The sequence below is a fragment of the Homoserinimonas sp. A447 genome (assembly GCF_054489325.1).
Map to the genome: position 1 here is coordinate 2877879 of NZ_JBTMWW010000001.1, position 56635 is coordinate 2934513.

54 protein-coding genes and 1 tRNA gene (2 of these 55 only partly in view) are annotated in these 56635 nt (G+C 66.5%); 25 read left to right on the forward strand and 30 right to left on the reverse strand.

Translation table 11 applies throughout. From position 1 onward, the window contains the following. The 4 genes in view from ACX3O0_RS14245 to ACX3O0_RS14260 are tightly spaced (each overlapping or abutting the next) and all read left to right on the forward strand, a layout consistent with a single transcriptional unit that may run on beyond the window. On the forward strand, positions 1 to 147 hold the 3' portion of the coding sequence (locus ACX3O0_RS14245) for a carbohydrate ABC transporter permease (RefSeq protein ID WP_459108144.1). 747 nt of this gene lie to the left of the window's left edge; the window shows 147 of its 894 coding nt (coding positions 748-894); the start codon falls outside the window, past its left edge; its stop codon occupies positions 145 to 147. Further along, on the forward strand, positions 147 to 983 hold the full coding sequence (locus tag ACX3O0_RS14250) for a carbohydrate ABC transporter permease (protein WP_459108145.1): 837 nt from the start codon (positions 147 to 149) through the stop codon (positions 981 to 983). The genes ACX3O0_RS14245 and ACX3O0_RS14250 overlap by 1 nt, the downstream gene beginning before the upstream one ends. Beyond that, positions 980 to 2434: a glycoside hydrolase family 3 protein gene (locus ACX3O0_RS14255; RefSeq protein WP_459108146.1), complete on the forward strand. Its 1455-nt coding sequence runs from the start codon at positions 980 to 982 to the stop codon at positions 2432 to 2434. Before ACX3O0_RS14250 ends, ACX3O0_RS14255 begins: the two co-directional genes overlap by 4 nt. Then, positions 2431 to 3351 (forward strand): ROK family protein, encoded by a 921-nt coding sequence (locus tag ACX3O0_RS14260; protein WP_459093031.1) that lies wholly within the window; start codon positions 2431 to 2433, stop codon positions 3349 to 3351. The genes ACX3O0_RS14255 and ACX3O0_RS14260 overlap by 4 nt, the downstream gene beginning before the upstream one ends. A 20-nt stretch (positions 3352 to 3371) precedes the next feature. On the opposite strand, the gene nagA (ACX3O0_RS14265) is transcribed toward ACX3O0_RS14260, so the two are convergent. Genes nagA (ACX3O0_RS14265) through ACX3O0_RS14275 form a run of 3 tightly spaced genes read right to left on the reverse strand, consistent with a single transcriptional unit; the run spans position 3372 to position 6039 of the window. Continuing rightward, positions 3372 to 4505 carry an N-acetylglucosamine-6-phosphate deacetylase gene (gene nagA, locus ACX3O0_RS14265; protein WP_459108147.1) on the reverse strand — a complete coding sequence of 378 codons (1134 nt, stop codon included), beginning with the start codon at positions 4503 to 4505 and terminating at the stop codon, positions 3372 to 3374. Next, positions 4502 to 4729 carry a hypothetical protein gene (locus ACX3O0_RS14270; protein WP_459108148.1) on the reverse strand — a complete coding sequence of 76 codons (228 nt, stop codon included), beginning with the start codon at positions 4727 to 4729 and terminating at the stop codon, positions 4502 to 4504. The genes nagA (ACX3O0_RS14265) and ACX3O0_RS14270 overlap by 4 nt, the downstream gene beginning before the upstream one ends. Next, positions 4726 to 6039 carry an MFS transporter gene (locus ACX3O0_RS14275; RefSeq protein WP_459108149.1) on the reverse strand — a complete coding sequence of 438 codons (1314 nt, stop codon included), beginning with the start codon at positions 6037 to 6039 and terminating at the stop codon, positions 4726 to 4728. Before ACX3O0_RS14275 ends, ACX3O0_RS14270 begins: the two co-directional genes overlap by 4 nt. Positions 6040 to 6169: 130 nt before the next feature. Here ACX3O0_RS14275 and ACX3O0_RS14280 point away from each other — a divergent pair, with 130 nt between their 5' ends. Then, positions 6170 to 7420 (forward strand): MFS transporter, encoded by a 1251-nt coding sequence (locus tag ACX3O0_RS14280; protein ID WP_459108150.1) that lies wholly within the window; start codon positions 6170 to 6172, stop codon positions 7418 to 7420. Between the two features lie 88 nt (positions 7421 to 7508). On the opposite strand, the gene nagA (ACX3O0_RS14285) is transcribed toward ACX3O0_RS14280, so the two are convergent. From nagA (ACX3O0_RS14285) to ACX3O0_RS14305, 5 genes are read right to left on the reverse strand one after another with little or no spacing between them, the layout of a single operon-like run. After that, positions 7509 to 8666 (reverse strand): N-acetylglucosamine-6-phosphate deacetylase, encoded by a 1158-nt coding sequence (nagA, locus tag ACX3O0_RS14285; RefSeq protein ID WP_459108151.1) that lies wholly within the window; start codon positions 8664 to 8666, stop codon positions 7509 to 7511. After that, on the reverse strand, positions 8663 to 9505 hold the full coding sequence (locus tag ACX3O0_RS14290) for a class II fructose-bisphosphate aldolase (protein WP_459108152.1): 843 nt from the start codon (positions 9503 to 9505) through the stop codon (positions 8663 to 8665). The genes nagA (ACX3O0_RS14285) and ACX3O0_RS14290 overlap by 4 nt, the downstream gene beginning before the upstream one ends. A gap of 32 nt (positions 9506 to 9537) precedes the next feature. Then, positions 9538 to 10461 (reverse strand): 1-phosphofructokinase family hexose kinase, encoded by a 924-nt coding sequence (locus ACX3O0_RS14295; RefSeq protein WP_459108153.1) that lies wholly within the window; start codon positions 10459 to 10461, stop codon positions 9538 to 9540. Next, positions 10458 to 11348, reverse strand: coding sequence for an ROK family protein (locus tag ACX3O0_RS14300; protein ID WP_459108154.1), 891 nt, complete (start codon positions 11346 to 11348; stop codon positions 10458 to 10460). Before ACX3O0_RS14300 ends, ACX3O0_RS14295 begins: the two co-directional genes overlap by 4 nt. After that, positions 11345 to 12229 carry an SIS domain-containing protein gene (locus ACX3O0_RS14305; RefSeq protein ID WP_459108155.1) on the reverse strand — a complete coding sequence of 295 codons (885 nt, stop codon included), beginning with the start codon at positions 12227 to 12229 and terminating at the stop codon, positions 11345 to 11347. The genes ACX3O0_RS14300 and ACX3O0_RS14305 overlap by 4 nt, the downstream gene beginning before the upstream one ends. A 199-nt stretch (positions 12230 to 12428) precedes the next feature. Between ACX3O0_RS14305 and ACX3O0_RS14310 the strand changes: the two genes are divergently transcribed. The 5 genes from ACX3O0_RS14310 (at position 12429) to ACX3O0_RS14330 (ending at position 17820) form a co-directional block, all read left to right on the forward strand. Further along, entirely contained in the window at positions 12429 to 13190 is a 762-nt protein-coding gene (locus ACX3O0_RS14310) for a DeoR/GlpR family DNA-binding transcription regulator (RefSeq protein ID WP_459108156.1), read from the forward strand. 248 nt (positions 13191 to 13438) lie between these two features. Continuing rightward, on the forward strand, positions 13439 to 14680 hold the full coding sequence (locus tag ACX3O0_RS14315) for a Gfo/Idh/MocA family protein (protein ID WP_459108157.1): 1242 nt from the start codon (positions 13439 to 13441) through the stop codon (positions 14678 to 14680). Then, on the forward strand, positions 14677 to 16002 hold the full coding sequence (locus ACX3O0_RS14320; RefSeq protein WP_459108158.1) for an ABC transporter substrate-binding protein: 1326 nt from the start codon (positions 14677 to 14679) through the stop codon (positions 16000 to 16002). Before ACX3O0_RS14315 ends, ACX3O0_RS14320 begins: the two co-directional genes overlap by 4 nt. Positions 16003 to 16004: 2 nt before the next feature. Continuing rightward, positions 16005 to 16949: a carbohydrate ABC transporter permease gene (locus ACX3O0_RS14325; RefSeq protein ID WP_459108159.1), complete on the forward strand. Its 945-nt coding sequence runs from the start codon at positions 16005 to 16007 to the stop codon at positions 16947 to 16949. Further along, positions 16942 to 17820 carry a carbohydrate ABC transporter permease gene (locus tag ACX3O0_RS14330; RefSeq protein WP_459108160.1) on the forward strand — a complete coding sequence of 293 codons (879 nt, stop codon included), beginning with the start codon at positions 16942 to 16944 and terminating at the stop codon, positions 17818 to 17820. The genes ACX3O0_RS14325 and ACX3O0_RS14330 overlap by 8 nt, the downstream gene beginning before the upstream one ends. A 96-nt stretch (positions 17821 to 17916) precedes the next feature. On the opposite strand, the gene ACX3O0_RS14335 is transcribed toward ACX3O0_RS14330, so the two are convergent. After that, positions 17917 to 18747 (reverse strand): DeoR/GlpR family DNA-binding transcription regulator, encoded by an 831-nt coding sequence (locus tag ACX3O0_RS14335; protein WP_459108161.1) that lies wholly within the window; start codon positions 18745 to 18747, stop codon positions 17917 to 17919. Positions 18748 to 18853: 106 nt separating this feature from the next. Between ACX3O0_RS14335 and melA the strand changes: the two genes are divergently transcribed. From melA to ACX3O0_RS14370, 7 genes are all read left to right on the forward strand, one after another. Then, positions 18854 to 20167 carry an alpha-galactosidase gene (gene melA / locus ACX3O0_RS14340; protein ID WP_459108162.1) on the forward strand — a complete coding sequence of 438 codons (1314 nt, stop codon included), beginning with the start codon at positions 18854 to 18856 and terminating at the stop codon, positions 20165 to 20167. A gap of 127 nt (positions 20168 to 20294) precedes the next feature. After that, positions 20295 to 21626, forward strand: a complete 1332-nt coding sequence (locus ACX3O0_RS14345; RefSeq protein ID WP_459108163.1) for an ABC transporter substrate-binding protein — start codon at positions 20295 to 20297, stop codon at positions 21624 to 21626. A 10-nt stretch (positions 21627 to 21636) separates the two neighbouring features. Beyond that, positions 21637 to 22596, forward strand: coding sequence for a carbohydrate ABC transporter permease (locus ACX3O0_RS14350; RefSeq protein ID WP_459108164.1), 960 nt, complete (start codon positions 21637 to 21639; stop codon positions 22594 to 22596). Beyond that, positions 22596 to 23444 (forward strand): carbohydrate ABC transporter permease, encoded by an 849-nt coding sequence (locus tag ACX3O0_RS14355; protein WP_459108165.1) that lies wholly within the window; start codon positions 22596 to 22598, stop codon positions 23442 to 23444. The genes ACX3O0_RS14350 and ACX3O0_RS14355 overlap by 1 nt, the downstream gene beginning before the upstream one ends. Then, complete coding sequence (locus ACX3O0_RS14360) at positions 23441 to 24376, forward strand: carbohydrate kinase family protein (RefSeq protein ID WP_459108166.1); 936 nt, start codon at positions 23441 to 23443, stop codon at positions 24374 to 24376. The genes ACX3O0_RS14355 and ACX3O0_RS14360 overlap by 4 nt, the downstream gene beginning before the upstream one ends. Positions 24377 to 24638: 262 nt before the next feature. Then, positions 24639 to 25937, forward strand: coding sequence for a serine hydroxymethyltransferase (gene glyA, locus ACX3O0_RS14365; protein WP_459108167.1), 1299 nt, complete (start codon positions 24639 to 24641; stop codon positions 25935 to 25937). Between the two features lie 89 nt (positions 25938 to 26026). Then, positions 26027 to 26902, forward strand: a complete 876-nt coding sequence (locus tag ACX3O0_RS14370) for a bifunctional methylenetetrahydrofolate dehydrogenase/methenyltetrahydrofolate cyclohydrolase (RefSeq protein WP_459093047.1) — start codon at positions 26027 to 26029, stop codon at positions 26900 to 26902. A gap of 99 nt (positions 26903 to 27001) precedes the next feature. Here the strand turns inward: ACX3O0_RS14370 and ACX3O0_RS14375 are convergent, their stop codons facing one another. Genes ACX3O0_RS14375 through galT form a run of 3 tightly spaced genes read right to left on the reverse strand, consistent with a single transcriptional unit; the run spans position 27002 to position 30059 of the window. Next, complete coding sequence (locus ACX3O0_RS14375) at positions 27002 to 27781, reverse strand: class I SAM-dependent methyltransferase (protein ID WP_459108168.1); 780 nt, start codon at positions 27779 to 27781, stop codon at positions 27002 to 27004. Between the two features lie 35 nt (positions 27782 to 27816). After that, positions 27817 to 28977 (reverse strand): galactokinase, encoded by a 1161-nt coding sequence (gene galK, locus ACX3O0_RS14380; RefSeq protein ID WP_459108169.1) that lies wholly within the window; start codon positions 28975 to 28977, stop codon positions 27817 to 27819. Then, positions 28974 to 30059 (reverse strand): galactose-1-phosphate uridylyltransferase, encoded by a 1086-nt coding sequence (gene galT / locus ACX3O0_RS14385; RefSeq protein ID WP_459108170.1) that lies wholly within the window; start codon positions 30057 to 30059, stop codon positions 28974 to 28976. The genes galK and galT overlap by 4 nt, the downstream gene beginning before the upstream one ends. A gap of 67 nt (positions 30060 to 30126) precedes the next feature. On the opposite strand from galT, the gene ACX3O0_RS14390 reads away from it, so the two are divergent. Together ACX3O0_RS14390 and ACX3O0_RS14395 are read left to right on the forward strand one after the other, a co-directional pair. Continuing rightward, positions 30127 to 31059 (forward strand): aldose 1-epimerase family protein, encoded by a 933-nt coding sequence (locus tag ACX3O0_RS14390; RefSeq protein WP_459108171.1) that lies wholly within the window; start codon positions 30127 to 30129, stop codon positions 31057 to 31059. Continuing rightward, entirely contained in the window at positions 31052 to 32110 is a 1059-nt protein-coding gene (locus ACX3O0_RS14395; protein WP_459093052.1) for a VIT1/CCC1 transporter family protein, read from the forward strand. Before ACX3O0_RS14390 ends, ACX3O0_RS14395 begins: the two co-directional genes overlap by 8 nt. On the opposite strand, the gene ACX3O0_RS14400 is transcribed toward ACX3O0_RS14395, so the two are convergent. Continuing rightward, positions 32071 to 33006, reverse strand: coding sequence for a LysR family transcriptional regulator (locus ACX3O0_RS14400; protein ID WP_459108172.1), 936 nt, complete (start codon positions 33004 to 33006; stop codon positions 32071 to 32073). The genes ACX3O0_RS14395 and ACX3O0_RS14400 overlap by 40 nt on opposite strands. A 98-nt stretch (positions 33007 to 33104) precedes the next feature. Between ACX3O0_RS14400 and ACX3O0_RS14405 the strand changes: the two genes are divergently transcribed. Together ACX3O0_RS14405 and idi are read left to right on the forward strand one after the other, a co-directional pair. Then, positions 33105 to 34400 carry an aspartate aminotransferase family protein gene (locus tag ACX3O0_RS14405; RefSeq protein ID WP_459108173.1) on the forward strand — a complete coding sequence of 432 codons (1296 nt, stop codon included), beginning with the start codon at positions 33105 to 33107 and terminating at the stop codon, positions 34398 to 34400. A 43-nt stretch (positions 34401 to 34443) separates the two neighbouring features. Beyond that, positions 34444 to 34974, forward strand: a complete 531-nt coding sequence (idi, locus tag ACX3O0_RS14410) for an isopentenyl-diphosphate Delta-isomerase (RefSeq protein WP_459108174.1) — start codon at positions 34444 to 34446, stop codon at positions 34972 to 34974. Between the two features lie 30 nt (positions 34975 to 35004). Here idi and ACX3O0_RS14415 read toward each other — a convergent pair. The 7 genes from ACX3O0_RS14415 to ACX3O0_RS14445 form a co-directional block, all read right to left on the reverse strand. Beyond that, positions 35005 to 35077 (reverse strand) — tRNA-Lys (locus ACX3O0_RS14415). Positions 35078 to 35131: 54 nt separating this feature from the next. Beyond that, entirely contained in the window at positions 35132 to 36307 is a 1176-nt protein-coding gene (locus tag ACX3O0_RS14420) for a serine hydrolase domain-containing protein (RefSeq protein WP_459108175.1), read from the reverse strand. Further along, the gene (locus ACX3O0_RS14425) at positions 36304 to 37131 is read right to left on the reverse strand and encodes an ATP-binding cassette domain-containing protein (protein WP_459108176.1); all 828 of its coding nucleotides are present in this window, start codon (positions 37129 to 37131) and stop codon (positions 36304 to 36306) included. The genes ACX3O0_RS14420 and ACX3O0_RS14425 overlap by 4 nt, the downstream gene beginning before the upstream one ends. Then, positions 37128 to 38090: an ABC transporter ATP-binding protein gene (locus tag ACX3O0_RS14430; protein ID WP_459093058.1), complete on the reverse strand. Its 963-nt coding sequence runs from the start codon at positions 38088 to 38090 to the stop codon at positions 37128 to 37130. Before ACX3O0_RS14430 ends, ACX3O0_RS14425 begins: the two co-directional genes overlap by 4 nt. Continuing rightward, a complete protein-coding gene (locus ACX3O0_RS14435; protein WP_459108177.1) occupies positions 38087 to 38986 on the reverse strand; it encodes an ABC transporter permease in 900 nt (299 codons plus the stop codon). Before ACX3O0_RS14435 ends, ACX3O0_RS14430 begins: the two co-directional genes overlap by 4 nt. Next, positions 38983 to 39999 carry an ABC transporter permease gene (locus tag ACX3O0_RS14440; RefSeq protein ID WP_459093060.1) on the reverse strand — a complete coding sequence of 339 codons (1017 nt, stop codon included), beginning with the start codon at positions 39997 to 39999 and terminating at the stop codon, positions 38983 to 38985. The genes ACX3O0_RS14435 and ACX3O0_RS14440 overlap by 4 nt, the downstream gene beginning before the upstream one ends. A 63-nt stretch (positions 40000 to 40062) precedes the next feature. Further along, positions 40063 to 41658, reverse strand: a complete 1596-nt coding sequence (locus tag ACX3O0_RS14445) for an ABC transporter substrate-binding protein (protein WP_459108178.1) — start codon at positions 41656 to 41658, stop codon at positions 40063 to 40065. Between the two features lie 112 nt (positions 41659 to 41770). Between ACX3O0_RS14445 and ACX3O0_RS14450 the strand changes: the two genes are divergently transcribed. Next, positions 41771 to 42664, forward strand: coding sequence for a LysR family transcriptional regulator (locus tag ACX3O0_RS14450; protein WP_459093062.1), 894 nt, complete (start codon positions 41771 to 41773; stop codon positions 42662 to 42664). 29 nt (positions 42665 to 42693) lie between these two features. Next, a complete protein-coding gene (locus ACX3O0_RS14455; protein ID WP_459093063.1) occupies positions 42694 to 43323 on the forward strand; it encodes a DNA-directed RNA polymerase subunit beta in 630 nt (209 codons plus the stop codon). A gap of 316 nt (positions 43324 to 43639) precedes the next feature. On the opposite strand, the gene pstB is transcribed toward ACX3O0_RS14455, so the two are convergent. The 10 genes from pstB to ACX3O0_RS14505 all read right to left on the reverse strand — a co-directional run bounded on the left by pstB (position 43640) and on the right by ACX3O0_RS14505 (position 55535). Beyond that, on the reverse strand, positions 43640 to 44419 hold the full coding sequence (gene pstB, locus ACX3O0_RS14460; RefSeq protein ID WP_459093064.1) for a phosphate ABC transporter ATP-binding protein PstB: 780 nt from the start codon (positions 44417 to 44419) through the stop codon (positions 43640 to 43642). A gap of 12 nt (positions 44420 to 44431) precedes the next feature. Further along, entirely contained in the window at positions 44432 to 45526 is a 1095-nt protein-coding gene (pstA, locus tag ACX3O0_RS14465; RefSeq protein ID WP_459093065.1) for a phosphate ABC transporter permease PstA, read from the reverse strand. Beyond that, positions 45526 to 46473: a phosphate ABC transporter permease subunit PstC gene (gene pstC / locus ACX3O0_RS14470; RefSeq protein WP_459093066.1), complete on the reverse strand. Its 948-nt coding sequence runs from the start codon at positions 46471 to 46473 to the stop codon at positions 45526 to 45528. Before pstC ends, pstA begins: the two co-directional genes overlap by 1 nt. Before the next feature lie 136 nt (positions 46474 to 46609). Then, on the reverse strand, positions 46610 to 47701 hold the full coding sequence (locus ACX3O0_RS14475) for a phosphate ABC transporter substrate-binding protein PstS (RefSeq protein ID WP_459108489.1): 1092 nt from the start codon (positions 47699 to 47701) through the stop codon (positions 46610 to 46612). Between the two features lie 396 nt (positions 47702 to 48097). Continuing rightward, a complete protein-coding gene (locus ACX3O0_RS14480) occupies positions 48098 to 49180 on the reverse strand; it encodes a phosphate ABC transporter substrate-binding protein PstS (RefSeq protein WP_459108179.1) in 1083 nt (360 codons plus the stop codon). 27 nt (positions 49181 to 49207) lie between these two features. Continuing rightward, entirely contained in the window at positions 49208 to 50698 is a 1491-nt protein-coding gene (locus ACX3O0_RS14485; protein ID WP_459108180.1) for a leucine-rich repeat domain-containing protein, read from the reverse strand. An 85-nt stretch (positions 50699 to 50783) separates the two neighbouring features. Continuing rightward, positions 50784 to 51722, reverse strand: a complete 939-nt coding sequence (locus ACX3O0_RS14490; protein ID WP_459093069.1) for an NUDIX hydrolase — start codon at positions 51720 to 51722, stop codon at positions 50784 to 50786. After that, the gene (locus ACX3O0_RS14495) at positions 51719 to 53908 is read right to left on the reverse strand and encodes an RNA degradosome polyphosphate kinase (RefSeq protein ID WP_459108181.1); all 2190 of its coding nucleotides are present in this window, start codon (positions 53906 to 53908) and stop codon (positions 51719 to 51721) included. Before ACX3O0_RS14495 ends, ACX3O0_RS14490 begins: the two co-directional genes overlap by 4 nt. 102 nt (positions 53909 to 54010) lie before the next feature. Then, on the reverse strand, positions 54011 to 54853 hold the full coding sequence (gene mshD, locus ACX3O0_RS14500; RefSeq protein WP_459093071.1) for a mycothiol synthase: 843 nt from the start codon (positions 54851 to 54853) through the stop codon (positions 54011 to 54013). Further along, a complete protein-coding gene (locus tag ACX3O0_RS14505) occupies positions 54846 to 55535 on the reverse strand; it encodes a response regulator transcription factor (protein WP_459093072.1) in 690 nt (229 codons plus the stop codon). The genes mshD and ACX3O0_RS14505 overlap by 8 nt, the downstream gene beginning before the upstream one ends. A gap of 116 nt (positions 55536 to 55651) precedes the next feature. Here ACX3O0_RS14505 and ACX3O0_RS14510 point away from each other — a divergent pair, with 116 nt between their 5' ends. Further along, complete coding sequence (locus ACX3O0_RS14510) at positions 55652 to 55918, forward strand: hypothetical protein (RefSeq protein WP_459093073.1); 267 nt, start codon at positions 55652 to 55654, stop codon at positions 55916 to 55918. A 220-nt stretch (positions 55919 to 56138) separates the two neighbouring features. Next, positions 56139 to 56635 carry the 5' portion of a heme-binding beta-barrel domain-containing protein gene (locus ACX3O0_RS14515; protein WP_459093074.1) on the forward strand. Its footprint extends 109 nt past the window's final position, so only the first 497 of its 606 coding nucleotides appear in the window; it begins with the start codon at positions 56139 to 56141; its stop codon lies beyond the right edge, outside the window.

Consider the following 56635-nt stretch of genomic DNA (forward strand, 5'->3'; position numbering starts at 1 on the left):
GACCTGCTCGGCACCTACATCTACAAGCAGGGGACGCTCGCGCAGGACTTCGGCATGGCATCCGCGGTCTCCATCCTGGTGCTGGCGATGACGATCGCACTGAGCTGGTTCTACATCCGGATCCTGCTGAAAGACGAGGACGCCTGATGAACGCCAGAGTCAAGCGCGGGCTGCTCGGCGGGCTCGCCGTCGTCATTGCGCTGGTGTGGACCTTCCCGGTCTACTGGATGGTGAACTCGTCCATGCTTCCGACGTCGAAGCTGGAATCCTTCACGCCGACATTCCTGCCACTCGGCGGATCATTCGACAACTTCTTCGCTGCGCTGGCGGATGGCGACTTCTATACCGCGCTCGGCATGAGTGTGGCCATCACTGCCATCGCGGTACTTTTCTGCCTGCTCTTCGCTTTCCTCGCCGCCGTGGCGATCAGTCGGTTCCGCTTCCGCGGCCGCAAGAGCTTCATCATCGCGGTGCTGTTGGTGCAGATGCTGCCGGCCGAGGGCCTCTTCATCGCGCAGTACAAGATGATCTCCAGCGTCGGGCTGCTCAACTCGGTGGTCGGCGTGAGTGTCATCTACATCGCCGCGGTCGTACCATTCACCATCTGGATGCTCCGCGGTTTCGTCGCCGGTATCCCGGTCGACCTGGAGGAGGCCGCCATGGTGGACGGGCTCAGCCGCACGCAGGCGTTCCTGCGCATCACCTTCCCGCTACTCGCTCCCGGCCTCGTGGCATCCGGTGTCTATGCGTTCCTGCAGGCCTGGAACGAGTTCACTGTGGCGCTCGTGCTGCTGCCGGCGGAGTCGGCGCAGACCCTCCCGCTGTGGTTGCGCGGGTTCGTACAGGCCAGCGCCACCCGCGCGACCGATTGGGGGCAGGTGATGGCGGCATCCACCCTGGTCGCCGTGCCGGTCATCATCTTCTTCCTCATCGTGCAGGGCCGCCTCACCTCCGGTCTCGTCAGTGGGGCGGTGAAGGGATGAGCACCTTGCCAGCAGGGGTGCTCCTGCCGGGCTTCACCGGGACGACGCTGCCCGATTGGGTCGCCGATCGCCTGCGCCGCGGCCTCGCCGGCGTCTGCCTGTTCGGCGACAACATCGAGTCGTTCGCCCAGGTGAAGAGCCTCACCGCGGCCATCCTCGACGCGAACCCGCACGCGGTCATCGCCATCGATGAGGAGGGCGGCGACGTCACCAGGCTCTTCTACGATGTGGGTTCCCCGTACCCGGGGAACGCCGTGCTCGGACGTATGGACGATCCGGCATATACCGCTCGCGTTGCGCTCGACGTCGGGCGGCAGCTTCGCCGGGCCGGGTGCACGATGACCTTCGCACCCGACGTCGACATCAACTCGAACCCCGACAACCCGGTGATCGGGGTCCGCAGCTTCGGCGCCGACGCAGGCCTGGTCGCACGTCACAGTGCCGCCTGGGTGCGCGGACTGCAGTCGACCGGTATCGCGGCCAGCGCCAAGCACTTCCCCGGCCACGGCGACACCGCGCAGGATTCCCACCTCGCCCTACCCGTCGTCGACGTGTCGCTCGACGTGCTGAGGGAACGCGAGCTCACACCGTTCCGCGCGGTGATCGAGGCGGATGCTGCGAGCATCATGACCTCGCACATCCTGTTGCCGCAGGTCGACCCCGACTTCCCGGCCACCCTCTCCGCGCGGATCCTTCAGGGGCTGCTGCGGCAGGAGCTCGGATACCAGGGAGTCATCGTCTCCGACGCGCTGGACATGGCCGGCGCGAGCGGTACCATCGGCATTCCGGAAGCCGCGGTGCGTGCCATCGCAGCCGGGTGCGACCTTCTGTGCATCGGCACTGACAACTCTGACGCCCAGCTCACCGAGATCGAGAACGCGATCATCGCCGCCATCGCGGATGGACGACTAGGCGATGACCGGCTCGCCGACGCAGCAGCTCGCACGCGCGCCCTGGCCGTTGACTACGCCGCCCGCCGGGCAGCGGAGAGCTCGGTCGAAGTGCCGGTTCCCGCCTTCGAGCTCGGTCGGACGGCGAGCGCATTCGACGTGAGCGCCATCGTGTCCGTGGCGCCCAGCCGGCACCACGTCGTGCTCGAGACCCTCGCGAACATGGCCGTCGGGCTGGCTCCCTGGGCGGCCTGGGCAGACCGGCGGATCGGCGCGGAGACGACGCTCGGCCGGGTTCCGGATGACCGCCAGCTGGTGCTCATCGGCCGGGACAACCACCGGCACGCGTGGGTGCGCGAGCTGATTGACCAGGCCAGGCGCGACCATCCGCGCGTCATCGTCGTCGACATGGGCTGGCCGGGCGACGACCGCGCCTACGCGGACGTGGCGACGTTCGGGGCATCCGCCCACGTCGGTGAAGCACTACTGGCATGGCTGGACGAATCAGGTTCGACGACAGGAAGCACGATGGGCAAGACCGAAGGCGGGGCACGGGAATGAGGGTCGGAGTCGACATCGGCGGCACGAAGACGGCGGCGGTCGCCCTGACGCCGACCGGCGAAATCGTGCAGAAGCTGCGACTGCCGACGGTGCGTGGCGCGCGTGGTGTTGTCGATACTGCGGCCGCGGCGGTCACCGAGCTTGCCGAGCGGATCGGTATCGAGCCGGGGGAGTTCACGTCGATCGGCGTCGGCATCCCGGGTCAGGTCGAGCCGGAGACCGGCCGCGTGACCCACGCCGTGAACCTTGCGGTCGAAGACCTCGAGTTCGGCACCGAATTGAGCGCCCGCCTCGGGCTGCTGGTGGCGGTCGAGAACGACGTGAATGCCGCCGCGCTCGGCGTATACCAACTGCTGGCCGGGGAGTCGACCCACTCCATGGCCTACCTCAATTTGGGAACCGGACTGGCCGCCGGACTGGTGCTCGACGGTCGGCTCTGGCGCGGATCGCGCGGTGCGGCCGGTGAGATCGGGCACATCCCGATCGACCCGAATGGCCCGCCCTGCCCCTGTGGGCAACGAGGGTGCATTGAGGTGCTGGCCTCCGGTTCCGCCGTCGCCAGGCAATGGCCGGCGGCGGATGCCCGGCCGGTGCAGGGACTCTTCGAAGCTGCCGGGCGCGGCGATGCCAACGCGATCGAGGTGAAGCACGGGCTGGTGAACAACATCGCCGCAGCCGTTCGCATTCTCGTGCTCACCATCGACGTTGACATCGTCGTGCTCGGTGGGGGGATCAGCTCGCTGGGGGAGCAGCTGCGTGCCGCGGTCGGCGGCGTGCTGGAGGAGTGGTCTGCCGCATCGCCGTTCCTCGCCTCCCTCGAGCTCGCGTCGCGGGTGCGGCTCGCGCCGGGCGACTACCCATCCGCTGCCGTGGGTGCCGCCCTGGTCGGCATGGCCGGAACCCCCACCCCGATCTGACACTCGCGAACGGATGCGGCCTAACCCACAGAGCTGCCGTTCCCCCAGACGCGCAGAACCTGCCAGTCGTCGTCCAGCAGCACGGCGTCGGCGGCGAAGCCGGGTGCGAGCCGGCCGAGCCGGTCGCCGTATCCGAGGGCCCGCGCGGGAGTCGAGGTGATCGCGGCCACCGCATCCGCCGGCGCAACACGGGCCTGGGTGATCGCGCAACGCAGTGCGCGATCCTGGGTCAGCGTCGAGCCGGCGATCGTGTTGGTGCCGCGCAGTACGGCGAGGCCTTCGCGCACCGACACGTTCAGCGAACCGAGCCGGTAGTCGCCGTCATCGGATCCGGCTGCGGCCATGGCATCCGTCACCAATGCGATCCGCCCCGGCGCCGCCCGGAAGGTCATCCCGGCGACGTGCGGATGCACGTGCAGGCCGTCGAGGATCAGCTCGATCGTCACCCGGTCGTCCTCGAAGGCTGCAATGATCGGGCCCGGGGCGCGGTGGTGGATGCCCGGCATGGCGTTGAACGCGTGGGTGAGGATGGTCGCGCCACGGCCGAACGCCTCGCGAGCGACGTCGATGGTGGCCTCAGTGTGGCCGACGCCCACGGCGACGCCATGCTGCACGAGGTGGTCGACGGCATCCATCGCGCCCGGGATCTCCGGGGCGATCGTGAGCTGGCGGAGGGTGCCGCGGCTCGAGGCGAGCAAGCCGTCGATCTCGTACAGGTCGGGCATCTTCAGGTACTCGTGGTTGTGGGCGCCGCGGCGCTCCTGGGCGAGGTAGGGGCCTTCAAGGTGCGAGCCGAGCACGAGCGGGTCGTCCTCGACCAGGTCAGCGATCACCTCGAGGCTCTCCCGCAGCTGCGCGACCGGGCCCGCGACCAGGCTGATCACCGCGCGCGTCGTGCCGTGCGCGCGGTGGGTGGCCAGGGCGGCCGTGATCTCGTCGTCACCGTCATCGAACGCGTGCCCGCCGCCGCCGTGGCAATGGAGGTCGATGAACCCGGGGACCAGCCAGCCTCCGGCGGTGTCAATCCGCTCGTCCGCCTCGGGCGGTGCACCGACGCCGGTCGCCGCGATCGTGTCGCCATCGACGAGCATCCAGAAGTCGTCGACTGGCCCGTCGACATCGAGCTTGCGGGCGCCAGTGAACACGGTCGTCATGTGCCAACCCTAGCGATGGCCCCCTTCCCCTTGCGCAATTGAGGGACCTTTCCGGACATCCGCGCGAAAGGGAGGAGGATTTCGCGGACGATGGCTGATTCCTCCTCCCTTCCCGCCGGCACGATCGCGCCGGTGATCGCGTGAACGATCCCGGGGGCATCCGCGCAGACAAGGGTCAGCACCCAATGGGTGGGGCCCGGGTCGGGCGACTGCTCGAAAGTCACCTGACCAGGCTAGAGGGGGCGGATGCTCGCAGCGCGATCCACCACACGCCGAACGCCGACAGCAGGAAGACAACCGCGAGGCCGGCCCAGCCCAGCATTCCGTTGGTCACGGCCAGCGTGATCACGAGCGGCGACACCATGGCGGAGATCGACCAGCTCAAGCCGAAGACGCCCTGGTAGGCGCCCGCCCGCCGCTGGTCGGCCAGCTCGAAGCTGAGCCCCCAGACCCCCGCCGATGACAGCACCTCGGCGAAGGTGTGGGCGAGGGTGGCGATCACCAGGAAAGCGATCGCAAACCAGATCGACACCAGCCCGGATGCCGCATATACGAAGCAGGCCACCGCCATCAGGACCCCGGAAAGGGCGATGACCTTCCCGGCGTGCCGCACGTCGTTGGTGCCGCGGCTGAGCGGGATCTGGAAGCCGATCACGATCACGGTGTTCAGGATGAGTACGACCGAGACCATGGCGATCGGCGCATCCGTCGAGTGCAGGATCCACAGCGGCAAGCCGATCTCGGCCAGCCCGAAGTGGAGGCAGAAGATGCCGGTGAGCACGGTCAGCGAGAGGTAGCGTCGGTCGCGGTACGGCGAAATGCCGCGGTCTTCTTCGATGCCGTCGACCGGCGCCGTGCGCACTGGGGCGTTGACCCGCTGGGGCAGGCGCAGCAGCGGGATGACACTGGCGACGATCACCGCACCGGCGACGACCATGGTGGCGTGGAATGCCTCGGCGGTTCCCGCGAGCAGGGCGCCGGCAGCCGCCGCGCTACCGATCGCGATGCCGATGTTGGTCACGGTATGCAGCACCGCGCGCGCGTTCACCCGCCCAGCGCCGTCGAAAGCGCGGGCGATGATCGCCGACCGCACCGAACTGGCCGCCTGATGGAAGGCGCTGTACACGCAGGCGATGGCCAGGGCGACGCTGAAGGTGTCGGCGACCACGTAGAAGATCAGCGCGCTTCCGGCGATGAACTCGAACGCGACCATGAGGCGGCGGGCGCTGAACCGGTCGGCCAGGTGGCCGGCGACGACGGATGCCACGGCACCGGCTGCACTGGACACCGTGAGGATCACGGCGACCTCCACCGCGCTCAGCCCGACGATGAGCGTGAAGTAGAGCACGGTGAGGGCGAGGAAGACGCCGCGGCCGAGGGTCAGAACGAGGCCGGAGACGATGAGGATTCGCAACACCGGGTCGGCGACCCCCGCGGCGAGCCGCTGCCACCTGGACTGGCGCGGGTTCGTCTCCATCGGCCCATCCGGAAGGGGAATGGAGCCGGTTTCCGGTGGTGTTGGGAGGTTGGTCACTATGCCAATCGTAGGGACAGCATCCGACATTCGCAGCCACCAAGCTCGTCTGTAAACTGTCACAGTCGCCGCGCGTTCCGCGGCTTCCCGCTGGCGGCGTCACGCCTCACCCCGGATGGACCTTGTCGCGATGACCGCGCCCGACACCAAACCTTTTCCCTACCTCGCCCTGTTCACCGTGGCGTTGGCCATCTTCCTCAGCGTCACCATCGAAATGCTTCCGACCGGCCTGCTGTCGTACATGAGCTCGGAGCTCGGAGTGACCGAGTCGCTGATCGGCCTCACGGTGAGCGTGTTCGCGTTCACCGTGGTTTTCACCAGCGCCCCGCTGGCGCACCTGACCCGCCGGGTCGACCGCCATCGCCTGGTGATCATCGTGCTGCTCATCCTGGTGGTCAGCACTGTTCTCACCGCTTTCTCGCCCAACTACACGATCCTGGTCATTTCGCGCATCATCGGCGGTGTCGCCCACGGGATCTTCTGGACCGTCATCGGCGCATACTCCGCCTATCTGGTACCGAAGGAACAGATCGGCCGTGCGGTCTCAATCTCGCTCGGCGGCGGCTCGCTGGCCTTCGTGCTCGGGGTTCCGCTGGGAACCGCGCTCGGCCAGGCGGTCGGATGGCGGGCAGCCTTCGGGGTGCTCGCGGCGCTGACCCTGATCGGCACCTTCTTCGTCTGGAAGCTGCTGCCGAAGGTCAGCATGCACCACCTGACAGCATCCGTGCCGACGGTGAGTACGGCGACCGGCAGCCTGGTCGCGTTGACGGATGCTTCAGCCGCCCCGCGCAAGGAACAGTCGATTCTTGCCGTGGTGTTCGTCTGCATCATCACGGCGGTGACCATGATCGGGCAGTACACCTTCTACACCTACGTGGAGCCGTTCCTCACCCGGGAGATGGGGATCGCCAGCTTCGCGGTCGGCCCGGCGCTGTTCGGCTACGGCGCGGCCGGAACGTTGGCCCTGGTGATCGTGGCGGTGTGGTTCGGGGCCCGGCCGCGAACCGGGCTGATGGTCGCGCTGGTGGTGCTTGCAGCATCCGTTGCCGTCCTCGGTGCATGGCCGGCGGTGCTGCCCGTCGCCATCACGGCCTTCCTGTTCTGGGGAGTGTCGATGGGGATGCTGCCGCCGCTGCTGCAGACCCGCGTGCTGCATGCGGCGCCCGCGCGCATCCGGGACACCTCGAGCGCTTTCTACACGACGGCCTTCAACATCGGCATCGGCGGAGGTGCCCTGGTCGGCGCCCTCGCGCTGGAACGGTTCGGGCTCGGATCGCTGCCGAACATCTACCTCGGGCTGCTGGCCCTCGCGATCGTGCTGGTGGTGGTGACGGATGCGATCCTCCGCGGTCGCCCACCTCGTCGCGTCGTCGGGCACTGACCCCGTGATTGTGCCCGTTCCGGACAGAAGTGCCTCGCGGAACGGGCACTATCATCCGGAACGGTCACTATTGCGGGGGCACTGACCTTCAGCGGAGCCGAACTCCGGCCGCCCAGACGGCGGTGACGCGGAGCTCGGCGTCCATCAGCACGGCGTCCGCGGCGTAGCCCTGAGCCAACCGGCCGAGGTCGTGTGCTCGGCCGATCGCCCTGGCGGGCGTTTCGGTGAGCGCTTGAACCGCCGCCTCGACCGGCAGCCCGACCACGTACACGGCCTGTCGCAGCGCTTCGTCCTGGGTGAGCGTCGACCCGGCGATCGAGTCGCCATGGGCGAGCCTCGCCACCCCGGCGTCGACCGTGACCTGCTGGGAGCCGAGCCGGTATTCGCCGTCTCCGGCACCGGCAGCCGCCATCGCATCCGTCACCATGGCCAGCCGCCCGGGGGCCCCGGCGAACGCCAGGCGCACGATGTCCGGGTGCACGTGGACGCCGTCATTGATGATCTCCAGCACCACGCCGGCAGAGCGGATCGCCGCAGCAACGGGCCCGGGCTCACGGTGGTGCAGCCCCGGCATGGCGTTGAAGGCGTGGGTCAGGATGCTCGCACCGGCATCGAACGCCGCCCTGGCCTGGGCGTAGTCGGCACCGGTGTGGCCGACCGCGACCGCGACGCCGGCAGCGACGAAGCGGTGCAGGGCATCCATCCCCTGCGGAAGCTCCGGTGCGAGGGTGACCTGCCTCAGCCATCCCCGGCCGGCGGCCAGGAGCCGATCGATGGTGGCGGCATCCGCCTGCAGGAGAAGGGCCGGATCGTGGGCACCCTGGTGGGCAGCATCGAGGAACGGGCCCTCCAGGTGGGCGCCGAGGATGAGCGGATCCTGGTCCGCGAGATCGGCCACGTCGCCGAGTCGGCGTTCCAGGTCGTCGAGGGATGCTGTCACCAGGGACAACACCGAGCGGGTCGTCCCGTGGGAGCGGTGCATGGCGAGGGCTGTGCCGATGGCATCCGCCCCGTCGTCGAACGACGACCCGCCACCGCCGTGGCAGTGAATGTCGATGAAGCCGGGGGAGAGCCAGGCGCCGCCGGCGTCGATCACCGATGCACCGGACATCAGAGTGAGGTCGACGGGTCCGGCGCCGGTCGCCGTGATGGTGTCCCGGTCGAAGGCCACCCAGCCGTCGGTGACGACTTCTCCGCCGGTGACCAGCCGGGCAGAGTGGATGACGGTTCGGGTGGTGGCGCTCATGGTCCGGTGAGTGCGAACAACCGGATGAGCCGAGCCGCCTCCGCGGCAAGGGCCTCGCGGGCGCCGCGGAAGTACTTCCGGGAGTCCACCACCGTGGGATTCGCGGCGAGGAACGAGCGGAGTTCGGCGGTGAAGACGCCGTTCAGATGCGTCGACACATTGATCTTGGTCATGCCGGCGTGAATCGCCGCGACCAACTGTTCATCAGAGACGCCGGATGAGCCATGCAGCACGAGGGGGACCGGGACTGCGCGGTACAGGTGCGCGATCAGCTTGAGGTCGAGTGCGGCGCTTCGCTCGGTCATGGCGTGGGAGGAACCGACCGCCACGGCCAGGGCGTCCACGTCCGTGGCCTCGACGAAGGCGGCCGCCTCGTCCGGGTCGGTCCGCACCCCGGGGGCGTGTGCTCCATCCTTTCCGCCGATTTCGCCCAGCTCGGCTTCGACGTAGGCTCCGCGCTCGCGGGCGTACTCGACCACGCGGGCTGTTGCCGCCACGTTCGCGCCGTAGTCGAGCGCTGCACCATCGAACATGACGGAGCCGAAGCCGAGGTCGATGGCTTCGCGCACGAGCGTCTCGTCTTCGGCGTGGTCGAGGTGCACCGCGACGGATGCTGTCGATGACCGGGCGATGGCGAGCGCGGCCAGGCCGATCGGGGCGAGGCCTCCGTGGAATTGCACGCAGTTCTGGGAGATCTGCAGGATGACCGGCAGGCCGGCTCGTTCGGCCGCATCGGCCAGCGCCTCCGCGGTCTCCAGATGGATGACGTTGAAGGCACCGATCCCGCGGTGCTCGGCGACCGCCTCGCTGATTACCTCTGCCGTTCTTACCAATGGCACCGGGAGGTCTCCTTCACTGTCACAGGTCGGAATCAGTTGCGCTCGACGATGAGCTGGGCTTCGAGGTCGCGAAACCCGGCCGCGATTTCGCCGGCCTGGGGCATGAGCACCGCGGCCGCCCCGCAGGCGGCAGCCCGGCGGAGGATGTCGGCAGGATCACTGAGTTGGTCGGCGAGGGCGAACGCGATGGCTGCCACGGCGGCATCGCCGGCTCCGGTCGGGTTGCCTCGCATCGGCTGGGGCAGGCGGGCACTCCACACCACTCCGGGCGAATCGGCGGAGACGGCGATCATGCCGTCCTCTCCGAGCGAGACGAAGACCAGGCACGCCCCGAGGGACAGGAGGTGTTTGGCTCCGGCGACCGGGTCGGCGCTGTCCAGCGACTCGGCGAGTTCACGACGGTTGGGCTTCAGCACGGTCGCGCCCGCCCGGGCGGCACTCAGGAGGGCGGGGCCGCTGGCGTCGATCACGCTGGGGATTCCGAGTCCGGTTGCGAGTTCGACCAGGCCCGCATAGAGGTTGTCCGGACTCCCCGGGGGCAGGCTTCCCGACCCGGTCAGGCATTGCGCTTCGGCGCCGAAGGACTCCACAGCGTCGGCGGTACGGGCCCACTCGACCGGCGAGAATGGGCCTCCGGTCTCGTTCAGCACCGTGGTTTCGCCGCGGCTCCGGTCGACGATGGTGATCGTCCTGCGCGTCGGCGAGTCGGACTCGTGCAACAAGTGGGGGAGGCCACTCGCTGCCAGTTCGGCTTCGAACGAATGCCCGGTGTCGCCGCCGACCCCGGCAATCGCGGTGACGTTCGCCCCGAGCTGGCGTGCGACCCGAGCCACGTTCAGGCCCTTGCCGCCCGCCCGAACAGCGGCGGCCCGCACGCGCTGGCTCTCCCCGTGCTCGACCCGATCGATGGTGTACGTGAGGTCGAGTGCCGGGTTGGGGGTGATGGTGATGATCATGGCCGGTCGACCTCGAGTCCGAGTGCGAGCAGTCCCGCGCCGACAATGGCGGCCTGGTCTCCGAAGGCGGCGGTCAGCAGGGCCGGCCGTCGTAGGGCGCCCAGCCGCACCGCGAGGGCGCGCTCGAGCGGGTCCATGAGCAGGGAACCGGATTCGGACAGACCGCCGCCGATGATGATGGTCTCCGCTCCGATGATCGCCGTCATCCAGGCGAGCGACTCGGCTAGGGCGTCGATGGCGTCATTCCAGACTTCAATGGCGGATGCGTCACCACCGTTGACCAGGTCGGCCGCGACTTTGGCATCGGCGCATCCGATCCGCCTCGCGATTGCCGAGGCGGATGCCACCGACTCCAGGGCCCGCGGAGTCCCCTCCCGGTGCGCGGTTGTTGCGACCGCGATCTGACCGATCTCTCCCGCCCAGCCCCCGGCGGTGAGCGGGATGCCGTCCACGATGATGCCTGCCGCTATGCCGGTGCCGATCGGGACAAAGGCTACGACGCCGTTCCGGTCGCGGGCCGCTCCCAGCGCCGCCTCGGCGTGGGCGCCGGCGCGGACGTCCTGCCCGAAGAAGAGCGGAAGCGGGGTGAACCGGGTGATCATCTGCCGAAGGTGAAGCCCTTCCCAGCCGAGGTTCACCGCGCTGACCACGACGCCGGACTCTTCGTCGACGATGCCGGGAACCGCGACGCCCACGGATGTCACTTGATGGCTTGCGCAGAACTGGTCGATAAGGCCGGAGATGATCCTGGCGGTCTTGTCGCCCCTCGCGTCTGCGGACGGGGTATGCATCCGCTGCTCCGCGTGGAGCCGACCCTCGGCATCGACTGCCGCGGCCTTGATGCTTGTGCCGCCGACGTCAATTCCGATCGCGAGTGTTGAGGTCATCCGGCGGTCAGGATAACCGAACGGGTGAGATTTCGCGGGTTGTCGGGGTCGAGGCCCCGGCTTTCGGCGACGGCGACCGCGAAGCGCTGCGCGATGACGAGCACTGCCTGCGGGTCGAGGTCGAACTCCACCATGGTTGCTCCTGTCTCCTCGACGGCCTGCTGTAAGCCTTCCGGCGCCGTGCCGAAGGTCCAGACCAGGCGGCCGGGTTGGGCAATGGAGATCGGACCATGGCGGTAGTCCATCGCGGGGTAGGCCTCTGCCCAGAACTGAGCGGCTTCCCGAGTCTTGAGTGCAGCCTCATGGGCCAGGCCGATCGTCCATCCCTGGCCGACGAAGGTCACCTGGTCTGCTGCGAGCAGGCTGTCGATCGGTGTCTGGAGGGCGATCTCGGCATCCTGGGCGGCCGGCTCGATGTCCTCGCCGAGGTGCGCACGCAGAAGCGCCAGCACCGAGGTGGCGAACCGGGTCTGCACCACCGATTTCTCGTCGGCGAAGGCCAGCGGGATGACATGGGTCGCGTGCGTGGTTGCCGGGGAATCGGCGACTGCGGTGATGATGGTCGTGCGCGTTTCGGGCACCTGCTTGAGCAGGCTGATGATCTCCGTGGTGGTGCCGGACCGGGAGATCGCGATAATCCGGTCGTACGTCCGGGTGTCCGGGAACTCGGATCCGGCGAAAGCGTCAGTGAGACCGTGACCTGCCTGCTCGCGCAGGACGGCGTAGCTCATCGCGATGAACCAGGATGTGCCACAGCCGACCACGGCAACCCGCTCACCCATCACCGGAAGGGCGTCCGCGAACGAGTCCCGCATGGCTGCGACCTTGCGCCAGCATTCTGGTTGGGAGGTGATCTCCGCTGCGACATGTGTCTGCGTCATGGGTCTCTTTCGTCTCTTTCAATCCGCCTGCGCCAGGATCTCTGGCGCTTTTGATTGATTATACGCCAAATGAACAATTTCGATCAAGATAACGCATCGAACGCACGGTGTGCTTTGATTATGCGCGGGATCGAGGATTCCCGATCCAGTCGAGCAGTCGAAGGTGGGAGTGGTGGCTCAGCAGCACAGACTGAATGCCTTGCTCGAACTGATCATCGACCGGGGAACCGTGTCGATCCAGGAAATCGTCGACGAACTGAACGTCTCGGCCGCAACGGCGAGACGCGACCTCAACGGTCTCGCCGACCAGCGTCTGGTCACTAGGACGCATGGCGGCGGCATGGCCCTCGGCTCGGGTTATGAGTTGCCATTGCAGTACAAGATCCCGCGCCAGGCCGACGCGAAGCTCGCAATCGCGAGAACCGTGGCCGAGCAGATCAACTTCGGCGATGTCATTGGACTGAACGGTGGAACGACGACCAGCGAGGTCTCTCGCGTCATCGGCCGCAGCGAGCACTTGATCGGTCCGGGTGACGAGGCGGGTGTGACGATCGTCACGAACGCCCTGAACATCGCGTTCGAGTTGTCGATTCGACGCCACGTGAAAATCGTGGTCACCGGGGGAGTGGCCCGGCGGCAATCGTACGAATTGGTAGGCCCCCTGGTTGGCGACACCATCAATGAATTGACGCTCGATCTGGCGATCCTCGGTGTCGATGGGCTCAGCCCGGAATTCGGGGCGACGACCGTTCACGAGGGTGAAGCGGAAGTCAGCAGGCAGCTCGCGAGCGTCGCGAAACGAGTCATGGTGGTGGCGGATTCGACCAAGCTGGGAAAGACGACGTTCGCCCGCATCTGCCAACTGGAGAAGATCGATGTCCTGGTTACTGACGCGTCGGTGACCGGTGTCATGCGAGACGCCATGGACAAGGCCGGCGTCGAGGTCGTTGTAGCGTCCTGAGCGCATCCGCCACCGGCGGCAGCATCTGATCACGCACCGCAGGCCCGTCGTTTTCAGCGCGTGGCCCCGAAATGGAGTACCTCGCGGTCCGCAGTAACACGCGGGTTCCGGCCGCGTGTTCCAGATTGGTTACGTCTCTCCACAACCATGGAGGGGACAAGGGGACAATCAATATGATCGCTCGTGGCAAGTAATGATCGATATGTGTCATAATCACTCAAGATCACGCAAACAAGGATGTTGGCTCGATGACCGGTTCTCACTCAACCACCCCACAAGCAACGCTTCCGTTGCGCCTGGCGATTATCGGCGCGGGCGAACGCGCACAGATCGCCTGCCACGCAGTCGAGAACACGGACGTGGCCAGGATTGTGGCTGCCGCCGACACCTCGGCATCGAGCCGCGATCGGGTCGCCGAGCGTTTCGGCCCCGACGTGGTCGTCTATGAGTCGCACACCGACCTCATCACCGCCGGTGGCATCGATGGCGCGTTCGTGACGACCCCGGATTCGACCCATGCGCGCATCGCGATCGACCTGTTGCGGGCGGGGATCGCCGTTTATCTTGAGAAGCCGCTCGCAATCACCGTTGCCGAATGCGATGAGGTGTTGGCCACCGCCGCAGACAGCGGCAGCGTCCTGTATGTCGGGCACAACTTCCGCCACGCCGCGGTCGTCAGGCTGATGCGCGCGATCATTGAACGCGGTGAGATTGGCGAGGTGAAAGCGGTCTGGGTGCGCCACTTCGTCGGCAACGGCGGCGACTACTACTTCAAGGACTGGCACGCCGACCGGTCCAAGACCAACTCCCTGCTCCTCCAAAAAGGAAGCCACGACATCGATGTCATCCACTATCTCGCCGGCGGGTACTCCCGACGAGTCGTGGCCATGGGGGAACTCGCCCTCTACGGCTCACTGGACGATCGGATGGACCGCTCCGGACAACGGATGCAGGACTGGTTCTCATTCGACAACTGGCCGCCGCTGGCGAGCCGGGGACTCAACCCGGTTGTCGACGTCGAAGACGTGTCGATGATGCTCATGGAACTCGACAACGGGGTGATGGCCAGCTACCAGCAGTGCCACTTCACTCCGGACTATTGGCGCAACTACACCGTGATCGGCACGGAAGGCCGCCTGGAGAATTTCGGAGATACGGCAAACGGCGTGGTCAAGGTCTGGAACCGGCGGCATGAGTACGCACCGAACGGCGACGCCGAGTACCCGATCGAAGGTGTGGAGAGCGGGCACATGGACGCCGACAAGCTCGCGGTCACCGAGTTCATTCACCACCTCGCCACCGGAGCGCCCACCGAGGTATCGATCGTTGCCGCACGCAACGCCGTGGCGGCCGGGGACCTGGCCGCCCAATCGCTTCGCAGCGGGTCGATCCCGCTCGACGTTCCCGCGCTGGACCCACGCCTCATCGAGGTCCTGGAGAGTTCCACCCGCACGCCCGAGCAGTCCCCCACAGAAAGGCAAGTCCCATGAAACGCAATCCATTCGCACAGTTCTCTCGGACCCGACGACGGCTCGTCATCGGCGCAGCCATCGTCAGCGTCGCAGCCATGGTCGCCGGGTGCTCCGGTGGCGGCGACGCCGCACCGGGCGACTCCGGGGCGTACACCCCTCCCGCTGCGGACTTCGAGGCGGAGATCACCTATGGCATCTGGGATGAGACCCAGAAGGAGGCGATCGAGGCCAACATCGAAGGCTTCAACGAGGAGTATCCGAACATCAAGGTGAACGTCAATGTCACCCCATGGGGCGACTACTGGACCAAGCTCCAGACCCAGGGGTCGAGCACGACCCTCCCAGACCTGTTCTGGATGAACGGTCCGAATTTCCAGCTCTACGCATCCAACGGCCTGTTCGAGCCGATCACCTCGGTCATTGAGGGCGGGCACATCGACCCGGCCAACTATCCGGAAGCCCTCGTCAACCTCTACACCTATGAGGACGTCAACTACGCAGTGCCGAAGGACTTCGACACCATCGGAGTCTGGTACAACAAGGCGATCTTCGAGAAAGCTGGTGTAGCGGAGCCACAGGAGGGTTGGACCTGGGAGGACTTCCATGAGAAGGCCGCCGCGATAACCGCGGCCCTGGGCAGTGAGGGAATCTACGGCACCGCCGCGACAGTCGAGGGCCAGGCCGGCTACTACAACACCATCCTGCAGGCTGGTGGCGAGATCATCTCAGAGGACGGCACCACCACCGGATTCGGCACTCCGGAGGCCGAAGCGGGTCTCCAGTACTGGGCTGACCTGATCGCGGACGGCTCGTCGCCGAACATCCAGCAGCTCACCGACACCTACGGCCTGACCTGGTTCACCTCGGGCAAGGTCGCGATGTACCAGCACGGAAGCTGGACGCGCAACGCGATCGTGGACTCGGAGATCTCGGCAGACGCGACCGCGATTGAAATGCCGACCGGCGAGCGCCAGGCGACGATCATTCACGGTGTGGCCAATGTGGTGAGTGCGAGCAGCGAGAACAAGCAGGCCGCGCACGCACTGCAGGTCTACCTCGCCGGTGAGGAGGCCCAGCGACAGCAGGGCGAACTGGGAGCCGTGATCCCGGCCTTCAACGGAACCCAGCAGGCGTTCGTTGACTCGATCCCGGAGTACAATCTCCAGATCTTCCTCGACGCGATCGACTACTCCTACCCGTACCCGGTCTCCGAGAACACTTCGGCCTGGGCAGCTCTCGAAGCCGAGATTCTGATGGATGGCTTTGCTGGTAAGCGGTCCATCACGGAGGTCAACGAGGAGCTCGGCACGCGAGTACAGGAACTCCTGGACGCGGAGTGACAGTGCCCCACACCACAGCGCAACACGGCTCGCCGGCGGTCAGCACCACTGACCGCCGGCGGTCCGGCGTCATCAAGCGACCGGATGGTTGGTGGCCCTGGTTGTTCATCGCGCCGCTGCTCCTCGGCATCGGGATGTTCTACATCTGGCCCATCCTTCAGACGCTGTACTTCTCCTTCACCGAGTTCGGTGTCTTCGGAGGCGCGATCTGGACCGGGCTCGACAATTACATCCGGCTGGTGCAGGATCCCGAGTTCTATCTCGCCATCCGGAACACCGTGATCTACACCGCAATCGTCGTGCTGGGCATCCCGATCGGGATCTACATGGCCAGCCTCATCAACCGCCCAGGACTGCGCTTCGCTTCGCTCTACCGGGCGCTCTTCTTCCTCCCGTTCATCTCGCTGCCGGTTGCGGTGTCCCTCATCTGGAAGGCGATGTACAACGGCGACTTCGGAATCATCAACTACGGCTTGTCACTGCTGGGGATCGATGGGCCTTATTGGTTGTCGACTGAAGGGCTTGCGCTGGTCTCCATCGCGGTCTTCGGCCTCTGGGGTTCGCTGGGCTTCGCGATCATCATCCTGGGCGCCGGGCTCAAGAACATCCCGATCGACCTTTACGAAGCTGCCGAGTTGGATGGCGCCTCGCCGTGGCGACAGTTCATCTCCGTCACCGTCCCGCTGCTGTCTCCCAGCATTTTCTTCGTGACCATCGTCACAGTCATCGGGAGCTTCCAGCTCTTCGACAGCCTCTACGCCATGCTGGGCCCGAGGAACCCGGTGCTGCCGGAGACCCAGTCACTGGTCTTCTACTTCTACACGACCGGGTTCATCGACAACAACAAGGGATTCGCGGCCGCCATCGCGCTCGCCATCATGGTGATCGTCGGCCTGGTGACCCTTCTCCAATTCCGCATTCAGAAGAAGTGGGTCAACTATGAGTGATGCGGTAGCCGTAACGGCGCGGGCCAATCAGGCCAGGCTCAAGCAGGCGCGCCGACGCCGGCAGGGCTCGCACCTGCACGCGCATGTGATTCTCAGCATCGGCGGGTTCATCATGGCCGCGCCGTTCCTGTGGCAGATCATCATGTCGCTCTCCTCGAACCGCGAGGTGACCAGCGTGCCGCCGACGTTCTTCCCGGAGGTACTGCGGTTCGACAACTACCTCGCGGTCTTCGACGCCATGCCGTTCTTCGACCAGTTGGGCGTCTCGATCTGGATCACCGTCATCCGGGTGGTGGTGCAGATCGTGCTGTGCACGATGGCCGGCTACGCGTTCGCCCGTATGCGCTTCCGAGGCAAGGCCATCCTTTTCGCCGTCGTCCTGTCCATCCTGCTGGTACCGGGTCAGGTCTACCTGCTGTCCCAGTACCAGCTGATCCAGAGCATTGGGTTGCTCGACACGGTGCTCGGCATTGTGGCGCCCGGCCTGTTCAGCGCGTTCGGAACCTTCCTGATGCGCCAATTCTTCCTGAGCATCCCGAAGGAACTGGAGGAGGCGGCCCGGCTGGACGGAGCGAACCCGTTCCAGACCTTCTGGAACATCATGCTGCCGCTCATCGGGCCGGCAGTCAGTGCCCTGGCCATCCTGGTCGTGTTGTTCTCCTGGAATGAACTGCTCTGGCCGCTGGTGGTTTCCACCAATGCGGAGGCTGCGCCACTGGCAGTCGGACTCGCCACCCTCGCCGGGGTACCGACGATCAACTACCCCGTCTTGATGGCGGCGAGCGCGCTGACCATGGCGCCGATCCTGATCCTGTTCATCGTGCTCCAGAAGCGCGTGATCGACGGCCTCGCCTTCACCGGTATCAAGTAGCGGCGCCGCGCGCAAGATAGACCCCGTTCCGGACGAGTACACCCCACCGCCAGTCCTCGTCCGGAACGGCGCACTGACGCACTGCTGGGCGCCGGCTCAGACTCGATTGATGGAGTTGCGGCCCGGAACCACATGCACCTCGACCCCGGCCCGCTCGATTGCGGCGAGGTCGGCGGGGGAGGCCGTGTCATCCGTGATCAGCGCGTCGACCTGATCGATGTCGGCCACCTTCGCCATGGCCAGCCTGCCGATCTTCGACCCGTCGGCGACCACGATGGTGCGCTGGGCGTGGGTGACCATGGCGTGGTTGGTGCGCGCCTCCGTCTCATCGTGGGTGGTGACACCGCCGGCCGCTGTGATGCCGTCGGTGCCGAGGATCGCGGTGCCGACGTTGATTGCATTGAACGTGTTCTCGGCGAGGATGCCGACCAGTTCAAGGGACTGCGGGCGCAGCGACCCGCCGGTCATGATGACCTTCAGGTTCGGATAGCTCGACACCAGCGTGGCGATGGTCAGCGAGTTCGTAATGATGGTGAGATCTCGATGGTCCGCCAGGGCACGGCCGACCTGGGCGGTGGTCGACCCGCCGCTCAGGGCCACCGCGTGGCGGTGGGTGGGGATCAGGCGCGCAACCTGCAGGGCGATCGATCGTTTGGCTTCCAGGTACTGGGTATCGCGCAGGGCCACCGGTAATTCGGCCTGGGAGTCGATCACATTCGCTCCGCCGTGGGTACGGTGCAGGAGTCGCTGCCGGTCAAGGTCGGCCAGATCGCGACGAACGGTCGCCGGGGATACCTTGAGCGTTTCGGAGAATTCGGTGAGCGACACGTTTTCCCGTTCGGCGAGCAACTCGAGGATGGTGATCATCCGTCGCGACCGCTTGCTTGACGCGGCGTGCCGTAGCTGGGGACCGGACTTCATCGTCATCTCGCGCCTCACTCACTGGGGAGAAGTGAACAGATTATTTGATCACTTTAGACCAATGTCGCTCAGTATGTTGCGTGATTTATCGCTCACCTTTCAAGATCGAGTTATGTCGCGCATCGTATTCATTGGAGCCGGAAGCGTCGTGTTCACCCGGCAGCTCGTCGCAGACATTCTGCGTTTCGAAGACCTGACCGGGGTGACCCTGGTTCTGCACGATATCGATGAGGAACGGCTCGCCGTGGCCACGGCGACGGCGGAACACTTGATAGACCGCTGGAACAGGCCGGTGGAGGTGCAGTCCACGACCGATCGCCGCCGGGCGCTCGATGGTGCCGACTTCGTCGTCAACATGGTGCAGGTGGGTGGGCTTGACGCCACCAGGATCGACCTGGAGCTGCCGTCCCGGTTCGGGTTGAGGCAGACGATCGGCGACACCATCGGTGTCGGCGGGATCTTCCGCGGGCTGCGGACTTTCCCCGTCCTTTCGGCGATCGCCCGCGACATGGCCAGCCTGTGTCCGGATGCCTGGCTTCTCAACTACACCAATCCGATGGCCATGAACGTCTGGTGGCTCTCGGTGGTTGCCCCCGACCTCAAGGTCGCGGGGTTGTGTCACAGCGTGTACTGGACCGTTCGGGGTCTCTGCGAACTGGTCGGCGTTCCGATCGAGGGAACCCACTATCGCGCGGCCGGTGTCAACCACCAGTCCTGGCTGCTGGAATGGTCGCGGGACGGCAGGGACCTCTACCCGTTGCTTCGGGAGGCAATCCAGGCGGATCCCGAATTGCTCAGGCGCACCAGGGTCGAGATCTACCAGCGGATCGGGTTCTACCCGACTGAGACGAGCGAACATTCCGCCGAATACCTGTCCTGGTTCCTGCGTTCTGATGAGCAGATCGAGAAGTTCCGGTTGGTTCCCTCGGAGTACCTCGGCATCAGTGAGCGGAATCTCGGCGAGTTCGCGCAGGCGAAGGAGATCCTGGCGTCCGGCGCGCAGCTTGCGGTCGCCGACGGGGCTACGGAGTATGCGCCCCAGATCATCCACTCGATGCTGACCGGCGAGCCGCGCCTGATCCATGCGAACGTCGTCAACCATGGGCTGATCGGCAACCTCCCGCAGCAGGCGGTGGTCGAGGTTCCGTGCCTGGTGGATGCCGCTGGTCTCCACCCGCAGTCGATGGGTGCCTTGCCCGCTCAGGGAGCAGCGCTCAACCGCAGTTACCTCGCCGTTGCCGAGCTCACTGTCGAGGCCGCACGACAGGGGGACCCGCGCCTGATTCGCCAGGCCGCATTGGTCGACCCCAACACCAGCTCCACCCTGACTCCGGAGAAGATCTGGGAACTCTGCGACGCCATGAGCAGGGCCCATGCCGACGTCCTTCCCCGTGAATTGGGCGGTCGGGTCAGCCTCGAACCCTGACAGCGACCCTGAGGGTTCGCTCATTAAGAATGAGCGATTTGGGCAAATTTCTTGTCACCCAATCAGTTACGGCGGAATATGGCCTCCTCAGAGTCCCCTGCACTGTCGAGACCAAAGGAGTTCATCGATGAACCAGCACCAACGCCGCAGCAGGCACGTAGCAAGGGCCGCCGGCGCCACGCTCGCCACGATCAGTCTCATCGCGGCGCTGGCGGCCTGCGCGCCGGAGGAGGCGGCATCACCAGACTTGGACACGGAAGCCGAGGTGACCGTCGAGGTCTGGACCGGCCAGGCCGGTGAGGCCCACGAGATCCTGGAGTCGCTGGCCAGCGAGTTCATGCAGGACCACGAGAACGTCACCCTCGAACTCTCGGCGGGCGCGTCATCCACGCCTGAACTACTGCAGAAGCTGTCGGCCGGCTTCGCCAGCGACCAGTATCCCGACATGTCCTTCGCATTCGGATCCTGGGCCAGCCAGCTGGAGCGCTCGGGTCGTACCCTGGACATCCGCGAGCAGGTAGAGGATCCCGAGGTCGGCTGGGACGAATTCGCCGGCTCCGCACAGAAGACCGTGCAGCCAACCGGGGAGAAGATCATCGGCTTCCCGGCGATCGTCGACAACCTCTCGTTGATCTACAACAAGACCGTGTTCGACGCCGCCGGAGTGGACTACCCGACCGAGGAGTGGAGCTGGGACGACTTTCGTGAGGCAGCCACCGAGCTGACCGATCCTTCCACCGAGTCCTACGGGTACGCGTACTCGGTGTCGGGATCCGAGGCGACCACCTGGCAGTTCTGGCCACACCTCTGGCAGCATGGTGGCGCAATCCTCTCCGACGACAACACCGAGGCAACGTTCGACTCCGAGGCGGGCGTGGAAGCGCTCACCTTCCTGCGCGACATGGCGGTTGAGGACAAGAGCGTCTACCTCGATCAGACCGATACCAAGATCGGTCCGCTGTTCCAGGGCAATCGCATCGGCATGATGACCTCCGGCCCGTGGGAACTCTACGGACTGCAGACCGCGGGGACCGACTACGGAGTCACGATCCTGCCCGGAACCGACGGCGACCATCAAACGGTGTCCGGACCGGACATCTGGGCATTGTTCGACCACGAGGACGACAACCGTGCGTACTGGGCGTTCCAGTTCGCCGAGTGGCTGACCTCCGCAGAGCAGGATGAACGCTTCAACGTCGCGCTCGGCAACCTGCCCCTGCGTTCCTCCTCGGTCGACTCCGAGGCGTACCAGGAACGGGTCGCGGCCAGCCCCGGGTATGAGGTCATGGCGGCGAACGCGGAGAACGCGAAGAACGCCCGCCCAACCGTCCCCGGTTATGTGGGGCTCTCCGAAGCGATCGGTCAGGCTATCTCCGAGGTACTGCAGGGCCAGGGCACACCGGAAGATGCCCTGAAGGAAGCCGCGGACGAGGCGGATCAGGCGCTGAGTGACGGCTAGGAAGGCTCGAATGCCTCGGCTAGTGCCGCAAGGCGTGATCGGGTCCGGGGAGGGTGTCGCAGCGGCGGCCCCCCGGGCTCGTTCCGCCAGCCGCAAACCCACGCTCGTGCAATCGGTCGGCGGATGGTTGTTCGTTGGACCGTCGATGATTATCATCGTCGGCCTGTCCATCTTCCCGGCAGTCTGGGCTTTCCTGCTCTCCCTGCAGAAGTGGGATGGCTTCAGCGAACCGAGCTTCGTCGGCGGCCGGAACTACGAACGGCTGCTCACCGATGACGAGCTGATGGAGGCGGTGCTCCACACCGGCTTCTACACGCTGCTGTTCGTCCCGGTCTCCCTGCTGATGGGCTTGTTCCTGGCGGTGGCGCTCAACCGCCAGATCCGGTTCATCGGCTTCTACCGCACCGCCATCTTCGTGCCGTTCGTGGCCTCGGCCGCTGCCACCGGCATCCTCTCGACCTATCTGTTCAGCCCGCAATTCGGGCTCGTGAACAACGTGCTGAGGGTGCTGAACCTGCCGCAGCAGGGCTGGCTCGAGGATCCCGCACAGGCCATGGTCGTCATCGCCATCATGTCGCTGTGGGGATCGGCCGCCTTCACCACAGTCATCTACCTTGCCGCGCTCCAGGATGTTCCGGCGGAGCTTCTCGAGGCGGCCCGGATCGATGGGGCCAACCGCTGGCAGGGGTTCTGGAATGTCACCTGGCCGCAGCTCGCACCGGTCACCGTGTTCGTGGCGATCTGGCAGACGATCATCTCGATCCAGCTGTTCGACCTGGTCTACACAACCACGCGAGGCGGCCCGCTGGACTCCACGAAGACCGTCGTCTACTACCTGTGGGAAAAAGCCTTCACGAACCTGCGATTCGGCTACGGCTCCGCCGTCGCATACGGGCTGTTCGTCCTCACCCTGCTGATCACGATCGGCGTCGTGCTGTATACCCGACGCCGGAATGCGGAGGCGTTCTGATGGCAACCGAAACCCCCACCAGACCGAAGCGCACCTGGAAACGGCCGAGCGGGTGGCACCTGTTCCTGCTCCCGACCGCGCTGGTATTTCTGCTACCGTTCCTGCAGATGTTCCTGGCCGCGCTGTCGCCGGAGAAGGAACTGATCACCTACCCGCCACCGTTCATCCCTTCCCAGCTGACTATGGACGGGTTCACCCAGCTGTTCAACGAGTCGGATGTGATGCTGTGGCTGCTGAACAGCACGATCGTCTCGACGAGCGCCATCGTGTCGCAGCTGGTGCTGTGTTCCCTCGCCGGATACGGATTCGCGCGGCTGACCTTCCGCGGCAAGAGCTTCGGATTCTTCGCCATCCTGGCCACGATCATGATCCCGACGCAGCTGCTGATGATTCCCACCTATGTTCTCTTCGCTCGGCTCGGAATCATCAACAGCCTCGCCGCGGCGATCGTGCCCTGGCTGGCCTCGGCCTTCGGAATCTTCCTGATGCGGCAATTCTTCGTCTCGCTACCGGCGGAACTGGAGGAGTCCGGAATGCTCGACGGGTGCAATCGATGGCAGGTGTTCTTCCTGATCGTGCTTCCGCTGGCCAAGCCGGCGTTGGCCACACTCGCCATATTCATCCTGCTCGGGTCCTGGAACGACCTGGTCTGGCCACTCATCGCCATCAACGATGAGGGAGCCTTCACCCTGCAACTGGGGCTGGCCAACTTCCAGGGCACCCGGCGCACCGAATGGTCGTTGCTGATGGCGGGCAACGTGGTGGCGACCCTGCCGCTGATCCTCTTCTTCCTCGTGGCGCAGCGGCACTTCATCGCCACCATGACCTTCACCGGGTTGAAAGGGTGACCGGCTCGGTGCTCGTCGTGGGCGATGCGAACGTCGACCTCGTGCTGCAGGGAGATATTGTGCCGCGGTTCGGTCAGGAGGAGCAACTGCTCGAGGATGCAACGCTGGCGATGGGCGGCAGCGCCGGCATCGCAGCGTGCGGCCTGGCCAAGCTGAGCGTGCGCACCGGGCTGGTCGCCGTCATCGGCGACGATGACTTCGGCCGGTTCACCCGCAGCGCCCTGCGAGGGAGTGGGGTGGAGACGTCGACCGTCGCGACCGCCCCAGGGGTGTCGACCGGCATTTCGGTGATCCTGTCAACCCCGGGTGACCGTGCCATCCTGACCCAGCCGGGCTCAGCACCCCTGATCGGGCCCATGGAGGTGCGGGCGGCGGTGAGTAGCTTCACCCCGGACCACGTCCACTTCTCCTCGTATTTCCTGTTGCCGGGTCTCGCCGCCGAGCTGCCGACGCTGCTCGCCTGGTTGCGATCGGTCGGGATCACCACCAGTATCGACACGAACTGGGATCCCGCGGGTCGCTGGAGCGGGATCGGCGAGCTGCTTCCCCTGGTTGATGTCGTGCTGCCCAATCTTGAGGAGCTGCGAGCGGTCCATTCGAGTGTCCTCGGCCGCCGTGCCGACGATGAGGATGCCGCTCGGGCGCTCGCCGAGCTGGGTCCGGCGGTGGTGGTGAAAGCTGGCGCCGAGGGCGGATGGTCGGTGACGGACTCCGGTGTCCACCGCGGACGTGCCGTCACCGCTGATGTCGTGGACACGACTGGCGCAGGAGACAGCTTCAACGCAGGCTACCTGGCTGCCGTCGCACATGGCGTGGTCGAGGAGGAGGCCCGGCTGCGCTGGGCCGTCGTCGCAGGCACGCTCTCCACCAGGGCCCCTGGTGGCACCTTGGCCCAGCCCTCGCTGACGGAGTTGTTCGAGAACCTGTTCTAGTGATGCCGGCCCGGTGCGCGGGCCCGGTTCTGCCGTGACACCCGATAGACTTTCGCTGTCGCGACTGGCGTTAGATGGGTAACCATCGGGGAGCGGCTCTCCCTACCGGCAAGGCCGGCCGATCCTGACAGATCGCTCGGAACCGGCGGTAGGGGCCCAATCGATTCGGCCGTACGCCTGGGCCGGGTGACACAGTAGGCGCGAGTGCCCCGCCGTTAGCTCGTCGCCCGTCCGAATGTATGTCAGCCGTAAGGAGCCAGCCTTGAACGACAAACTTCCGTCTTCCTTCACCGACCCGCTCGCCAGCGTCGACCCTGAGATTGCCGCCGTGCTCGCCCAGGAGCTCGGACGCCAGCGCGACACCCTCGAGATGATCGCCAGCGAGAACTTCGTCTCGCGCGCGGTGCTCGAGGCGCAGGGCTCCGTGCTCACCAACAAGTACGCGGAGGGCTACCCCGGTCGCCGCTACTACGGCGGATGCGAGTACGTCGACGTCGCGGAAGACCTCGCCCGCGACCGCGCCAAGTCGCTGTTCGGCGCGCCATACGCGAACGTGCAGCCGCACTCCGGTGCCCAGGCGAATGCCGCGGTGCTGATGGCGCTCGCGAACCCGGGTGACAACATCCTGGGCCTGGAACTCGCTCACGGCGGCCACCTCACCCACGGGATGAAGCTGAACTTCTCCGGCAAGCTGTACAACGCGAACGCCTACGGGGTCGACCCCGAGACGGCACGTGTCGACATGAACATCGTGCGCGAACGGGCACTCGCTGTGCGCCCGACCGTGCTCATCGCCGGCTGGTCGGCCTACCCGCGCCAACTCGACTTCGCCGCCTTCCGCGAGATCGCCGACGAGGTCGGTGCGAAGCTCTGGGTCGACATGGCCCACTTCGCCGGACTCGTCGCCACCGGCCTGCATCCGAACCCGGTTCCCTACGCGGATGTCGTCTCCTCCACCGTGCACAAGACGCTGGCCGGGCCCCGCTCCGGCTTCATCCTGACCAACGACCTCGAGATGCACAAGAAGATCAACTCGGCGGTGTTTCCCGGGCAGCAGGGTGGGCCGCTCATGCACGTCATCGCCGCCAAGGCGACCGCGTTCAAGCTGGCTGCGGAGGACGAGTTCAAGGACCGCCAGGAGCGCACCGTCAGCGGCGCGAAGATCCTGGCCGAGCGGCTGATGGCGGATGACGCGCGCGCTGCGGGCATCGACCTCCTCACCGGCGGAACGGATGTTCACCTGGTGCTGGTCGACCTGCGCAACTCCGCGATCCACGGCAAGGATGCCGAAGACATCCTGCACTCGGTGGGCATCACCGTAAACCGCAACTCGGTGCCGAACGACCCGCGCCCGCCGTTGACCCCCTCCGGCGTGCGGATCGGGACGCCGGCGCTCGCAACGCGTGGCTTCGGCGACGAGGAGTTCGCCGAGGTCTCCGACGTGATCGCGACGGCGCTGATGCCGAACCCCGACGTCGAAGCGCTGCGCGCCCGCGTGAAGAAGCTCGCCGACCAGTTCCCCCTGTACCCCGGCCTCACGTCCCCGGGAACCTGGGCCTGACCCATGTATCTTCTTGCGAAACCGCAGTTGCGGCCCTTCCGAGCACGGTGTTTCAGCCGCAAGTGCGGTCTCGCGGGCGGGGGACAGGCGTGACGGCGATTACCCTGGACGGCGTCGCCACGGCATCCGCCGTTAAGGGAGAGCTTGCCGCGCGCATCGAGAAGTTGAAGGAGAACGGGGTCACGCCGGGACTCGGCACACTGCTGGTCGGCGACGATCCGGGGTCACGCTCGTACGTGGCGGGCAAGCACCGCGACTGTGCTGAGGTGGGCATCCGTTCGATCCGTGTCGACCTGCCGGCGTCAGCATCCGCTGCGGATGTTCGTGCCGCCATCGCGGACCTCAATGCGGCCCCAGAGGTGACCGGCTACATCGTGCAGCTGCCGCTGCCGGGCGGCCTCGATGAGAACGCCATGCTGGAGCTCATCGACCCGCTGAAGGACGCCGACGGGCTGCACCCGACGAACCTCGGGCGGCTGGTGCTTGGCGTGATGGGCGAGCTCGACTCCCCGCTGCCCTGCACGCCGGCCGGCATCGTTGAGTTGCTCCAGCGCTACGAGGTGCCGATTGCCGGGCAGCGGGTGACCGTCATCGGCCGCGGTCTGACTGTCGGCCGCCCACTCGGGCTGTTGCTGACCCGCAAGGGACTCGACGCGACTGTCACGCTGACGCACTCCCGCACCAGGGACCTGGTCTCCGAGGTGGAGCGAGCCGACATCGTGGTTGCGGCGGTCGGCGTTCCGCACCTGGTCAAGCCGGAGTGGCTGAAGCCGGGTGCCGCGGTGCTCGATGTCGGCATCACCCGTGTGGAGAACGAGGCGACCGGAAAGGCGCAGCTGCTGGGCGACGTCGACCCGGCCTGCGCAGAGGTTGCCGGGTTCCTCTCACCGAACCCCCGCGGCGTCGGCCCGATGACCCGCGCCATGCTGCTCGCCAACGTGGTGAAGGCCGCCGAGCGCCTCTAGCCCGCTCCCAGCATCCGACGATGACGGTCTTTATCGTCGATGCGGGTGTTTGTAGCGGCGTCATCGTCGACAATGGCCGTCATCGTCATCGGCGACTGGTCAGGGACGCGCGATGATAATGCGCAGCGAGCCGTCGAAGACGGGCTGGGTGCGCAGATGGCCGTACTTCTCGTCCCAGGCTCCGGATGCGAGGTCGGCCTTGAGCGTGCGTTCGAACCGCTGCGAGACGGCCTTGTCGACGAAGCTCCATGCGGAGTTCGCCAGCCGCGCCGCCGGGTCGAGAAGCGCCTCCGGCCGCCCGTAGTACGCCTCGCCGAAGCCGTCAGTGCAGTCGAGTGGGATCGGCAGATGGAGTGTCTCGACCTGCCCGCCGAGCATCCGCGCTAAGTCGGCCGGTGCCGGGTACCGGCCGGCCTCGGTCTTGATGACCTCGGGCGCATACTCGCCAAGCCAGAACTTGTTCAATGCGGCGGGGTCGCAGGTGAGGATGACGACCGGCCCAGACGTGACGCGTCGCAGCTCACGCAGCCCAGCGCCAAGGTCGCTCCACTGGTGCACCGTGAAGCTGGCAAGTGCTCCGTCGAACTGGTCATCGGCGAACGGGAGGTTCTCGGCGACAGCGTCCACAGCAATGCTGAGGTTGGCTGATCGCTGTGCTCGCATCGATGCGCTCGGCTCGACAGCAGTGACCGCCCGATCGGTCGGCTCGTAGGAGCCGGCGCCGGCACCGACATTCACGATGCTCACCGCGTCGTCGAGGGCATCCTCAATCGCTTGAGCCAATCGGGAGTCGGGTTGCCGGTATCGGCTGTAGTCGGTGGCGATCACCCCGTAGTCCGCATCACCGGCACTGCCGTCGCTGTGCCGCACTAGTTCCATCTGTTCTCCTTTTGAAGTCAGCCGAAAACCGGGGGTCAGGGCTCGCGGGTCGCACCGGATGACGCCGTGACCACGAAGGTGTCCGGCGGGCTGTAGCCGTGCTCCGAGAAGGCACCGTCGAGGGCGACCTGAACCAGGGAGACGGATGCCCGGGGCACCAACGCGATCGCGGCGCCCCCGAAGCCCCCACCGGTCATCCGCGCGCCGATCGCGCCATTCGCCAGGGCGACCTCCACGGCCAGGTCAAGCTCCGCCACCGAGATCTCGAAGTCGTCGCGCATCGACCGGTGCGACTCGTCGAGGAGGTGCCCGATGGCGCCGGGCCCTTCCAGGCGAAGCGTCCGCACGGTGTCGAGCACCCGCTGGTTCTCGGTGACCACGTGCCGCACCCGGCGGAAGGTCTCATCGTCGAGCAGTTCTCGCGCGCGCGGCAGGTCGTCGACGGACACGTCCCGGAGCGACGCGACCTCGAGCATCCGCGCCCCCTTCTCGCAGGATTCGCGTCGCGACGCGTAGCCGCCCGTGGAGTGCGAGTGGCTGACGCCGGTGTCCATGATGAGCACGACCAGGCCGGCCTGTTCGAGCCCGAGTTCGACGAGTTCCGCGTCGAGGCTTCGGCAGTCGAGGAACACCGCCGAACCCGCACGGCCGAGCAGCGACGCCGACTGGTCCATGATGCCGGTGGGGGCGCCGACGGCGACGTTCTCGGCACGCTGGCCGACTCGCGCCAGCGTCTCGCGGGCCAGGCCGAGCTGCCAGACGTCGTTCAGCGCCAGGGCAACCGCGCTCTCGATGGCGGCGGATGATGACAGGCCGGCGCCCACCGGGACATCAGACTCAATAAAGAGGTCAAGCCCCGGCACGCCCGCGAGGTCGGCGCCGAACTCGCCGAGCGCCCAGGCCACGCCCAGCGGGTAGGCGGACCAGCCGCCGAGGGCGTTCGGCTCAAGGGCGGACAGGTCGATCTCGGCAACCTCGTCGGCGTAGGAGCTGGCGACCCGCAACATCCGGTCGTCGCGTGCGCCCAACGCGACCACGGTGCGGCGGTTGATGGCGAACGGCAGCACGAAGCCGTCGTTGTAGTCGGTGTGCTCGCCGATCAGGTTGACGCGGCCCGGGGCAGACCACAGCCCGGCCGGCGCGTGACCGAACGTGTCGGCGAAGCCGTCGCGAGCGTCGTCGCGGATGTCTCTCACAGCCTGGCAATCCCGTCTCGTACCAACTCAGCCGAGTGCTCCGGTGGCACGTCGCCGATCCACGCCCCCATGGCCGCCTCCGACCCGGCCAGGAACTTCAGCTTGTTGGCCGCCCGCCGGGGAGAGGTCAGCTGCAGCATCAGTCGGATGTCGTTCCGCGTGGGGTGGGCCACCGGCGCCTGGTGCCAGGCGGCGATGTATGGCGTCGGGGTGTCGTAGATGTTGTCGATGCCCCGCAGCAGCGTCAGGTAGAGCGTGGCCAGCTCGTCGCGCTCGGCGTCGCTGGTCGCCGCGAAATCGGGCAGCTGCCGGTGCGGCAGCATGTGCACTTCGATCGGCCAGCGGGCGGCGAACGGCACGAACGCGGTCCAGTGCTCGCCGCTGAGCACAACGCGCTCGGATGCCCGCTCGGTGTCCAGAATCCGCTGGAAGAGGTCCGAGCCGAGGGAGTCGATCGAGGCGATCAGCCGCTGGGTGCGCGGCGTCACGTAGGGGTAGGCGTAGATCTGGCCGTGCGGATGCCGGAGCGTCACCCCGATCTCTTCCCCCCGGTTCTCGAACGGGAACACCTGGCGGATGCCCGGCATCGCGGACAGCTCGGCGGTGCGGTCGGCCCAGGCCTCGATCACCGTGCGGGCGCGTGACGGCGTCTGGGTGCCGAACGAGCCTTCGTGTTCCGGGCTGAAGCAGACCACCTCGCAGCGTCCGTTCGCCGGGGCGGTGCGCTCGAATCCGATACCGGAGACATCCGCTTCGCCGAGCCCCGGCCCGAAGGAGGGGGACCGATTCTCGAACACGGCGACATCGTAGTTGTCAGGTATCTCCGACGGGTTGGTGGGTGTCGCCGGCGCCAGCGGATCCTGGTCGGCCGGCGGGAGGAAGGCGCGGTTCTGCCTCGCGGAGGCGAGCGAGACCCACTCGCCGGTGAGCACGTCCTGCCGCATGGTCGCCGTTTCGGGGCGGGCGTCGAGCGTCCGGGCATCCGCCGCACGCTCCCGCGGGAGGGTGGTGTCCGCGTCGTCGAAGTAGATGAGATCCCGGCCGTCGGCGAGTTTCGTCACGTGCTTGGTTATCGCGGGCATGGGTCCTTCAGGTCTGGTCGGGGCTCACCTAACCGTACCGCCCGACCGGACCGCTTAAGCTGGGGTCATGCATGCGCCAACCGGGGAGCAGTTCCAGCTGGCCGGAACCTGGGAAGCCACCACGACGACGGCGATCGTCACCGAGCTGGCCGCGGGCATCCGCACCCTCACGGTGGACGGCATGCACCTGACCGAGCCGTTCCCCGAGAGGGCGAAGCCGTCGTTCGGCAACGGCATCGTGCTGGTCCCGTGGCCGAATCGGGTGCGCGACGGCCTCTGGCGGCTGAACGGGGAAGAACAGCAGCTCGACGTGACCGAGCCGAAACTGGGCAACGCCATTCACGGCCTGCTGCGCAACACCTCCTACCGGGTCGCCGAGCGCAGCGACGCCTCCGTGACCCTTGCCGCCACCGTGTTCCCGCAGCACGGTTACCCGTTCCTGCTCGAGACCAGCGTGCGCTACGAGGTGCAGGCTGACGGCCTGCTGGTGACCCACAGCATCCGCAACCGGTCGGATGCTGTGGCTCCGGTCGCGGTCGGAGCGCACCCTTTCCTGCGGGTCGGCGACGCCCCGATCGAAGACCTCACCATCGCGGTGCCGGCTGCCACCTGGTTCGAGACGGATGCCAGGCAGAACCCGGTCGGGGAGCATCCGGTTGCCGGAACCGACTACGACCTGAGCGGTGGGCGACGCGTCGGCGACCTCACCCTCGACACCGCGTTCGGCGACGTGCGTATGACCGATGGGGTGGCGCGGCACCGCCTGACGGCCACGGACGGACGCTGGGTGGAGCTCTGGCAGGAGGCCGCCTTCGGGTACGCGCAGGTGTTCACCGCGCCGGCCTTCGAACGCGAAAATGGTAAGGGCCTGGCGGTGGCGATCGAGCCGATGACCGCGCCGCCGAACGCGTTGAACTCCGGGGACGGGCTGCGCTGGCTGGAGCCGGACGAGACGTGGACGCTGTCGTGGGGCATCCGCACTGGCGGTCCGCGTGCCTGACGCGAAACAGGTACGGCGCTGGCGCCAGTACCTGGCCGATGAACGCGCTGAGGCAGCGGTGTACCGCGACCTGGCGAGCCGGCGCACCGGTGAGGAGCGGGAGATCCTGTTGGCGCTCGCCGAGGCGGAGCGCCGCCACGAGGACCACTGGATCGCCCTGCTCGGTGACCAGGTCGGCAAGCCGAGGCGCGGTGACATCCGCACCCGGATGCTCGGATGGCTGGCCCGCCGGTTCGGTTCCGTTTTCGTGCTCGCGCTCGCGCAGCGCGCCGAGGCCCGCTCGCCGTATGAGGCGGATGAGGACGCCACCAGGCAGATGGCCGCCGACGAGCAGATCCACGAGGAGGTGGTGCGCGGGTTGGCCGCCCGCGGCCGCGCCCGACTCTCCGGAACCTTCCGCGCCGCCGTCTTCGGCGCCAATGACGGCCTGGTGTCGAACCTCGCCCTGGTGATGGGAATCGGGGCGACCGGTGTGGCCACCCCGGTCATCCTCGCCACCGGTATTGCCGGCCTGCTGGCCGGCGCTCTGTCGATGGCGGCGGGGGAGTTCGTGTCGGTGCGCTCGCAGCGTGAGCTTCTCGAGGCGTCGAACCCGAACCCGGGAGCGGATGCCGCGCTGCCGAACCTCGACGTGAACGCCAACGAGCTGGCCCTCGTCTACCGCGCTCGCGGGATGTCGGAGGCGGATGCCGAGGCCAAGGCCCGGCGGACCATCGGCAACCTCCAGGCCGACCCGACCGGGGAGTTGTCGGCGATCAACCAGCACGAGGAGATCGGGTCTGCCCTGGGTGCCGCCGCGTCCAGCTTCTGCTTCTTCGCATCCGGTGCCCTGCTCCCCGTGCTGCCGTACCTGTTCGGGCTGCAAGGGCTTGCGGCTGTGGTCGTCTCGGCGTTGATTGTCGGCGTTGCGCTGCTCTCCACCGGCGCCGTGGTCGGGCTGCTGTCGGGTGGACCGCCGCTCCGCCGGGCGCTGCGCCAGCTCGCGATCGGCTACGGCGCGGCGGCCGTCACCTACCTGCTCGGCCTGACGCTCGGCGCCGTCGGCGTCTGACTCGGCACGATGACGCGGTGGCGGAGTTGCGCCACCGCGTAGTCGATGAGGTCGCTGTGGCGTTGCCCCTGGCGGGCGTGTACGACGATGCGCCGCAGCACCCGCGGGCCGCTCACCGGCTTTGCGACCAGCCCGGCGGGGAGGTCGACTGACGCCAGCCGGGGGAGGACGGTGACTCCGATTCCCGCCGCCACCAGTCGAAGGGCCGTCCGGTGGTCATCCAGCCGGGCGGCATAACGCGGAGTGAATCCGGCCGCCCGGCAGGCGCCCAGCACGATCTGCCCGATCGGGCTGTCGTAGATGTCGTGGTCCACCCACGGCTCGTGCTCGAGATCCAGGAGTGCGATCTCGCTTCCCTGTGCGAGCGGGTGGGTGGCTGGGAGAACTGCGACGAGTTCTTCGACCAGCAGCTCATGCCGTTGGTAACCGTCGAGTTGCACTTCGATGCTTCCCACCGGTTCGGTGCGGATGTCCAGGTCGGGTTGGCGGCGACCGCGACCGTCCACGGGTTCGTTGAGGCTGACCTCGACGGTGAGGTTCGGCTGGAGCAGCCGGACGGACTGGACCAGTCCCGGTATCCACTGTTCGGCGGCCGAGGCGAAGCAGGCGATCGCCAGGTGCTGTTCCTGGCCGCCGCGGAGGTCGGCGACGACTCGCTCGAGGCGCCCGAAGTCGGCGAGCAGCGAGTGCGCCTGGTCCGCCAGGTGCCTGGCTGCGTCGGTGGCGACGATGCCGCGGCCTTGCTTCTCGAACAGCACCAGTCCGGTTTCTTTCGCCAGCGCGGTCATGTGCTGGCTGATCGTCGCGGGGGAGTAGCTGAGGTTTCGCGCCGCCTTGTTGATCGACCCGGCTGCGACTACCGCGCGGAGGATCTCGAGGCGCCGTGGGTTGAGCATCCATCCACCGTACGGCAATTGCGAACGGTCATCGGTTTTTGTTTGCTTGTGGCATCGCTTCCGTCCACCCGAGAATGGACCAGAGGGAAGGGGCGGCAGTGGACGCAGAGTTGTGGGGCAAGGCGGAGGCTCACCTGATTCGCTACGGGGCCGAATTCAGCCCGCGCATCATCACGCGCGCCGCCGGGTCGTACGTCTTCGACAGCCAGGATCGGCCGATCCTCGACTTCACCTCGGGGCAGATGAGCGCCATCCTCGGCCACTCGCATCCGGAGATCGTGGCGACGGTCTCGTCGGTGATCGCGTCGCTCGACCACCTCTACAGTGGAATGCTCAGCGCTCCGGTGATCGAACTGGCCGAGAAGCTTTCGGACACGGTGCCTGCACCGTTGAGTAAGACGCTGCTGCTCACCACGGGCGCCGAGGCCAACGAGGCCGCGATCAAGATGGCCAAGCTGGCCACCGGCCGCTATGAGGTGGTCTCCTTCGACCGCTCGTGGCACGGCATGACGCAGGGCGCGGCATCCGCCACCTTCTCGGCCGGCCGGCGCGGGTACGGTCCGCCGGCCCCCGGCAACCTCGCCCTGCCGACGCCGAACGCCTATCGGTCGCCGTTCCGCACGGCAGATGGCTCATACGACTGGGCGGCGGAGCTCGACTACGGTTTCGCCCTCGTCGACCAGCAGTCCTCCGGCAGCCTGGCCGCCTGCATCATCGAACCGATCCTCTCCTCCGGCGGAATCATCGAGTTGCCGACCGGCTACCTCCGCCGCCTCAAGGAGCTGTGCGAGCAGCGCGGGATGCTGCTCATCCTCGATGAGGCGCAGACCGGGCTCGCCCGCACCGGAACCATGTACGCCTTCCAGCGAGACGGCGTCACCCCGGACATCCTGACCCTGTCGAAGACGCTGGGGGCCGGACTGCCGGTGGCGGCAGTCGTCACAAGCGCCGAGATCGAGCAGACCTGCCACGACCGCGGTTTCCTCTTCTACACGACGCACGTCTCAGACCCGCTGGCCGCGTCCGTCGCCCTCACCGTGCTGCGCGTCATCGAACGCGAGGCGCTTGTCGAGCGGGCAGCGCGACTGGGCGCCGAGCTCACCGAGCGACTGCACGGCCTCCGCGATCGTTACGAGGTGGTCGGGGATGTGCGCGGTCGCGGCCTCCTCCAGGGCATCGAACTGGTGAAGGACAAGGTGAGCAAGGAGCCGGCGGATGCGATGGGCCAGGCTGTCACGTCGGCCTGCCTCGAGAGGGGCCTCCACCTGAACATCGTGCAATTGCCTGGCATGGGCGGCATTTTCCGCATCGCGCCACCGCTCACCATCAGCGAGGCGGAGTTGCATGCCGGCGTGGACATCCTCGAGGAGTCGCTGAAGGTGGTCCTCCGCTAGTCTCAGGGGCGTTTTGTCATCCGGATGCGCCACACTGGCTGCTATGGATGCGCCTGAACTGGTCGTGCTGCTCTCCGAGGACGGGCTGCGCCTGGGTACCGCTGCCAAGGCGGAGGTTCACACGGCTGACACGCCGCTGCACCTGGCGTTCTCCTGTCATCTGTTCAGGGACAACGGCGAGGTGCTGGTCACTCGACGCGCATTGAGCAAGCGCACCTGGCCGGGCGTCTGGACGAACAGTTTCTGCGGGCATCCGGCACCCGATGAATCGTTAGAGGAGGCCATCTCCCGTCGGGCGCTGTATGAGCTGGGTGCCACAGTTCAGGATGTTGTCCCCGTGCTTCCTGATTTTCGTTACCGCGCCGTGGACGCGTCCGGGGTCGTCGAGAACGAGATCTGCCCGGTGTACAGGGCCGAGATCAGCGGTGAACTCAACCCTCGCGACAGCGAAGTGGTCGACTATGCCTGGGTGGAGCCTGTCCAGCTGGCGGCCGCCGTCCTGGCGGCCCCGTTCGCGTTCAGCCCCTGGCTTCGACTGCAGGTGGCCGGGTGGGGCCCGGTCGAGTACCGCTAACGGGATCAGCAGGAAAACACAACGACACGGTGGGCCCCGCCGGGCTCGAACCGGCGACCCGCGGATTAAAAGTCCGATGCTCTACCAACTGAGCTAGAGGCCCGCGGCGTTAAATCTAGCGTGATTTCCAGCGTCTGCAGAATCGGGCGCGGCTGGCCTAACGCAGTCCCTCGACTGCCTGGCACACATCCATGAAGAGCTCGGAGTGCAGCTTGTTCCACGCGACGGTCACCGGCTCAGGACATGATGAGAACTTCACGACCACGGTGTTGGTCTGCGGATCCGCCCAAATGAACTGGCCGTGGATTCCGCTCGCATAGAAGTTGCCGCGCTCGTTGTTGGTCACCCACCACTGGTTCGAGTAGGCGCCGTCCGCATGCACCTGCTGGTAGGCGGATCCCTCTGCCGCCGCCGAGTCCCCGCCTGTGCAGCTGCTGCGCACCCACTCCTCGGACACCACGCGTCGATCGCCTGCGGCGCCGCCGTCCAGCATGAGCCTGCCCACCAGGGCGAGGTCGCGCGCGGTGCAGCTGATGCCGCCGTTCGCGAAGGCGAAACCACCGGCATCCACGGTGATGGATGCCTCGTCCTGGCAATCGAGGCGCGACCAGAGTCGCCGCGACACCGCTTCGGCGTACCGCAGACCGGTCACGTTCTCGATGATCCAGGCGAGCACATCGGTGCCGGCTGAGCAGTACAGGAAACGACGACCATGGTCACCAGCTCCGGAACGGAGACTGGTGAGGAACTCGTAGGTATCTGCCGGGTCCCCGGGCAGGCTTGGCCGCCACCCGGCCACCCGGTCCTGGGCCTGCACGTGCGAGTTCTGGTTGGTGTAGTCCTCGTCGTACTCGACGTCCACGGTCATGTCGAGCACCTGCTGCACCGTGGCATCCCCGTAGCCGGTTCCGGCGAGCTCCGGCACGTACTGCTCGACCCGCGCGTTCACGTCGAGCGCGCCCTCGTCGACCAGGGTGCCGACGACCAGCCCGCAGATCGACTTCGACACCGACATCAGCAGGTGCTGGTCGTGCGGCTGGAAACCTTCTGCATACCGCTCATCGACGACCTTCCCGTCGGTGACCACGAGGAACGCGTCCGTGTAGCTCTCGGCGAGGCGGGCGTCCAGGTCGGGCAGGGCATCCGCCAGCTTCCGCGGGAGCCGGGCTCGCTCATCCGTCGCCACCTGCGGATGGCGGGAAATTCTCGCGGCCGGCACGAACTCGCTGACGCGAGAATACGTCCAGCGGTTATGCGGGGCATCCTGCCAGTTCTCGAGGCCCAGGGTTGCCCGGGAGCCGGTGTCGGTGAGAGGGGTGAGGGACTGGGTCACGAGTGAATACTTTCTTCGTTCGGACGGGATGGTTGGGACAATTCCTGGATGATCGCGCCGGGTGTGGGCGGCATGGATTCGAGCAGGCGTTTCGTGTACTCGTGCTGGGGCGAGACGAGCACCTCGGTTGCCGGGCCGATCTCGACGAGGCGACCCGAGCGCATCACCCCGGCGGTATCACTCATGTGGCGCACGACGTCGAGGTCGTGGGAGATCAGCAGGTAGGTGAGTCGATACTCGCGCCGCAGTTCCTGCAGCAGGTTGAGCACCTGTGCCTGCACCGATACGTCCAGGGCGCTCGTCGGCTCATCGAGCACGAGCAGTCGCGGGTTCGTCGCAATCGCCCGGGCGATGCCGACGCGCTGGCACTGGCCGCCGGAGAGCTGGTGGGGCAGCCGATCAGCGTGTGCGCGACCCAGGCCGACCTGGTCGAACAGTTCGTGCACGCGTGCCTGGAGCGCTCGGCCGCGGAGGGCGGTGTGGGTGCGCAGCGGCTCGGCGATCGAGTCGGCGACCGAGACGCGCGGGTTGAGTGCGGCGACGGGATTCTGGAACACCATGCCGGTGCGCCCGCGCAGCCGGCGGAGGCGGGAGCCTCGCAGCTCGAGAATCGACTCACCGTCCACGACGCTCGTGCCCGACGTCGGTTCGATCAGCCGGAGGGCACACCGGGCGATGGTGCTCTTGCCCGACCCCGACTCCCCGACGAGGCCGAAGGTGGTTCCCTCCTCGACCGAGAACGAGACGCCGTCGACCGCCCGCACCTCGCTCCCGTGAGAGCGGTATACCTTGACGATGTCGGTGAGCTCCAGAATGCCGGTCACGATTCCTCCTCCGCCCTGATGCACGCCACCTCATGCAGCGGTGCGATCGGCATGAGTTGTGGATCGATGGTGCGGCAGGCGTCGATGACGAGCGGGCAGCGGTCGGCGAATGCGCATCCGCTCACCGCCATCAGGTTGCCGGGCACCACGCCCGAGATGGCCTCCAGCCGGCTGCCGGGACGGTGCCGGGCGGGCAGGGCGCCGAGCAGACCGATCGTGTACGGGTGTGTGGGGTGGTTCAGCACGGAGTCGACCGGCCCGGACTCGATGATGCGACCGGCGTACATGACGGCCACGCTGTCACAGGTTTGGCTGACGACCCCGAGGTTGTGCGTGATGAGAAGCACGCCGAAGCCGAACCGGTTGCGGAGCGACAGGATGAGTTCCAGGATCTGCTTGGCGACCGTCACGTCGAGCGCGGTGGTCGGCTCGTCGAGGATGAGCAGCCGCGGTTCGCAGAGCAGCGCCATCGCGATCATCGCCCGCTGCAGCATCCCGCCGGACAGCTCGTGGGGATAGCTGCGGAACACGCGCTGGGCATCGGGCAGACCCACCTGCTCGAGGTAGCCGAGAATGTGTTCGCGCGCTTTCCTGCCCGTCATGGCGCGGTGCCGGGCGACGACGGCCTCCATCTGCTGACCGAGGGTGAACACCGGGTTGAACGCTGTTCCGGGATTTTGGAACACGATCGAGATGACGTCACCGCGTGCCGCTTCGGGGCGATCCGGGTGCTGCTCCGTGCCGTCGATGATGATCCGTCCGGTGCGCACAGCGCCCTTCGGCAGCAGGCCGAGCACCGCGAGCCCGGTGAGGCTCTTGCCGCAGCCGGTCTCGCCGACAATGCCGAGCACTTCGCCCGGTGCGAGCGCGAGCGAGATGCCGCGCAGCGGACGGTTTGTGGTCCGGCCGCGTTCGACGAACTCGACTTCGAGATCGTCGATGACGAGAAGGTCGTTCATCGCTTCACCTGCCGGGGGTCGAGGAGGTCGCGGAGCGCATCGCCCACGAGGTTGAACCCGAGTACGGCGAAGAAGATCGCGAGGCCGGGGAAGGTGGAGATCCACCAGGCGGTGAAGATCTGGCCCCGACCCTCGGCGACCATGAGGCCCCAGTCCGGGTCCGGCGGTTGGGCACCGAGGCCGAGGAACGCGAGTGAGCCGACCGCGAGCACGACCGCGCCGATGTCGACGGTGCCCTGCACCAGGATCGGGGTCATGCAGTTGCGCAGGATGTGACGGGGCAGGATGAGCCAGGTCGGCACGCCCGTGGCCCGCGCCGCCTCGACGAATGGCCGGTCCCGGAGCGAGCGCGCCTCGGCGCGCACGAGCCGTGCGTACCAGGGCCACCAGCTGATGGCGAGGGCGATGCCGGCGTTGAGCAGGCTCGGGCCGAGGATCGCAACCGTGATCATGGCCAGCAGCAGCGGTGGGAACGACTGGAACACTTCAGTCACGCGCATGAGCAGGTCGTCCAGCCATCCGCCCCGGTAACCGGCGATGGCCCCCAGGGGGATGCCGATCGCCGCGGCGATGGCCACCACGAAGATGGAGACCACCAAGGCCGGTTGGGCACCGATGATGACCCGGCTCAGGATGTCGCGGCCCAGTTGGTCAGTGCCGAACCAGTGTGCTGCGCTGGGGGCCAGCAGGCGGGCATCCACGTTCGTTGTCCCATGACCCTGCTCCGGAAATGGTGCGATCCAGTCGCCGAACGCGGCGAGCACGACGACCAGCACGATGAGCGCCAGCCCGAGCATGGCAAGACGGTCGGCGCGCATGACCCGCACGGCACGCGAGAAGAAGCCCTGCCCGGCCGGGGTGTACTCGGCTGCGGGGGTGGTCGCTTGGGCGGTCATGAGATCCTCACGCGCGGGTCGAGGCGGGCCTGGACGATGTCGACCGCCAGGTTCGCGATGAGGTAGCCGGTGGCGCCGAGGATGGCGATGGCCATGATTGCCGGATAGTCCACGGCCACCATCGCTGCGGTGGCGAACTGCCCGATTCCCGGCCAGTTGAAGACGACCTCGACGAAGAAGGTGCCGGTGAGCGAGTAGGCGGTTGCCAGGCCGATGATGGTCATGGTCGGCGGCAGCGCGTTCTTGAGTGCGAACTTCCAGCGGATGAGCCCGTCCCGGATGCCGTAGGCGGATGCGGTGAACACGTAGTCCTGTCCCATCACTTCGAGCATCGAGGCGCGGGTCATCCGGGCGACGAGACCGAGCGGGTAGGCGGCCAGGGTGACGGCCGGGAGGATGAGGTGGGCGAGGCCGTCCTGGAACGCGACCCAGTTGCCGGTGATCAGGCTGTCGAACAGGGCGAAGCCGGTCACGTCGGCGATGGGGCTCGCGTAGGCGATTGCGGTGCTGAACTGCCCGGTGGCCGGTAGGATCCCGAGCTGGCCGACGAACAGCACTTGCAGCAGCAGGCCGAGCCAGAACGCCGGGATCGAGACACCTCCGATCGAGAGGAAGCGGATGCTCGCATCCAGTGCCTTGCCGGGGCGCCGGGCGGCCAGCACCCCGAGGGCGATGCCCAGCACGACCGCGACGAGCATCGCGACGAACAGCAACTCGAGGGTGGCGGGCAGCCGGGTCGCCAGCTCATCCAGCACCGGACGCTTGCTGGCCAGAGAGTTGCCCCAATCTCCGGTGACCAGTCCGAGAAGATAGGTGAAGTACTGGATGATGAGCGGGTCGTTGAAGCCGAGCTTCTCGCGGATGCGCGCGAGTTCCTCAGGCGGGGCCTTGGGGCCGACGTACACGACGGCGGGGTCGCCGGGGATCACGCGAGTCAGGATGAACACGATGATCGTGAGGACGAGGATGACGAGCACCGCCGTCCCGGCCCTCTTGGCGATGAAGCGCAGCACTGCGTCTCCTAGTAGTTGGTTCGGGGGGATGGGGCGGGCTTTTCGCAGCCCGCCCCGACCCGATTATTCTGCGGGCGAGATCTTCGAGAAGAACGTGGTGAACGGATAATTCTCGTTGTACGCTCCCACCTCCAGATGGCTGGGTACCACGGATGGCAGGCGCACGTCGTAGAGGAAGACACCGGGGGCCTGGTCGACCAGCAACGTCATCGCCTCCTCATAGAGTTCCTGCGCGCGGTCGCGATCGCTCGCCGTGTAGGTCGCTGCCTCGTCGATCAATGCGTCGTACTCGGCATTGTTCCAGTAGCTGAGGTTGAAGAACGGTGCATCGCTGGAGTGGAACAGTGAGTACAGGTTGTCTGACCCCGCGTCGGAGTAGGTCGGCCAGTAGTACAGCACGAACATGTCCTGCGCGGTGGCCGGGTCGGCCTTGGCGTTCTCCCACTGCTGGTTGAACAGCTCGGCGCGAACCTCGACCTCGACGCCGATCTGGGCGAATGCGTCCTTGATCAGCGGCACGAAGCGGGCTTCGGCCGCGTTCTCGGATGCGTAGGTGAGGGTGAGCGAGAATCCACCGTCCGGATGCCCGGCTTCAGCGAGCAGTTCGGCTGCCTTGTCGAGGTCCTGGCTGTACTGCGGAACATCTTCGGAGTACGGGAAGATTCCGCGGGGAACCCCGGCGTACGACTGGCTGGCGTAGCCCTGGCCGCCGACGTCGATGATGTCCTCGTACGGAACGGCGTAACTCAGCGCCTGCCGAACCTTTGGGTCGTCGAGGGGTGGCCGCACGGTATTGAACAGCGCGACGAAGTTGAATGGCGAGTTGTACTCCCGAACCTCCGCGCCCACCTGGTCGGCGACCGAGGTCACGTTCTCGATCGGGATGTTCGTGGCGAAGTCGACCTCACCGGCGGTGAACATCTGCTGGGCGGTCACGGCATCGGCGGTGATGGCGACGTCGACGATGTCGTAGGCGGGCCGCGCATCCTCGTTCCAGTAGTCGTCGAATGCTTCGAGCACGACCTTCTCGCCCGGAGTGTATGACTTGATCGTGTACGGCCCGGTGCCGGCGGAGATGCCCTGCTCGAAGTAGCTCTCATCGGCAGCGACGGCCTCGAGTGCCTTCGGCGAGACGATCCAGGCGCCGTAGGTCGATGATGCGATCAGGTCTGCCGGAGCGGCGTAGCTCAGGTGCATGATGACAGTGGTCTCGTCAGGAGCCTCAACGCTCTCCAGCGGCGCCCAGATGAACGATGCGCCGCCGTTGGCCTGGGCTGCTTCGATGCTCGCCTTGACCGCCTCAGCGTCGACCGTCTCGCCATCGTGGAAGGTGACGCCTTCACGGATATCGAAGGTCCAGGTGAGGCCGTCTTCGCTGACGGACCAGGATTCGGCGATGCCGGGGGTGAACTCTTCTTCTGAGCCTTCCGCGTTCTTCCAGAGCAGCGGTTCGTAGACGTTGCCCAGGTACAGGGCTTCCGTCGAGAATGAGCGAACCGGATCCCACGTCGTCACGGCAGCCGATGCTGCGACAGTGAGAACTGAGGTGTCGGTTGCGGCGGGTCCGGATGCGGTACAGCCGGATAGAGCGATCACACCGGCTACAGCGGCGCCCGTGAAAGTCAGAGCGCCACGTCTGCGCGCTTGTGTCAGTGCCATGTTTGCCTCCATCATGAGTCGCCGGAGCGGCGAATTCCGGCAAGACTATCCGCGGTTGGTAATAACATGCTAATACCCAATATTGGCTAAACCGATGCCTCGGAGGTATCACATGGACTTACGACTTCTGCAGTACTTCCAGGTGGCCGCAGAGACCGGTTCACTGCACGCCACGGCGGCTCGAGTCCACGTCGCGCAACCATCGCTCAGCAGGCAAATCCGTCGGCTCGAGCAGGACCTCGGCTTCCCGGTATTCGACCGATCGGCGCGCGGACTCACCCTCACACCAGCCGGCCGCGCATTCCTCCCCGTCGCCGAGGACCTGCTGGCGCGTGCCGGCCGAGCCCGCTCGGCAGCCCGCGCCTTCGCTCGGGGCACCGTCGCATCCCTCACCGTCGCATCCGCCCCGACAACCGTCGCCGACATCATCTCGCCGTTCGTCGCATCCGTCGGTCCCGATGGGATCATCGGCAACGTCGTCGAGCGGGTCCCCGAACAGGTTTACGACACCATCGACACTGGTGAGGCTGACTTCACGGTGGGCACGCGCATCCCGCCGGCGGAGCTGGGCAGCCGCGTGATCGGGCACGCCTTCCTCTGGGCGCAGGTGCGGGCAGACCACCCGTGGGCCGGCCGTGCGAGCATCCCGATCACCGAACTCGTCGAGCAGCCACTCATCATGATGAGTCGCTCACATGGGGTGCGGCAGATGTTCGATGCCGCCGCGAGCCGGGCCGGCCTGACCTTCACGGCATCCATCGAGACCGAGTCCCCTTCACTCGCGCAAGCTCTCGCCGCTGCGGGCCGAGGAATCTGCGTGCTGTCGGACGACTCCCGCTTCGACCTGGTCACGGTGCCCATCGCATCGCCGACCGGCGAGCTGGTCATCACCCTGTACGGGGTCTGGGACGAACGGCACTACGCCACCGGACTGATCCAGAACTGCCTCGATGAGCTCGAAGCATTCATCGCCGATCTCTACCCGCAAACCCGCGGGATGCGCTGACCCCACGCGCCAGGCTTAGGCTTGAGCGGATGACTGACGAGTTTCACAAGCCGACCCTGTTCTCGGGCTCCATGTTCGAGAGCATCATCGGCGGCGAAGACCCCGCACACATCAGCCGCATTGCCCACGAGACGGCAGGTGCGTTGCTCGGACGTGTGCGGGAGCAGCCCGACGCCGAAATCGTCGAGCGGCTGGTGACGTACACCGACGAGAACGGCATCGATGCGATCGCGGAACTGTGGTCGCGGGCGAGCCCGCACAGCCTGCCGGGCGCACTGTGGAGCATCTACCTCCTGCGCGCCCTGACCCGGCAGGACGCCGAGCAGTCGAGCTTCCTCTACCAGCGGGGCACCGAGGTTGTGTCCAACATCGACGCCGTGGTTGCCGGTGCGACGTCGCCGACGGGCCCCGCCGAGATCACCGCGCTGGCCGACGAGATCCTCCGCGGGCTGTTCCAGGGCGACTTCGCCGTGGCTCTGGAACGAGCCGCCGCCTTCTGCCGACTGACCAGTCTGGGCGCAACCAGTGTCGCCGATGACGTCGAAGTCGCGTCCCCGGAACGAGCCACGGCGCTGACCACGAAGGCACTCCGCCTGTCGCATATGGCCGGCGAGCTGGCTGCCTGCGCGAAGCTCTGGCGGGCCGGCTCGCTCGACTGATCCGTCCCGACACGCTCGACCGCGCATCCGTGCGCTACTGGCGAACCGGGCTCGCGACTCAGGATGCGTAGGTTAAGGTTGGTCAGGTCGGGTCGCGGTAACCCCGGGCTCCAATATTCGCCGCTACGAGCGGCCTCGCGCCGAGAGGCGTTCCGCGACCCGGCACACAACCGTCTCCCAATCCCCGGACTCCACGCATCAGCGCAACCATGAGCCTGTTTGTTATCAATGAGGCCGCTACAACGGGCTCATTGATAACAAACGGGGTCGTGGTCGGGGAAGCGGCGGTCGCTCGAGGCTGCCGACGGCGGCGGAACTACCCGAACTTGCCCGAGACGTAATCCTCCGTGGCCTGCACTGACGGGTTCGAGAAGATCTTGTTGGTGTCGTCGTACTCGATGAGCTTGCCCGGTTTGCCGGTACCCGCGATGTTGAAGAACGCGGTTCGGTCGGACACCCGCGACGCCTGCTGCATGTTGTGGGTGACGATGACGATCGTGTACTCGGTCTTGAGCTCCTCGATGAGGTCCTCGATGGCGAGGGTGGAGATCGGGTCGAGCGCTGAGCACGGCTCGTCCATCAGAATCACCTGAGGGGACACAGCGATGGCTCGCGCGATGCAGAGACGCTGCTGCTGCCCGCCGGACAGCCCCGATCCGGGCCGGTCGAGGCGGTCCTTGACCTCGTTCCAGAGGTTGGCGCCCTGCAGCGATTTCTCGACCAGGTCATCCGCGTCGCTCCTGGAGATTTTCCGGTTGTTGAGCTTCACGCCGGCCAGCACGTTCTCGCGGATCGACATGGTGGGGAACGGGTTCGGCCGCTGGAACACCATGCCGACCTGGCGGCGCACCAGCACCGGGTCGACGCCCGGCGCGTACAGGTCGCTGCCGTCGATGAGAACTTCGCCGTCCACGTAGGCGCCGGGGATGACTTCGTGCATCCGGTTCAGGGTGCGGATGAAGGTCGACTTGCCGCACCCGGACGGCCCGATGAACGCCGTCACACTGCGCGGCTCGATGTTCAGCGTGATGCCTTCGACCGCCTTGAACTTGCTGTAGTAGACGTCGAGGTCGCGCACTTCGATACGTTTTGACACGGGTTTCCTTAGCTATCGGCCCAGCTTGGGCGAGAAGTACCGGGCGATGAGGCGGGCGGCGAGGTTGAGCGCCATGACGATCAGGATGAGCGTTAGGGCGCCCGCCCAGGCTCGGTTCAGGTAGTCCTGCGGCACGGCGCCCTGGCTGACGTACTGGTTGTAGACCAGGACGGGCAGGCTCTGCATCCGGCCCTCGAACAGGTTGTAGTTGAGGTTGTTGGTGAACCCGGCCGCGACCAGCAGCGGGGCTGTCTCGCCGATGACGCGGGCGATGGCGAGCGTGACACCGGTCATGATTCCGGCGATGGATGTCGGCAGCACCACCTTGAGAACGGTCAGCCACTTCGGGACACCCAGCGCGTAAGCCGCCTCGCGCAGCTCGTTGGGCACCAGCTTGAGCATGTCCTCGCAGGAGCGAACCACGATCGGGATCATCAGCACCGAGAGCGAGATGGCGCCCGCGATTCCCAGCTTGACCCCCGGCCCGAAGAACAGCGCGAACACCGAGTAGGCGAACAGGCCGGCGACGATCGACGGGATGCCGGTCATCACGTCGACGAAGAAGGTGATCGAGCGGGCGAGCGGACCACGGCCGTACTCGACCAGGTAGATCGCGGTCATCAACCCGATCGGCACCGAGATGAGGGTGGCCGTCAGCGTCATCAGCAGGGTGCCGACCATTGCGTGGACGATGCCGCCACCATCGCCGACGATGTTGCGCATCGAGTAGGTGAAGAACTCGAGGTCGAAACGGGCGAGACCGTTGGTGACCACCGTGATGAGCAGGGAGACCAGTGGCAGGAGGGCGAGCATGAACGCGCCGCCGACCAGGGCGGTGACCAGCCGGTCCTTCGCCCTGCGTGAGCCTTCGATCAGCAGTGAGTAGAAGTAGATGATGACCGTGTACAGGATGGCCGCCACCAGCAGCATCCCGAAGACGTTGAAGTCGGAAGCTTCCGCCTGCTGGAACAACCAAAAGACGATGGCCGAGACGGCGAGGGCGCTGAGGAGAACGTAGAGCGGTGTGTGCCTGCCCAGGAGCCCGGCGGAGTACGGGTTCGGGAAGTCCGTGGTCTCCGGCGAATCGGTTGCCGTGATTCTCGTCATCAGTTGGCTCCCGAGAATTCTTTGCGGCGGGCCAGGATCCAGCGCGCGATCATGTTGACGATGAGTGTGATGGCGAACAGGATGAGGCCGGTCGCGATCAGCAGGTTGATGTTCAGCCCGAACGCCTCTGGGAAGCGCAGGGCGATGTTGGCTGCGATGGTGCCCGGGTTGGAGGAGGTGAGCACAGCGAAGGTGATGCCGCCGGATGCGGAGAGCACCATGGCGACGGCCATCGTCTCCCCGAGCGCACGGCCGAGGCCCAGCATCGAGGCGGAGACGATCCCCGGACGACCGAACGGCAGTACGGCAGTTCGGATCATCTCCCAGCGCGTGGCGCCGAGTGCCAGCGCGGCCTCCTCGTGCAGCACCGGCGTCTGGAGGAACACTTCCCGGCTGAGGGCGGTGATGATCGGCAGGACCATGACGGCGAGCACGATGGCGGCGGTGAGGATGGTGCGGCCGGTTCCGGATGCCGGCGGGGCGAAGAACGGGATCCAGCCCAGGTTCTCGGTCAGCCAGGTGTAGGCCGGCTGCACGGCCGGCGCCAGCACGTTGCCGCCCCAGAGGCCGAAAACCACTGACGGAACGGCGGCGAGCAGGTCGATGATGTATCCGAGTCCCTGCGCGAGGCGCCTGGGTGCGTAGTGCGAGATGAACAGGGCAATGCCGATCGACACCGGAACGGCCATCAGCAGGGCGAGCGCGGATGCCCACAAGGTGCCGAACACGAGAGGGGCGACATACGACCAGAACGGTTCCCCGTCGAGGATGTTGACATCGTTCGGGTCGGCTGTGATGGCCGGGATGCTCTCCACCAGCAGGAAAGCGGCGACAGCAGCCAGGATGGCGAGGATCAGCCCGCCGGCAGTCAGCGCGGTGCTGGAGAAGATCCGGTCACCGAGGCGCTGCTTCGCCCGGATGCGCGGGGCCGTGGCCGGCGTGGTCATCAGTTCGTAGTCCCCTGGGGTGTGGATGGTGCGGAGAAACTCAGGGTGCGGGCTGCGAACACTGTCACAACCCCAGTCTGCCCGGTGCTACACCCACGCACAACACGAGGGGGCACCGGGCAGGCCGTGAGCGATATTACTTGATGCTGTCGACCGCAGCCTTCGCCTTCTCGAACAGCGAGGCGGAGATCGGTGCGATACCAGCAGCGTCAGCAGCGGTGGCCTGGCCCTCGTCGCTGATCACGTAGTCGAAGTATGCCTTGGTCAGTTCGGCGGCCTCAGCGTCGGCGTACTCGGAGCATGCGACCAGGTAGCTGATCAGGACGATCGGGTAGACACCCTCGGCCTCTGAGGTGCGGTCCAGCTCGATGGTGAGGTCAACCGCGTCGCGTCCCTCGACCATCGGGGACGCGTCGACGATTGCCGCAGCGGCCTCTGACGAGTACGGCACGTACTCGTCGCCGACCTTCACGGAGACGACTCCGAGGTCGCCGGCGCGAGAAGCATCCGCGTAGCCGATGGTGCCGGTTCCACCGGTGACGGCGTCAACAACACCGGAGGTGCCCTGAGCGGCCTCGCCACCCTCGTAAGCCCAGTCACCACTGACCTCGGCGTCCCAGACTTCGGGGGCCGCGGCGCTCAGGTACTCGACGAAGTTCTCCGTGGTGCCCGACTCGTCGGCGCGGTGAACAGCGGTGATCGCGGCATCCGGCAGTTCAACGCCCTCGTTCTGGGAGACGATCGCCTCGTCGCTCCAGGTGGTGATGTCACCCTTGAAGATTCCGGCGATGGTGGCCGCATCCAGGTTCAGAGTGGACACACCCTCGAGGTTGAAGATGACCGCGATCGGGGAGATGTAGGCCGGGATCTGGACGATCGGGGAGCCCGGAACGCAACCGGCGAAGTTGTCCTCGGCCAGCTCCTCGTCGTTGAACGCGCGGTCGGTGCCGGTGAACACGTTGGCGCCGGCGATGAAGTTGTCGCGGCCCGTGCCGGAGCCGGTGGGGTCGTACTCGACGGTCACAGCGGGGTTGGCGGTCTGGAACGCGGCAACCCACGCCTCCTGGGCCGTGGCCATCGACGATGCGCCGCCGCCGACCAGGGTGCCGGAAAGCGTGCTGGTGGAGTCGTCCGCCGAGGCGGTCCCCTCATTGGCTGCACAGGAGGAGAGAGCCAGCGTGCCGACAACGGCAATCGCAGCGATGGCGCCCCAACGCTTGGTGGTGATCTTCACAGGGTTCCTTTCGAGGGAATGTGATTGTGGTCATGGGGCTGGTGCAGCCCCATGGGGACACCGTAGGAACTCGGGTTAACAACACTCGACCCGGTTGGTGAACGGGAGGTTAACGAGTGGCCAACCCTCAGCGGGTGTTGCGTCTGGGAATGGGCCGCTTGCTCCTCAGCTCAAACATTGAACGATTGGGGCGGACGAAAAGCGTGTCCGCCCCAATCGTTCAAAACTCGACACCCCGCAAACCACCCACACCCAGCCGCCGGCTCGGGTTTGCCGGAGGGGCAGGCAGCGCGGCTCGCGACTGGCGAAGCGCTCAAGCTCCGCTGGTTGAGCCTGTCGAAACCCCCACGAGCAGCGTTAGCTGGTCGAGGACGGTTACTAGGGTCTTTGCTATTTGATGAGGGCTACGGCCTCTTCGGCCTTCTGTTGCAGAGTGGGGGAGATGGGGGCCGAACCCGCGTACTCGGCCGCCAGGGCCTGCGCGTCGTCGCTGATGACGTACGTGAAGTACTCGCTGACCAGTTCCGCCTGGGTAGGGTCGGCGTACTCCGCGCAACCGATCAGGTAGCTGATCAGCACGATCGGGTAGACGCCGGCCTGTGTGGTGGTGCGGTCGATCTCGATCGCCAGGTCGCCGGGGGCGCGGCCCTCGGAAATCGGTGAGGCGTCGACGATGGCGGATGCCGCCTCCGCCGAGTATGGAACGTACTCGCCGCCGACCTTCACCGAGACGACACCGAGGTCGCCCGCGCGTGATGCGTCGACGTAGGCGACAGTGCCCGAGCCGTTGCGCACGGTGTCGACAACACCGGAGGTGCCCTGCGCGGCCTCGCCGCCCTCGAACGGCCAGGTTCCGTGCGGTTCGTAGCCCCAGACATCCGGTGCTGCCGCGGCCAGGTAGTCGGTGAAGTTCTCCGTGGTGCCCGACTCGTCGGAGCGGTGCACGGGCGTGATCGCCATGTCCGGGAGCTCCGTGTTCCGGTTCTGCTCAGCGATGGTGTCGTCGTTCCAGCGGTCGATGTCGCCGGAGAAGATCCTGGCGATCGTCTCCGGGTCGAGCTTCAACTCGTCGACCCCGTCGATTTGGAAGACGATGACGATGGGCGCGATATAGGTCGGCAGCTCGATGATGCTGCTTCCGGTCGCGCAGGCCCTGAACTCCTTCTCGGCCAGCTCCTCATCGGTGAAGGCCCGGTCGGAGCCTGCGAAGGATGCGCCGCCGGCGATGAACATGTCGCGACCGGCACCTGAACCGGCGGGGTCGTACTCGACCGTCGCGTTCGGGTGCAATGACTGGAACCCGGCAACCCAGGCCTCCTGGGCGGCCTGTTGTGACGACGCCCCGCCGCCCACAACAGTGCCGCTGAGGTCTGATCCGGGGGGAAGATTCAGTTCGTTGACGGCGCAGGATGTCAGCAGCAGGGTTGCCGCCACACACGCCACGGTCAGGCGGCCACCACGCTGGAACTTCACGCACTCAGGCTAACAGCGTGGCTCGGCCTATTCTGATTCGTTCCTAGGCGCGATGGCGCGACGGCCGACCATCAGCAGAGTTCCGAGCAAGAGGAGCAAGGTGCCGGCGAGTACGACAGGTGTGAAGTCGGCCCCGGTCGGAGGCAGGGTGGCCGCGGGTGTGGTGGGGGAGGCCGGGAGGGCAACCCAGCCGGCGAACGCGGTGGCGTCGGCGGCGAGAGGGGCGGTGAAATCGAACGGGGTGGCTCCGGTGCTGGTGGTGAACCATCCGGTGAAGGTGTATCCGATTCTGGTCGGTGCGGTTGGCGGCGCAGCAGTGGTTGCCGGGACGATTGTCACACTGTCGATCGGGTCGCCGTGTCCGCCCGTGTCGAAGCCGAGCGTCGCCCCGGGGGCGGTGGTGTAACCCTGCCAGGTGATCGCGCCGCCGGGTGCGTAGCCGGCAGCGAACCGGCTCGGGTAATACACGACCAGCGCCGGGTTGGTCCCCAGCGAGCCGTTCACCCCGTTGGCCGTGAGCGTTGACGGCGGCGCTCCCTGGAATACCGGGGATGTCAGCGAGCTCAGGTAGAAGGCCTCCGCGCCGATGGAGGTTACGGAACCTGGGATCGTGACCGTGGTGAGGCGTGTACCCGCGAACGCACGGTATCCGATGGTGGTGACCGAGTTCGGGATGGTGACGGTGGTGAGTGGTGTGCTGGAGAACGCGCCGTCTCCGATGCTGGTGATGGAGTTCGGGATGGTGACGGTGGTGAGCGATGTGTTGGAGAACACATAGTGGCCGATGGTGGTGATGGAGTTCGGGATGGTGACGGTGGTGAGGGATGTGCCGGAGAACGCGAAGTCTCCGATGGTGGTGATGGAGTCTGGGATGGAGACCGAGGTGAGGGATGTGTTGGAGAACGCGAAGTCTCCGACAGAGGTGACGGAGTCCGGGATCACGATGGAGGCGAACCGTGCGTTTGCGAACGCATACCTGCCGATGGTGGTGACGGAGTTGCCGATGGTGGCGGTGGTGAGGGCTGTGCCGGAGAACGCGAAGTCTCCGATGGTGGTGACGGAGTCGGGGATCGTGACCGAGTTGAGGTATGTGTCGAAGAACGAGTGGTGGCCGATGGTGGTGACGGAGCTGCCGATCGTGACGGAGGTGAGGGCTGTGTAGGAGAATGCATTGCCTCCGATGGTTGAAACCGAGTCGGGGATCGTCACGGAGGTGAGGGGTGCATAGATGAACGCGCGGTCTCCGATGGCGGTGACGACGTAATCCGATCCCGCGTGGGTAATGGTGTCGGGGATGACCAGGACGGTCACGGAGTCGTCGAAGTCGGTGACGGTCGCGGTGCGGGCGGCATCGTCCGTCACGAAGGTCATCCCGCCCTCGGTGACTGTTGCGGCGAAGGCGGGTGGCGCCGTGAGGACGGTTGCGACCGCCACCAGGAGCCCTGCCAGGAGGACGACTGCCGCACGGGCAGCTCGTGCGACGTGGGCATGAAGGTGGGAATCCCTTGTGGTGGGCATGTGCGGCCTTTCCTAGTCGCGCTGTCCCAACGAGGGCGTCCTATCAATATAACGCTCAATCCTCAAGAATGGGCAACGAAGAGATCTAGAGCACGGGCCCGTGTGTCTCGACCGCGATGATCCCGCGCTCCGGCCCCTGCCGGGCCAGGTGCACGATTGTGTAGTCGCCGGTCGCCAGGTCGGCCGAGCTGCGAAGCGGCGCATCGAGCGGCGTATTGGTCTGGTAGGCCAGCTGCCTGATGAGTTCAGGAATCACCGGGCCGTGGCTGCAGATCACGGCGGTCTTGCCCTTGGCGAGGCGCTTGGCGACGACGTCCGCGACATCCGCTTCGCCGTTCTCCCAAGCGTCCTGGCTGATTCTGGCGTCCTCTTTGACGTCCAGGCGCATCAGGTCGGCCAGCGGCTGGAGGGTCGCCCGGCACCTGGCAGCGGTGCTGCTGACCAACCGCGAAGGGCTGTAGGCGGCAATACCGGATGCCGCACTCACCGCCTGCCTCTCGCCGCGTTCCTGGAGCGGCCGGGTCGCATCCGCTCCCTCCCAGCTGGTGGGAGAAACGGCCTTGCCGTGGCGCAGCGCGATGATCGCGAAAGTGCGGTAGGTGTCGTTGTCGACCCGCGCCTGGAAGCGGTCGAGCACATCGCGGTCATGTGGGTAGCTCAGGGCCTCGCGCGCTTTGCGCAACGAGAGCCATTCGAGCCTGGTGATCTCGTCGTTGGGCGCGAACGTCGACGAGGCGTGCGTGTCGTCGTCGACCTCCGCGGCCCAGTAATAGACGACCTTGTCGCGGCCGCCGGGCAGCTCATACTCCGTGGTGCCGAGCGGTGCGCCGAGGTGCAGGCGAAGGCCGGTCTCCTCGTGGAGTTCCCTCGCCGCGGTCTGCGGCAGGCTCTCGCCCGGGTCCACCTTGCCCTTCGGGAAGGAGACATCGTCGTGCCGGTCTCGGTGCACGAGAAGCACCTTGAGCTTGCCATCGACCACTCGCCAGCACACGGCACCGGCGGCGAAGACCGGTGCGCGGCTCACCGGCGCATCCCGGCGTGGATCCTGGTCGTGACGGGCCGGTCGGAGATCCGCTGCATGATCACATTCTGCAGGTCCAGCCGCAAGGTTCCGTCATCATTGCGGTAATTGCGGACCCACTCGCCGTTCGATTCGAGTGACCACGAGGCGATCTCGGGCGACATGGAGAGGTCGAAAATCGCTTCGACGTGTTCGAGGTGCGCGGGGTCCACCAGTCGCACGAGCGCCTCGACGCGGCGGTCGAGGTTGCGGTGCATCAGGTCGGCGCTCCCGATGAACACCTGGGTGTCGCCGCCGGCAACGAACGAGAAGATGCGCGAGTGCTCGAGGTAGCGGCCGACAATCGAGCGCACCCGGATGTTCTCGCTGAGCCCCGGGACGCCAGGCGTCAGCCCGCAGATGCCGCGGACGACCAGGTCGATCGGAACGCCGGCCTGGCTGGCCCGGTAGAGCGCGTCGATCACCTGCTCGTCGACGATCGAGTTCACCTTGATCCGGATGCCGGCCGGCAGTCCGGCATCCGCATTGACCGCCTCCGCCTTGATGCGTTTCAGCAGTCCCTTCCGCAGGTGCCGCGGTGCCACCAGGAGCCGTTTGAACTTCTTCTCGACGGCGTAGCCGCTCAGCTCGTTGAACAGCCGGCTGAGGTCTTTGCCGACGACCGGGTCGGCGCTCAGCAGCCCCAGGTCTTCGTAGACGCGGCTGGTCTTCGGGTTGTAGTTGCCGGTTCCGATGTGGCTGTAGTGGATGAGTGTTCCGTCCTTCTCCTGCCGAACGACCAGCGCCAGCTTGCAGTGCGTCTTCAGCCCCACCAGCCCGTAGACGACGTGCACTCCCGCCTTCTCCAGCTTGCGCGCCCAGGAGATGTTGGCGGTCTCATCGAATCGCGCCTTGATCTCCACCAGCGCAAGCACCGCCTTGCCCGCCTCCGCTGCGGCGATGAGGGCGTCGATGATGGGGCTGTCGCCGGAGGTGCGGTACAGCGTCTGCTTGATGGCGAGCACGTTCGGGTCGATGGCCGCCTGCTCGAGGAAGGCCTGAATGCTGGTGCTGAATGACTCGTAGGGGTGGTGCAGCAGGATGTCTTGCCGGAGGATCGATGCGAACACGTCTGGGGCGACTGCCGGGTCGGCGCTGCGCAGGTCGGCGTTGGTCGTGCGGGGGTGCTTCGGGTACTTCAGGGCCGGCCGGTCGATGCGGAACACCTCGTACAGTCCGCCGAGGTCGAGGGGCGCGGGCAGGCGGTAGACCTCCTGCTCGGTGATGCCGAGCTCCCGAACCAGCAGGCCGAGGGTCACCTCGTCCATGTCGTCGGTGATCTCGAGCCTGATCGGTGGACCGAACTTGCGGCGCAGCAGCTCGCGCTCGAGGCTCTGCACCAGGTTCTCCGACTCGTCCTCCTCGATCTCGACGTCTTCGTTCCGGGTCACCCGGAACTCGTGATGCTCCAGGATGTCCATCCCGGGGAACAGTTCGCCCAGGTGGTTGGAGATGAGGTCTTCGAGAGGGATGAAGCGCAGCAGGCCGCGTTCATCATCCGGCAGCTGCACCAGCCTCGGCAGGTTGGTCGGCACCTTCACTCTGGCGAATTGCACCTTGCCCGACTTCGGGTTGCGCACGCGCACCGACAGATTCAGCGACAGCCCTGAGATGTACGGGAACGGATGCGCCGGGTCGACTGCCAGCGGGGTCAGCACCGGGAAGATCTGGGCGGAGAAGATCTCGTCGATGCGCTGCCGGTCAGCGTCGTCGAGGTCGATCCAGGACTCGACGTGGATACCGGCATCGTCGAGTGCCGGTTTCACCAGGTCGCGGAAGACCGCTGCATGCCGTTCCTGCAGTTCGTGCGCCTTGTCGCTCACGTCCTGCAGCACGTCATGGGGCGCGCGGCCGGTGTTGGTCGGCACGGCCAGGCCGGTGAGGATGCGCCGCTTCAGCCCGGCGACCCGGACCATGAAGAACTCGTCGAGGTTGCTGGCGAAGATGGCAAGGAAGTTGCAGCGTTCAAGCAGCGGAACATTGTCGTCCTCCGCCAGCTCGAGCACGCGGGTATTGAACGCGAGCCAGCTCAGTTCGCGGTCGAGGTAGCGGTCGGCCGGGAGCGTTCCGTCGTCGACCCAGGGCGAGTCGTAGTCGTCGTCCAGGCTGTCGGTGGCCAGACCGGTGTCGTCGAGGAAGGTCTCGTCCATCGCAACATCATTGCACTCACGCCTTACGCGCCGGTGAACTCGATAGTGGCCGTTCCGGAGAGATGCACCCGTTTCGCCGGGCACATCTCTCCGGAACGGGCACTAATGCGCGGGGGTTTCCGAGCGGTACTGGATGTCGACGGTGTAGTTGGTGAAGCCGTACGAGCGGTACAGCCGAACGGCGGGCTCGTTATCCGCCTCGACGTAGAGGTTGGATTCGCGGATGCCGCGCTCGGCCAGCCGGTTCAGCCCCGCCTCGACGAGCGTGCGGCCGATACCCTCGCCCTGCCGGTCGGGCGAGACCCCGACCGCGTAGAATTCGCCGAGGTCTCCGGCGACCTTCAGCCAGCAGAAGCCGGTCAGTTCTTCGCCGTCCCACAGCAGCAGGAAGTCGTCGGCGTCGAACCAGCGCTCGGCCATCCGCGCGTCCAGGTCAGGTTGCGCGAGCTTGCCCTGTTCCGGATGCCCGGCGAACGCCCGCGCGTTCAGGGCGAGCCACGCGGCGTCGTCGACGCCCGGCTGGAATGCACGTACACCTCGGTGCGCATCCGCGACCGGGGCCGGCTCCGGCACCGCGGCCCGCAACTGCAGCAACTCCCGCACCGGCTCGAAGCCGTACTTCGCGGCGAGTGCCCGCGCCCCGGGGTGGTCCCCGTGCGCCCAGATCAGCAGCGTCCCGTCGGCTCCGTCGATCACGTCGCGCAGCAGGCGCTCACCGAACCCCCGGCGGCGAGCATCCGGATGCACCACCAGTTCTGCCTCCGCGCCACCGTCATCGGCTGCCATCAACGCGGCACCCAGCGCTTCGCCCTCGAGCGCCTCGCTGCCCACCGTCAACAATTGTCGCGTCCCGGCGGCGTGGTCGACGAGGCTCTGGTCGGAGAACGGCGGCTGCCCATCCGCTGCGGTGGCAGCTGCAATCAGGTCCCGCAGGAAGTCACTCATCGTTGTCGTCCCCTTCTTCAGACTCCTTGTCGTTCGGCGTGAAGCGGTACCCGACGTTGCGCACCGTGCCGATCAATGCCTCAAGATCTCCCAGCTTCGCCCGTAGCCGCCGAACATGCACGTCGACCGTGCGCGTGCCGCCGAAGTAGTCGTAACCCCACACCTCGCTGAGCAACTGCTCCCTGGTGAAGACCCGTGACCGGTGCCCGGCCAGGAAGCGCAGCAACTCGAACTCCTTGTAGGTGAGGTCGAGCGCACGCCCGTTGGCTTTCGCCGAGTAGCTGCCTTCATCGATGACGAGGCCGGATGCCCGGATGGTGTGGCTCGTCTCCTCAGATCGGTGCCGACCGGTTGCCAAGCGGATGCGAGCATCCACCTCGCCAGGTCCAGCACTTGCGAGCACCACATCGTCCACTCCCCACTCGGCGTTCACCGCGGCGAGCCCGCCCTCGGTGACGACCAGCAGCAGGGGGAGGTCGAGCCCGGTGGATGACAGCAGTCGGCTGAGCGCTCGCGCATTCGAGAGTTCGGTGCGGGCGTCGATGAGCACCAGGTCGCAGCTGGGCGGATTCACCAGGTATTCGGGGCTGGCCGGCACCTGGCGCACGGTGTGCCCGAGGAGTCCGAGTGCTGGCAGCACCTCGCTGGCGGGCGCGGGCGTGAGTACCAGCAGCTGCGCCAACGGGCCTCCTTTTCGAAGAGCGCCAGTCTACCGAGTCGCCGGGATGATGACACCGGGATAGAGACATCCGTCGCCCGGGGCCTCCGTGCCCCAAGTTTCTGGGGCAAGATTGCATCGTGCCCATCGAGAAGCTGTCGCTCTACACCGTGACCCCGGTGTGGGTGCTGCTGGCGCTCGCCGCCGGGTTCATCCTCCTGTTCGCGCACGCCGACGCCCACCTCCTCTGGTTCTCGGTCTCGCTGGCGACCGGGATCATCCTGACGTTCTGCATCCAGCTGGGGCTCGACCGCAAGGAGGGCCTGGTGAACCGGGTCATGGCGAGTCTCGGCGGATCCATCGTCGTGCTGGCGATCGCCACCGGTGTGAGCGCGCTGCTCGGCTGAAGCTCGCTGCGCTGCTGAGCTCAAATCGGGCCGGTTGGCCGGCGCCAGCCGGTCTCGGAGTAGAATTGCCCGTATGACCTCCTTGCTCGCCCTGGAACTCTTCTTCGTCGGCCTCCTCGTTCTGGCCACGCTGGCCATCGGCGGCATCTCGGTCGTAGTTCTCTACAACTTGTTTCGCGGCCAGCGCTAGTCGCGCGCCCGCGCTGATTGGGGCAGCGCCATGATCGAACTCGACGCGTCCCTCCCGCCTGAGCTGGTGCCCTTGTCCTGGCTGATCGGCGTGTGGGAAGGCAGCGGGGTGGTGAACTACCCCGTCGGTGACGAGACCCGTAACGTGGAGTTCGGCCAGCGCATCAGCTTCAGCCACGACGGCTTCCCCTACCTCAACTACAACTCCTACACCTGGGTCGGCGAGGAAGAACTCGAGCACCACCATCCGCTGGCATCCGAAACCGGGTACTGGCGGCTGAGCCGTGAACTCACCGACAGCGACCCCGGGCCGGGAATGCTCCCCGGTGTCGGCGAGACCCGCTTCGGCAACGCGGATGCCGTCGAGGAGCTTCGCAATGAGACCGGCGGTTTCGACATCGAGGTTGCGCTGCTGCACCCGGGTGGCGTCAGCGAGCTGTACCTCGGCCAGGTGAAGGGGCCGCGCATCGACCTGGGGACTGATGCGATCATGCGCTCCGCGACCGCGAAGGAGCATTCCGCCTCGAC

Excerpts from the sequence above, each read along its gene's own strand:
- nagA (WP_459108151.1), bottom strand. The coding sequence starts at position 8,666 with ATGAGCGCCACCACCCGAACCGTCATCCACTCTGCCCGGCTGGTCACC.
- ACX3O0_RS14355 (WP_459108165.1), top strand. The coding sequence starts at position 22,596 with ATGGCAACCGAAACCCCCACCAGACCGAAGCGCACCTGGAAACGGCCG.
- melA (WP_459108162.1), top strand. The coding sequence starts at position 18,854 with ATGTCGCGCATCGTATTCATTGGAGCCGGAAGCGTCGTGTTCACCCGG.
- ACX3O0_RS14335 (WP_459108161.1), bottom strand. The coding sequence starts at position 18,747 with ATGACGATGAAGTCCGGTCCCCAGCTACGGCACGCCGCGTCAAGCAAG.
- ACX3O0_RS14350 (WP_459108164.1), top strand. The coding sequence starts at position 21,637 with ATGCCTCGGCTAGTGCCGCAAGGCGTGATCGGGTCCGGGGAGGGTGTC.
- ACX3O0_RS14375 (WP_459108168.1), bottom strand. The coding sequence starts at position 27,781 with ATGGAACTAGTGCGGCACAGCGACGGCAGTGCCGGTGATGCGGACTAC.
- pstA (WP_459093065.1), bottom strand. The coding sequence starts at position 45,526 with ATGACGAGAATCACGGCAACCGATTCGCCGGAGACCACGGACTTCCCG.
- ACX3O0_RS14445 (WP_459108178.1), bottom strand. The coding sequence starts at position 41,658 with ATGGCACTGACACAAGCGCGCAGACGTGGCGCTCTGACTTTCACGGGC.
- ACX3O0_RS14430 (WP_459093058.1), bottom strand. The coding sequence starts at position 38,090 with ATGAACGACCTTCTCGTCATCGACGATCTCGAAGTCGAGTTCGTCGAA.
- ACX3O0_RS14345 (WP_459108163.1), top strand. The coding sequence starts at position 20,295 with ATGAACCAGCACCAACGCCGCAGCAGGCACGTAGCAAGGGCCGCCGGC.
- ACX3O0_RS14485 (WP_459108180.1), bottom strand. The coding sequence starts at position 50,698 with ATGCCCACCACAAGGGATTCCCACCTTCATGCCCACGTCGCACGAGCT.
- galT (WP_459108170.1), bottom strand. The coding sequence starts at position 30,059 with ATGCCCGCGATAACCAAGCACGTGACGAAACTCGCCGACGGCCGGGAT.
- ACX3O0_RS14330 (WP_459108160.1), top strand. The coding sequence starts at position 16,942 with ATGAGTGATGCGGTAGCCGTAACGGCGCGGGCCAATCAGGCCAGGCTC.
- ACX3O0_RS14255 (WP_459108146.1), top strand. The coding sequence starts at position 980 with ATGAGCACCTTGCCAGCAGGGGTGCTCCTGCCGGGCTTCACCGGGACG.
- mshD (WP_459093071.1), bottom strand. The coding sequence starts at position 54,853 with ATGAGTGACTTCCTGCGGGACCTGATTGCAGCTGCCACCGCAGCGGAT.
- ACX3O0_RS14400 (WP_459108172.1), bottom strand. The coding sequence starts at position 33,006 with ATGCTCAACCCACGGCGCCTCGAGATCCTCCGCGCGGTAGTCGCAGCC.
- ACX3O0_RS14315 (WP_459108157.1), top strand. The coding sequence starts at position 13,439 with ATGACCGGTTCTCACTCAACCACCCCACAAGCAACGCTTCCGTTGCGC.
- idi (WP_459108174.1), top strand. The coding sequence starts at position 34,444 with ATGGATGCGCCTGAACTGGTCGTGCTGCTCTCCGAGGACGGGCTGCGC.
- pstC (WP_459093066.1), bottom strand. The coding sequence starts at position 46,473 with ATGACCACGCCGGCCACGGCCCCGCGCATCCGGGCGAAGCAGCGCCTC.
- ACX3O0_RS14300 (WP_459108154.1), bottom strand. The coding sequence starts at position 11,348 with ATGACCTCAACACTCGCGATCGGAATTGACGTCGGCGGCACAAGCATC.
- nagA (WP_459108147.1), bottom strand. The coding sequence starts at position 4,505 with ATGACGACCGTGTTCACTGGCGCCCGCAAGCTCGATGTCGACGGGCCA.
- ACX3O0_RS14435 (WP_459108177.1), bottom strand. The coding sequence starts at position 38,986 with ATGACCGCCCAAGCGACCACCCCCGCAGCCGAGTACACCCCGGCCGGG.
- ACX3O0_RS14495 (WP_459108181.1), bottom strand. The coding sequence starts at position 53,908 with ATGGACGAGACCTTCCTCGACGACACCGGTCTGGCCACCGACAGCCTG.
- ACX3O0_RS14250 (WP_459108145.1), top strand. The coding sequence starts at position 147 with ATGAACGCCAGAGTCAAGCGCGGGCTGCTCGGCGGGCTCGCCGTCGTC.
- ACX3O0_RS14390 (WP_459108171.1), top strand. The coding sequence starts at position 30,127 with ATGCATGCGCCAACCGGGGAGCAGTTCCAGCTGGCCGGAACCTGGGAA.
- ACX3O0_RS14455 (WP_459093063.1), top strand. The coding sequence starts at position 42,694 with ATGACTGACGAGTTTCACAAGCCGACCCTGTTCTCGGGCTCCATGTTC.
- ACX3O0_RS14280 (WP_459108150.1), top strand. The coding sequence starts at position 6,170 with ATGACCGCGCCCGACACCAAACCTTTTCCCTACCTCGCCCTGTTCACC.
- ACX3O0_RS14320 (WP_459108158.1), top strand. The coding sequence starts at position 14,677 with ATGAAACGCAATCCATTCGCACAGTTCTCTCGGACCCGACGACGGCTC.
- ACX3O0_RS14295 (WP_459108153.1), bottom strand. The coding sequence starts at position 10,461 with ATGATCATCACCATCACCCCCAACCCGGCACTCGACCTCACGTACACC.
- ACX3O0_RS14450 (WP_459093062.1), top strand. The coding sequence starts at position 41,771 with ATGGACTTACGACTTCTGCAGTACTTCCAGGTGGCCGCAGAGACCGGT.
- ACX3O0_RS14305 (WP_459108155.1), bottom strand. The coding sequence starts at position 12,229 with ATGACGCAGACACATGTCGCAGCGGAGATCACCTCCCAACCAGAATGC.
- ACX3O0_RS14260 (WP_459093031.1), top strand. The coding sequence starts at position 2,431 with ATGAGGGTCGGAGTCGACATCGGCGGCACGAAGACGGCGGCGGTCGCC.